The organism is Culturomica massiliensis (assembly GCF_900091655.1).
GTDB lineage: Bacteria > Bacteroidota > Bacteroidia > Bacteroidales > Marinifilaceae > Culturomica > Culturomica massiliensis.
This window is the reverse complement of sequence record NZ_LT594621.1, coordinates 1384115-1441785: the sequence shown is the minus strand read 5'-3', so window position 1 is coordinate 1441785 and position 57671 is coordinate 1384115. Positions and strand designations below refer to the sequence as shown.

Genomic DNA, 57671 nt, shown 5'->3' with positions numbered 1-57671 from the left:
GGAGAATCCGGACGACCCGTTGTCGCCGCCCCTGTTCAAAACCGTCGCTATCGACAACGGCCAGTTCGCCCGCATTGTTCGTGACGATAACACGGAGTATGAGACTGTGTTCCCTGCCGTGTTCATCCACTTTATCAACGTGAGGTACCTGGTACAGCAACAGCGTATCGGTGAGGGACGCGCCACCATGCGCGTGCGGTTTATCCTGAATACGCTCAACAATGCGGACGAAGACAAGGAATGCGAGGCGTTTCTGGTCTTCCAGCGGCTCAATGTAGCCATACAGGATGCCAAGAACCATGAGCCGGCGCTGAGCGAGCGGTGCAACCTGACCTATTTCGACATGCCGCTTTCAACCAATATGTTGCAGGCGTACTGGATAGACTACGAGGTATGGTTCAGGGAATCTTCCGCGTGGAAATACAGGGACTGGGTAAAAAGGTATGTGGTCATGCCCCCGTTCACCCAACACAGCGATGCGCCGCAACATGACAGCGGCGGACACGGCTTCCATCCGCGTCCGGAACATGACGAAGTATCTGGTTTTTCGGATACCGGATCGAAAAATTGAAATCCATGCAGGAGATTTATCCGCACTGCGTATAAACAGACATGAATCAGCAGATAATACAAGACTCATGATACATTTTCTGTACTTGCTGAATTTAGAATGTTCAGCATGCCGGTCTTGATACAAATAGTTGCAACCGGTCTGTAATTTGAACAATCTATTATACTGTAAAGATAATCGCATTTCCATAAATGGATGGATTCTCATATTTCCACTTCCATAAATAGCAGTGCAAAACCTTTTCTTTTCCCACCGCCTACTCTTGTTCAAATAACCCTTGCATATGGATATGAACACACTTCAATATGTCGTCGGAGAGGCGAAGGCAGGCCAGCCGGCTGTTATCCGTTTCTTCGGTCGCGTGACGGAAGAGACGACCTCACGTTTCAATGACGAGTTCGACTTTTTGGAAAATATCATCCGTCCCTCCTGTATCCGTGTGTTGATCAACTCGGAGGGCGGCAGTGTCCTTTACGGCATGTCCACCTATTCCACCATCGCCAATGCCACGGTGGATACGGAATGTATCATCGAAGGGGTCGCGGCATCGATGGCCTCCATCATCTGGGCGGCGGGCAAGCGTTCTCTCATGCGTGATTATGCCATACTGATGATTCATAACCCGATGTTGCCGGACGATGACGGAGGGGAACCGTCGGACATGGTAACGGCTTTTACCAAACAGATCGAGACGATTTACCGGAAACGGTTCGGCCTGAAAGCGGAGCATGTGCGGGCCATCATGGACGGACAGGCAGGAAAGGACGGGACCTATTTCGACGCACAGGCTGCCGTCAAGGCCGGCATCATACCTGCGGAGCATGTCATCCATACCTCGAAGCAGCTTTGCCGTAAAGTGCATGACGAGATAGAAGGATTGACCGATACGGCCGCCATCCAGGAACTGATGAGCCGTGTCAGCGCGGGAAATAAACCTTTCAAAGGCATTGAACCTACTCTTACAGAAACGGAAAACGATATGGCAAACGAAAACAAGACACAAGGCTTTGAGTACGGGGCGATTGCAGCCTCGCTGGGCATGAAGGACGGTGAGGTCAAGGACGTGATGGCACGTATCTCTGAACTGGCCGCGATGGAACCCAAATACAGAGAAATACAGAAATCACTGAGCGACGCGCAGACCGTCATCGCCGGAAAAGACGCCTCCATCCGGAACTTGCAGACAGACCTGGCCGCAGCGACGGCACGCCTTTCCGCCTACGAGCAGAAAGAGAAGGACGAGCAGGCTTCCCGTATCGAGACATTGGTGGAGAATGCCATTGCAGAAGGCAAGATTGACCGTGAGGCGAAAACGCAGTGGGTGGAGATGGCCGGTTCCAACTTCGAGTTGGCGGAAAGCACGCTGGCTTCCATTCCCGCGCGGGAGAAAATCTCGAAGGAAATCGCCGATGACCCTGCCAACATCCAGGCCACGGCGGAAGCGACAAAGACCGCCGAACAGCTGATGGCCGAGAAGGTGGCGGAAGTGGTCGGTGCGGATTTCAAGTTCCGAAAGCTCTGACAGACTATCCGCGGGCGTCCGCCCGATTTTAACTGACATGCCGGAGACCGCAGTGTCTCGCGCGGAAACAGCAGGTATCCGCCAGTCGGCCGAGTTTCATTCTTCAACGGAAAACTTAAAACGACAATGGCTGATACAGTAAACTTTCTTCAAAACGGGTATAGCGGCGAAGTACTTGAGGACTTGCTGACCTATACCGTGCAGGGCAATGATACAGTCCGCGAGGGACTGATTCATATCAAGACGGGCATCCAGCACCGCTATACGCTTCCTGCCATCAAGCTGGGCAACATTATCCAGGACAACGTGCCGACCCCACAACCCATCCACGGAGCCAAGGGCGATGACGGCACGAACGAGTACCAGTTCACCGAACGCCATCTTGAGCCGTCCGATTTTATGGTCTATCTCGAGTTTAACCCGAGGGACTACGAGAAGTACTGGCGTTTCGCGCAGCCGGAAGGCAATCTCGTGTTCCGCGAGCTCGACCCGAAAATCCAGGCGACGATGCTCCGTCTCCTTATGGACAAGAAAAACGAGTATATCGGAAACGCCATCTGGACTTCCGCCCGCGGAGGAGAGACGGTGGCCAAGATTACCGCACCGGAAGGCTGCACGAAAATCGGAGCCAACAAGGAGAAATATTTTGACGGGGTCATCAAACGGATCCTCGACAATGTGAACTCCTCCGATGCCGAGGTGGTTGCCGGAGGGCAGTGCATCATTTCGGGAACGACCGAGCTGACGGACGGGGCCGCGGTGGAGGCGGCGCTCTATGCGATGTGGAGGAAATGTCCGAAGCAGATCCGAAAGAAGACATCTCTGACCTTTGTGGTCGGATGGGACGCCTGGGACGCGTATGACCAATATATCTCGGACAAGCAGGTCAAGTATTCCGAGAATACCGAGGTCAACCGCTATCGCTTCAAGGGCAAGCGCATCGTCCCGGTCGTGGGAATCCCCGAACACACGATGGTGCTCGGCGAGTTCTCCACCGGCATGGACTCCAACCTGTGGATGGGGGTGGATTACGCGAACGACACGGACATCCTGAAAATCGACCGTCTGCAGGCCAACTCCGAGCTGTTCTTTTTCCAGATGCGCATGAAAATGGACGTGAACATCGTCCGCCCGGCGGAGATCGTGGTCCATACCGCCTACAAGAAGAGCGAATAACACACCTTTCTTCATTCTCAATATCCACCCGGGGAGCGGAGGCAAGGCCCCGTTCCCCATTTTCATTCTACTGTTATGGCAAAGAAAATCAACACGGAGGAAACTCCGCAGACAGACAACAATAATATTCCTGCACCGGAGGCTCAGGCGGTGCCCGTTCCGGAAACGGCATCGGAAAACCTCGGGACAGGCGGCGAGACTGAAGACAGGCTGCCGGCCAAGACCGCGGGGAAAGGGAATGCAGGGTCGGAGGAGACGACAGAGCCTCACATCCTGTCCCTGTTGAAAAAGTTCCCGGCATATCCGTCGCTGTACATCGACACGCACGGAGGAACCTATGCGCCGGACACGGCGGCCGCCATCAGGGGCAAGGCCGTACTCTACAGGAATCCTTTCTACAACGAACTTAAAAAGAAATCATAATGGCACTCGGTAATGTATTTATCAAGGATGTGGACGGCAATATTCCTTACGATACCGGCTCGTCGGGCGAGAAGGTGACGGGACTGCTGTTCGACGTGTCCCTCCAGCCGACGCTTTTCACGGAGGGGTATGGTAAAACCAATGAGACCAGGCTCAAGCCTGGCGATGTCTGCTACATCACCTCGTTCAAGTCCGCCGTGAACGACTTCGGTATCATCGAACGTGTGGAGGCAACCGACGAGGAGGAGATGAATGTCAATTTCCTGCACGGCATCCCGGCATACCATATCCGTGAATTTTTCCGCATGTCCGGCAATCCGGGCGGTTCAGGAAAACTCTACGTGATGTTCGCGGACTGTTCGGCGAACTGGGATGCGCTGGAAATCATGCAGCGTGCTGCCGGGGGTATGATCAACCAGATAGGCATATGGACGGAACAGCCGCTGTGGAAAGCGAACGGCGCATCGGAACAATACAACCTCAATCTGGTAAAGGGGCTCAACGACGTGGCCGTGGGGCTTGCGGAGCAGAACCAGCCGCTCTCGCTCATCCTTTCCGCCAATCCTTCCAATACGGGGGCGGATACGACTGAGGGGCGTCAGATTGACCTGAATAAAATACCTTCATGCATCTGTGAATCAAGCCGTATCAGCTGTATATTCGGCCAGGCGCATCACGAAAAGATCTCCACGATGCAGATGTGCAACAGGAACCATACGCCCGTGGGATTTTTGGGAGCGGTTATGGGAGCCATAGCAAAGGCCAACGTGCACGAATCCATCGCATGGGTCAAGCAGTTCAATCTCTTCGCGGACGATTTCCAGGAAATAGAGTTGGGGTTCGGGGACATCAACCTCGACGAGGCAGAGGAGAACTTCCTCAGCCTGAACCGGTACGAGTCACTCTCCCCGTCACTGCTGGACGAACTCGACGATAAGGGGTATATTTTTCCCATCAAGTATGCCGGCCGCGAGAACGGGATCTACATCTCGAAAGACCAGACATGCTCACATGGGGATTTCCGTACCATTGCCCGGAACCGCACCATCAACAAGAGCCGCCGTGCCGTGCGTGCAGCCCTGCTGCCGTATGTGAACTCACCGCTGATGGTCAATCCTTCAACCGGGTTCCTCGCCCCGTCGAAGATTACAGCTTTCAAGACACTCATCGGGGATATACTGGCCAAGATGCAGGCGGCGCAGGAAATTTCAGGATACGCCGTCACTATCGACCCGAACCAGAACGTGTTGGTGGACGACACGCTGCGCATCTCCTATGTCCTTGTCCCGGTGGGCGTGGCCGTGAAGATTTATGTAGAGGAAGGACTGTCATTAACCGCAAATAAGACATAGCATATGGCAATAATCAACAATGTAGCATACTCGTGGTCGATGATAACCCTGTCATCGACCGCCCTGGGAATCGATGAAGGTTCCACGACCCTTGAAGGCGTGTCGGCCATCAAATGGTCGAAGAAGCGCAAGGTCGAAAGTAACTACGGCATGGGAGGACGGCCGGTGTCGAGGGGGTTCGGGAACATTACCTATACGGCGAGCATCACGATGGACTATGCCACGCAACAGCTGTTGCGTTCGGTGTACGGCTCGCTGCTCGAAATCGGCGAGTTCGACCTGATTATCAGCTTTGCCAACCCGATGGCCGGCGAGGACTGGACAACGACGACCGTAACGCTCAAAGGTTGCATCTTCACGGAGGATTGTCTCGAGTCACAGCAGGATGATACCAATATCACCCATGAATTCGATCTCAACCCGTTCGATATCCAAATCGGCTCGGGTGATACAATCTAAGCTGTCATGGATGTAACTTTCGAGGGGAAATCTTCTACCGGAAAGAACGAATGGCTCACGCCTCCCTGCCTGCTTCGGAGGCTGGGGCCGTTCGATTTGGATCCGTGTTCGCCCGTAAACCGCCCATGGGATACGGCGCGACATCACTATACCATTGAGGATGACGGCCTGCAACAACCCTGGTTCGGACGTGTGTTCTGCAATCCTCCCTATGACACTGCACTGATTGTCCGGTTTATCCGCAGGTGTGTCGAACACAGGAATGCCGTCGCGCTCACTTTTGCCCGCACGGACACGCGCCTGTTCCACGAACTGATATTCCCAAACGCCGATTCAATACTCTTTATCAAGGGACGGCTCAGTTTTTACCATGTTACGGGGGAACAGGGTGGTACGGCCGGAGCGCCGTCATGCCTGATCGCCTTCAACAAAGAAAATACCGCGGTTCTGGAAACATGCGGTATCGACGGGAAGTTGGTGAAGCCACGACTTCAATAGTCAACCATAAATTTGTTACATAATAACCCGTCTGTTTGCCGGATATTGACCTTGGCTGACAGACGGGATTTATGTATGGCAGACTTAAATCGAAATATGCGCTTCCTTATCGAATGACGTATGCTCGTTACTGAACACATAGCCCAACTGGTTGCATATGCACCGGGTGTTTCCGATGACCTTATTGATATTGCGGTGCGAGTGGCCATATATCCAGTATTCAATCGGGCTGTCTGCAATGAAACCGCCAAGCTCCACGGTAAATGCCCCATTGAGCGGACTGCCCTTGAACTCCGGCGCCATCAGTTCGAATGACGGTACATGATGAGTGGCGACAATGAGATGTCTGGCAGTACTTTGTTTTACGCTCTGTTCCAGAAAACGGAAACAGCGCGAATGTTCGTCATTGAACCTTGTCCAGTCCAGCGGTTCGCTGCCGTAACGCATCCTGCGGAAATCTGTGATGGCTGCCTCAGTTTCATAGGCATCCTGCAACAGGATATGTGACCACAGTGTGGTAGCGATCAATTCTATATCGTTACCCAATGGGATAACGGCATTATAGTGGCAGGTGATGTTTTCCCTGATTTTGAGCGACCAGCCGTTATACAGCTTGTCTATGTCGAACATCTTGTAAAACTCGTGGTTTCCGGGAACCACGATGACCCGGCTGTAATTTCCGGAAGCCCAGTCCCAGAACGGATGTCTGGAGTAGTTCTCATCTCCGATATATCCTATATCTCCGGCAAGGACAAGCACTTCTCCGGCAACAGCCAGCGGGTTGTGCTTCAAAAAACTGCTGTTCTCCCGAAACTCGAGATGCAGGTCGGATGCGTATTGGATTCTCATTGTTGTGTTATGAAATTGGCTTCAAGTTGTTCCAATAACTGTTCTCCGGAAATGCTTTTAAGTCCTGCCGATTTGAAAAAATCAGAGTTTGGCACTTCTTCTTTGACAGCCAGGCAAAACCTGTCAACATCTTGTTTAAGCGAATCAGGAACTTCGTAGGTGTCGGCAGGAGCAAGCATGGCAACCAGCCGGAATACATCTTTCTTGTGCTTGACGATATGTTTGCTGTCCACTTGTTCTCCATTGTTTTTCCGCTCGGTCATTTCTAAATAGGCCCTGCATTTCAGACAGATAAGACTTTCAATGTTCGCAATATGTACGCCCTCCTCCAACGTGCTGTGTTCAATGGTATAATTATAATAGTCATCATCCATCAAAATGGCTGACAGACTTGACAGGTCATCATCAACCGGAATGGGGGTAATGTGGGCATCGTCCGGGAATTTGACAACCCCGATATTTCGTGAAAAGAGTTCTATCTGATACGGGAAATCCGGATTTCCCGGTTCCTTGAACCTGTAATATTCATGCCTGCATTCCCCGTTCCCGGTTCCCTTATTCCTTTGTCTGTACCCTGCGGTTTTTACAAACTCCCAGAATTTTGCAGCAAAATCCGAAGACAGCGCCTCCACAATCAGTATAATGTCTATGTCCTTGGTCGCCCTTGGAGTTTGTGCATATATTTCTTCATGCATTTCACAGGCAGTACCACCTATGATGACATAGTTTCCTTCATATCCGGTGAAAAACTCCCTGAATTTATCAATTCCTCTTACCATATCATATTATTTATCATAGTTTCCAATTCTATTTGAATGCGTTCATCATCCATATCCTTCATGGCCAGAAATAAAGACAATTTGTCTACAATGCCGTTTTTTGAGAAAAAACATGGATTGTAACGCCATATCTCTATGCGGGTCTCGCCATATTCCTTGTCTGTCCGGATTTGCAACCGTCGAGCTTCTTCTTTTGCAATGGCATAAGTGTCATTTTTTTCCTTGTTCAGCATTGAATATTCCGACAAGGCATTTACTCCACTAATACAAAATACTTCATCAGGCAGACTATCGGTATATACAATCCGCTCGATGGGGTTCGCCAGGAACGGCAACATCCTGTCCCATAATTCACGCTTTTTGAACTGAAATATCATACTCTTTGTCTTGCCGCCGGATAAAGCGATAACTTCTTTATCTTTCAGCCATCTGACCGCCCGGTTTACATTGGCATACGACACGTTGAAAAGATCTGCAATATCATAAGTTCCTTTCCCTTCGAGAGACTTTACTTCAAGATGATAAAGGATTATGCATTGGGCAATTGCAGGAATCTGCGTTTCTTCACCGCCCCCGATATTATTTTTATGCGGTTTCAAATCTATCAACAAATCCGGTATGAACATTTGCTTTTGCGGTATGATGAAATTTACACGATGTCTGACAAGACGCCGTACATTATAGGCCGCCACTGTACGCAATACAAATATTACCGGGCATTGGGCTTTTCGCTCAACCAGTTCTTTTTGTTTCCGCATCTGCCCCGGAGTATATGCAGAACTGTCTGCACTATACAGAAGAACTACGTCATGCCCCAACAAGTTAGCCGTACAAAATGTATAACCGGCAGTAATATTGGCTGGGAATGTATGCAAGACATCCTTTTCGACCGGCCTGATGTCCGCCCTCAAATCAAGCAATTCAGCGATGTACCGGCTTGTCACATCTATAAAATCATCTATTTTGCACATAATCATTTATGTTTGAGAATATGCAAAATTAACGATTATATACTATATATCAAAGAAATATATGAAATATATTCAGCGAAATTTCCTTTAAAGACTGATCTGGGAATATCAGGAGCAAAGAAGTTTTTTGTATAACATATGGATTACAAGTGAATAAGAACCGTGTCTTCAACCTTTCCACGATTCTTTGTCCTACTCTTTCGGTGAATCAAAACAAATTCGATATGGACGAAAAAATGCTTTCATTGGAACAGGAGATCAAGATCAAGGAAAAAGCCCTCAAACTGAAAGAGGAGAAGAAACTCCGCAAGATTTGTCCGATGGTCGTTTTCGGAGACACCGCAAACGGCGAGAAAGAGATTTATGTGGCCTACATGTCCGAACCGAGCTTTCCGCAGTTCAGCAAATTCATGGCCGCTTCCAAAAAGGACGAGGTAATCGCCATGCGCACGTTGGCCCGCGACTGCTTCGTGGACGGAGATAAGGAACTCGTGGACGACGAGTCGCTCTTCCTGTTCGGTCTGATGGGACAGCTTTCCGAGCTGATCACCACCCGCCAGAGTGTCCTGGTAAACTTATAAGCCGGTGGGTAGTGACCGACGAGCAGCGCATCCGCCAGCGGATGATCTATGTCCGCCACTACTTTCCCGGCGTCAACCTCGACACGATTTCCGACGAGGAGTTCGCGATGCTTTCCGAAGAGGCGTTGTGGCTGCACGAGCAGATGCTCATCAGCCGTATGCCCGTTCCGATGTCATTGCCGGAGAGGACTCCTTGACCTGCCGCCGTAAGCTTCCGGTTTGCGGCGGCCTTCGTTTCATAATCTCCGCCCTTGCGGAAAGACTATTCTTTTAACGCAGTACCCATTACCATGGCTCAGGAACAGAACTATCAGGTCAACTACTCCATCAACGTGGATGCCTCTCAGGGCACCAAGCAGGTTATCGCCTTCGGTGAGGCGGTAGGCAAGTTGGTACAGGCGAAAGCGTCCCTGACTCCGGCCGTCACGAACATCAAGAATATGATGGACGAGATAGACCGCGTGTTCCGCACCAAGAACGGCAAGAAACGTAATTTCGATTACCGCCTGACCATCGATACGAAAAAAAGCGAAGAGAAGCTGGAACGTATCAAGGGGTTACTCACGGATATTTCCACGCTTTCCAAAGGCATCAGCCTGACCATCAATGCCGGTCAGGCTTTGGACAGCAAGAAAATCAAGGCCAACGCCAAAAGCCTTTACGAGAAAAAGGCTGCCGAGATGCGCAAAGCGGAGATCGAAAAGAATGCCGCCTCGTCCGTTGGCACGATGGCAGACGCGCAGAAACGCATTACCAAAGCCATCGGGAAAATCAACTCCGCCCTGGTTTCCATGGAACGTGACCGGGAACTGCAAATCAAGACCGGGACGGCGGAAAACAGGTTGCAGCAGATACTTTCCCTATTGGGTCGTATCAAAAGTGCTTCTGTCATTTCTTTCAACATGCAGGGAGGCATACCATCCGAAGGACTCACACCTTCCGTTCCGGTGCCATATGCTCCGCAGGCCTTCGTAATGCCCGAAAAGGCCCGGCAAAAACTGATGGAACGGCTTTATGCAGGACAGCAGCTGCATCGCCAGAAACTGGTCCACGCGGAGGAGCTCTTTACCGCAGACCAGCGCCGTAAGGCGGCTCTGGCAGAAACCGCCGCGGCGGAAAAGCGGCGTGCCGATGAAGCGCGGGCTAAAGAACGGGAGTGCAAGAATGCCGCCCGTGCTGCGGAGAAAATACGCCGGCAGGCAGAACAGGCACGCCGTAAGGCAGAAACGGAACGTATAAAGGCCGAGCAGGCTGCAAGACGGCAGGAACAGCGCAATGCGATGCAGTCCGTCAGGCTCATGCAGCGGGAACATACTGCAGCCGGTACGCTCTACCGCAGTAAACGCCGTGCCGCCATCAACCGTATCCAGTATTCGAAAGCGCCGTCACTCAGGAACCTCCCGTTCGCTTCGATGCTCAATGCCTATATGGGTTACAGCCTGATCCGTTCGGAACTGACGAAGGCCATCGACTATTCCAACATCATGGAATCGGCACATTCCATCCTCCGTGTGGCGGACAGCGACCTCAAGACATTCGAGACCCGTTTTGACAGTATGGCCCGTCATGTCCGTAAAATCGGCATCGACACGAAATACACAGCCGTGGAGATTGCCGGTGCCGTCAAATACCTGTCGATGGCGGGCATGAATATCGAGACAATCAACAAGTCCATCCGCCCGATCACGAACCTGGCACTTATCGGTGACAACGACGTGTCGTATATCGCCGACCTGGCCACGAACATCATGGCCGGTTATGATATCCATAACGACAGCATGGACAGCGTGGCGGACATTATCTCCTCCACCATTTCCCGCTCGAATGTGAATATCGTGGAGATGGCGGAGTCATACAAGATGGCTGCCGGTTACCTGCGTATGGCGGGCGTGGACTTCACGGAAAGCAGTGCCGCCATCGGTCTTTTGGGCAATATGGGTCTGAAGGGAACGCTGGCGGGAACCTCGTTGCGTGCTCTTTCCACACGTTTTGCCAAACCTACCAAGGAGGCACAGGAAGTTCTGGACCGCCTGGGCATCCGGTTCACGGAAATGCGCGACATCGAGGGGGTGCAGGTCGAGAAACTCCGTCCTATAGCGGACATTTTCGAGGAATTGAACAAGAAGGGCGCGTCGATGGCGGATGTCCAGGCAATCTTCGGGAAAATTGGCGGTAACGCGGCGATGATGTTCCTGAAGAACTACGACAAACTACGAGAACTGACTTCATATAACCGGGGGTCCCAGGGCGTTTCCTCAGAACTGGCATTGGTAAAGCAGAATACGACCAAGGGATTGTGGGCGCAGGTGACCTCCCAGCTGACCGAAGGGTTCATGCAGGCATACGAGGTGTTGGAACCCTCTATCCGCACTGTGCTCCGCACTTTTCTGGCAAAGTTCAAGGCTCCGGAATTTACCCGTGGCCTGGTGTCCATCGGGAATGCCTTGTTGGACATCTTCACCGTGATCGGCAATATCGGCGCATGGGTGACCCGCAATTTCCATTGGATAGAACCGCTTGTCTTTACAGGCGTTGTCGCGACCCGGCTGTTCAAGGTGGCGGGAGCCCTGACGAATATCGGCATCGCCATGGGGTTTATCGGCAAACAGTCTGCGGCCACGACATCAATCAGTGCCGTGCAGGGGCTGCTGGGGGCGGGTGGTATCGGTAAGGTTTCGTTTGCCCAGAAGCGGGCCATCGTGTCGGCCATGCAGTCCGCAGGCGTGGCGGGACGGGGAGCGATGAACCGCGCCTTGATGGCCGGGGGCGGTGTCATCGGAGCCAAAGGAGTCCTGCAGTCGCTGTTTGCCACACAGGTGGCTACCGGCAGCGGACTGACCGGTGCTGCCGCCTCGTTGAGTGCCATCAGTACAGGCGCGGTTGCCGCCACGGCAGGTATAGCCGCATTGGTCGGGACTTTGGGATGGGTGGCTTACAAGACCTGGAAGATAAAGGAGGCGAAGGATGCCGTACTGGAAGAGATCGAATCGAACCGCAAGTACCGTTATCCGTCCATAGAGGCACTTTACTCCTCCCTGAGCGAGACCTATAACATGGCTGTCAAGACAAAGCGTGCCGTGGACGAGGTCGTTGCCGGCAAAAGTATCGAAGAGGCTTCGGGACATAAAATCGGAGCCTTCACATCCAACTGGTGGGCCGGGTTCTTGGGGGAATTTGCCATCGCTTCATCTGAGGGGATGGTATCGCGAGACCATGTGTATAACATGGACAAAGCCCGTCAGGATGACATAAGGGATGCGCTTGTCACCCTTGCCAAACGCGACAGCCAGACACGTATCGATGCCGCGTACGCCGAGTTCGGGAAGATGGGTACGGTATTGGAAGTGGACGCTTTCCTCAAGACGGTAAAGGAGCGTTTCGGGCAACAGGAGAAGGATCTCGACAAGTCTTTGTGGCGTATGCAGGATGGCAAGGCCGTCTATGTGAATGATATCGGGGACAGGTCGGAAGCGGTTGCCGCCCGCACATACGACTATGCCCGGTACATGAACACGCAGACCGTTCCGGAGATTGTGCGTGCCGCCACCGCTTATCGGAATGCCATATCGAGTGCCGCCAATGCGCATGAGCTGATGCGTAAGGGAGGGTTCGACTTTGACCAGTTCAGGGCCTGGGGATTCGAGCAGGACGAAAACGGGCTATGGAAACAGCGGGCACTGGGGCAGAACGCCACCGATGCGCAGCGTATAGACAACATCGCGCATCGCAAGCTGGCACATACGACACTCGTGAAGTTCTTTTCATCGCTCCGGCAGACTTTCGGAGGTTCGGCGGAGGCAGCCGAGAACATCCTCCGCGTGGCGGGCTTCACTCCCGACCAGTACGGCAACGAACCGGATTCCAACGATACACGTCCGTTTGCTGCCAACCCGATTACCAACACGCATCTGGATGACGGAGGGGCCGGCGGCAACTATTCCGGCACGGGGCGGTTGTCCTCGGCGGCACCTAAACAGGTCATCGTGAACATAGAGAGCCTGCTCAGTGTCAGGACCATCGACCTGATGAAGTCGAAGGAGGGGCAGACGGAAGAGATACAGAACCTGAAAGAACAACTGGCACAGGCGCTCATCGATGTCGTGCATGACTTCGATGCCTCCTGGAACGCATAAAATGAAAGGATTATGGGAAGACTGATACAAATCGCGGCCTCGACTTTGTTGAGCGGAGGCATACTCAACCACGGTTCGCTTGGCGGATACATCAGCAACGCCACGCGTCTGGCGTTGGGCATGGGGCTTGCCGAATTGCAGGACGGGCAGGTACATTACTTCTCCAGGCACCATGACCTGCTCAAACGGGCAGCCATACAGGTTGCCTCGCAGACGGCTTACGGGTTGCTACGTTCCTATCCCCGATACCTCAAATACTGGGAACAGCAGGTGCGGGACAAATATCTTCAGACACAGTCGCAGTCCAGCCTTGCGAACAAGACCGGACAGTACTACCAGCTCATCAGGGAACAGCAGGCGGTGGCGCAGAAGAAAAACCATATCGATTCCATCGTCGGCCGGACAGTGGCGGATTTTCTGGAACTGTCCATATCAGAGGAGGGGAAGTATTATGACAACAGCGAGTGCAAGGTTTTGCCGAACAGCCGGTATGGACTGGTGACATTCGTGGACCTGGGACCGCAGGTACAGGTCAGCAGCCGGAACAATATCCTGCTGACCCGGGTACAGGGGCGGGACTATACCCGCAAGGAATATATATCCGGGGGTGACCTCGAGATTACCATCAACGGCAAGATCACCTCCAAATACCCGGACGTGTATCCCGAGGCGGAAGTGTCCAAGTTTATCAGGCTGGTACAATACAAGGGTGTCATCGATTGCGACAACACGGTATTGCGCCAGTTCAACATTTCACGGTTGATTATACAGGGCTATACCTTACAGCCTACGGATTGCCGGAACGTGCAGCCGTATTCGCTGAACTGTGTCGCCGTGGAGCCATCGGAAGCCGTGGAACTGAAACTGGCGGAACAGGAAAAGGTGGACACGGCCATCAAGCACACGAACAAGTGGATCAAGTATGTTAAATTCGGTACGGAGGTCATCGACCCCGCCTCGTTGCTTAAACTGACACGTTTATGGGTATAGCTGCAATGGATATCCTCTGCTGTCGCATCACCATCGGGGATGCCGACCCATCCAATCCGATGAGGATACAGAACGGCGTGGAGATTACGGAAGTCCAGTCGCTCGAAATCAACGAGAGTTACAAGAAGCTGATCGGAACGGCCAAAGTGATATTCCCGAAAGGGTCGGTATGCCGCTCCACGATTATCGGGAACGTGACATTGGAGGGCAAGGACGTGTCGAGGATAACGACGGAGGTGATGCAGGACGGTGTCATCATCGAGAAACGCAGCGCGCAGCGTCTGGTTGACGAGACGACATTCAAGGTCGGACAGCGCATCAATATCAAGCTGGGCTACAACGGCGTGCTGAAAAATATGTTCGACGGATACATTACCGGATACAATTCGGACAGCACGCTGGAAATCCAGTGTGAGAATATGGCCTACAAACTCAAACTGAAACAGGCACCTCATTTCGAGACCCCGGCGAAAGGGACGACGGTGAACGAGGTGCTGGAAGGCAAGTATAATATCCTGAAAGATACCGGCTTCAGGATACACTCGGATACGAAGCGGTTTGAGATACATATCGGCAAGGTAAAGGTCACGGACAACTTCACGGTAGCGGATATCCTTTCCGAATGGTCGAAGTACAAGGTCTACTGTTTTTTAAAATACGATGCCGATGATGACGGGGCCATACCGTCCATTGCCGTCGGGCGTCCTTATTCGTCCAGCAAGGCTCAGCCGGTATTCCCGGAGGATGAATCGACAGGACCGTACAGGATATACTTCAACGAGCATGTGGCGCAGAGCAACCTGAAAGTGGTCAAGACCGATCCGAAGTTTTTGGCGGTGACGGGCAAGGCACTCGGGACGGATGAAAAATTCTTTGAGGTGACAGTACGCATGAATCCTGAATACGACCCGGCGACGCCGGGCAGCAAGGAGTTTCAGACGGTCAATGCCACGCAGATTTCAAAAAAGACGCACAAAGTAACGGGCAACACGACGGCATCAGGAGCGAAGACCAGGACCAAGGTGGATTTATCCACATATACCATCGTACCATATATGTCACCTCATGTCGGAATCAATTCCGACCGGCTTGTAGAAGAGACGACGGAATACTTTCGGAATTACAATCTGAACGGAATCACCGGCAATGTGACAGTATTCGGGGATTTCGGACTGTCTCCTGCCGTACAGGTGGAACTGATCGACTACCGTAATCCTTCCAAGAACGGCGTATACCTCGTGGAAGAGGTAACGACTACTTTCGGGGTGGGTGGATACAGGCAACAACTGAGTATTCCGTATAAAATTAGGAAATAAGATTTACCGTTATTCAACAGGAGGAATTTCTATCAATGGTTCTTCGTTTATTACCTTGATAATATTCGGAAGTTCGCTATTGTATTTATCGTCAGTAGAGCAATCAAAACCTTTTCTTCCACTAATGAAATCCGGTGTCGAAGTTTCAAAAGACCCTTTGCGTACAACCGGTATAAATTTAGTGGTTCCCTGATTGTTATATATTTCATGTGATATTATACCCCCTTCATAAGCGGCACCTCCTTTACCGGATTCAGCTTTCTCTTTATACTTTGGAGTCAGAATGCACAGAACTTTAGTTGCCTTACGGATGCTTTCAAGCATAAATTTAGGCAAGTCAGTTCCATGAGGTTGATACTGGTCTATTTGAGCATCAATCCCTCGTCTTCGCAAATCTTTGGCGAAAGTTTGAATCCAATTCATAAAGACATTGTCTTCTACCTCCCACGCATACGAAATCAACACAAACGGCTTGTTTTTATTCACAATTGGTTCTTCCGCCACTTTATTGAGAATTTCAGGCAGAGGCGTATTATCGATTGTAGGAATGTCTACATCTGCCCAAGGATTCAAAGCTTCTTGTATCGCATCTTTTGGAGTATTCATTAGCAGCAGCCTGTTTATTTTGATAGACAAATCTTTGAGGAATTTTTGTACATCATTCTCATCAAGAGCTAAAAATAAAGTCCTATACCATTTAATTCTTGATGTAAATTCTTCCTTTTCCCGCAATTCTGCCATATATTCCCCATATGTATGAGGTAACGACAATGTTGTTAAATATGGCCTGATTGTATTATAAAACAATGGTCCATCTACATACAGCGGCGCATAATCATTTTCTTTGTTCGATCCGATAATATTCCAAAGCTGTTCATATATATCTGATCTACTGGTCTCTTTTTCATAAATTGTCCGCTCAAGGGAAATTTTAGGAATAACACACTCTCCCCCATTTATAACATCGGCACCATTCTCCGTAAGAGCTATAAAATCTCTATCTTTTAAGTAGAGATAGCCATTATCAATGAGGGTATTTACCAGGAAATACAATATACCCAATTGATTACGAGTAAATTGCTTTTCAGCTGCAAATCTAAAATTTCTGAGCATGTTACCTTGCCCGGCTTTAAAGCATCTTGATTTTTGAAAGAAATCAAATATATATGTAATATAGGATTCTAAAATTTCTTGTTTCATAAGTAATATCATTGTCTTTGCAAAAGTACAAAATAATTGGCAACCAATAAACTATGCTCCTCCTATTCTTTCAAAAAACTCATGTCTTCAGACAAATCCAACCAGTTGCTTATCCGTGAGGCTATCCGCAAGATAGCCTTGGGACGGAGTATGGAGCGTATCAATCTGGCTCCCGGAGGCATGTCCGGTATCGGTACGGCCCGCATGATACACGGCTATGTCGCCAAGATACACGACAACCCCTCGGACGAGGAGTTTTCCGACTACGGCGGTACCATTGATGTCGGCGAGTACCCGGACGAGACGGCCTCCGCCGAACCTGTTATCCATAAAGGCGTGTTGCTCTCGGCCGCCACCAACAGCGAAGGCGGCTTCCTGATCGTCCCCGCACTTTTTTCCGACGTGACCATCTTCATGGATGCCGCCACCCGTTATGCCTATGTGGTTAACTTCTCCCATGTGGATATCCTGCGGCTCAATGCCCGCACGGAAACCGTCATCGGCGTGACCGAAATGGAGGAACTGGATCCGGAAAACGACTCTTCCCCGGACTACGACGAACTGGAAACCACCGGTAACGAGACCTCCACCCACTATACGCCGACGGCCGTCACAACAACCGTTAGGAATGACAAGGACAAGGAAGCGACAACCGTTATCGATGCGGAAAGCATCACGCATACGGTGGACAAGTCTGAAGTCAGACAGACAGCAGATAAAGTGGTACAAAAGGTCAATTCCACGACCGTTGCCGTTGCCGACAACAAGGTGACGCTCGGTGACGAGAATGCCACCGAGCCGCTGGTTCTGGGTAATGAGCTTGCCCGGCTGATGCTCGACTTCCTGACGGAATGTTCGAAAATCATGACTCCCACACTGATGGGCACGATGTCGCCGATCAATATGCCGAACTTCATCTCGCTGACATCACGTATCCAGAAATTTCTTTCCAAGACCAGCTATACCAAATGAGCGTACAACTGCATCCCGATATAGAAACCCTCGACAAGGAGAGCCTGTGCTATTCCATCTATGCACAGCTGTACCATAACTTTTTCAATGCCCAGCAGAAAAAGGACGACGAGCATCCTTACGGCATCGAGGAAGGCGACGAGACCAGCCTGAGACTGAAGAATACCGCTTACGGTTTTGCATCCGCCATTGCCGGAGCCGTTACGGGAGAAGGCGGTTCCGGAAGCGGTGGCTTGCTGTTGGATTACCTGAAGAAATCGGGCGGTGACATGACCGGCAAGCTCAGTGCCAATTACGGTTTCGAAGCCGGCATTGGAAACACCCGTATCCTGGAAACCTATTCGCAGGACATTACCGATCCGGAAGGTGTGGTAACTGCCATCGAGTACGGTATCAGGATTACCGGCAACCTGAAAGTCGGGGGCGACAGCCTGCATATCGGCGGCAGGCAGTTGCTCCGTTACGACGCGGACAAGGCCACCGCTACAATCAACGCTTCCCATATAGACTTTCTGGATGCGACGGTACATTCCAAAGGGGCATGGATTATCGGGGACGAGGATACAGGAATATCCATCTCCCCGACACGGCTGGCCGTGGGCGGGCAGGATGTCTATCATCGTGGCAACGCCAATACGGACACGGTGGATTGGACGATGCGGGACGGCATGGTGAGACGGAATCTGACGGTGCGAGGGAGTACGGTCATGGATGGCGGACTGAAAGCCTTGCAAGGCGTGGAACTGGGCGACAAAGGGAAATGTCTGCTTTCGTTTTCGGAAGAGGATGTCGCGCTCGGCGGGTTCCTCTCGTTCCTGGACGGATTCGGCATCCGGATCGGAGATGTTCCCGTACTGCTCTGTACCGACAAGGACAAGATACAGTTCGGGAGTATCGGCGGTGACCTTCTTTTAGGCGGCGACCATACCCCGAAGATACGCCTGTTCTCCGGCATATCGGACGTGGACGGCGAGTGTCTGATGCTTTCCCCTTACGGAAAGGCTTGTTTTCCGGGCTCGCTGACTGTCCGCCACAACTACGGCGCCGACCTGCTCTCCTCATACCGGGTAGACACTTCCGATGAAGGTATCGTTATCCACAAGCGCTTGCGGATGGGCACAGCAGAGGGATTTATGTTCACAGGCGACAGGGAGCGCGTATCGCTTTCTTCCGAGGTAATCTACGAGGAAGAGGACGTAAGGACGGCTATCCCTCACAGCACGGATTTTTCACACCGTCCGTCCGTGAGCTGTTATGCCCCGCAGAACCGTCACAGCGAATCGTTCCATATCCGCACCGATGCCGATTTCGTTACGGTCGCTGTTCCGTTGGAAGCAGCCGGGCATATCGGAATCCATGCGTCGCCCACCCGGATTACTGACAGAATCCTATACTTGACAGAGGCGTTACGCCTGCAAGCGGTGGAGGACGGTATCCGGCATTACGGAAACAGCGTCTTTACCGGGTCGCTCTCTTCGGAGTTCTTTTCCCCGGGCCTTTCCGGAAGCGGATGGGCTGTCCGCCGGAACCGGACGACAGGAGGCGTCTCCGCCACATTCGACGAGGTGGTGGCCCGCCGTAAGTTCCGCGCCTATGAGTTCGAGGTCGAAAAGACTTCGGTAACCAACGGTTCCTTCTGGATCAGCGACAGCTGTTCGGGAGACACCGTGGAAAAACTGTCATAATCCATGTCCGTATTCCGTTATCCGACATACAAGATCCGTATTGCCCCCGACTCGCAGAAGACACAGGGACTGCAAGCCGGGGATATCATCCGCAGGCAATATGCCGAACGGGAGCGTACCGTCTATTCGCTGATGTGCGTGACAGAAACCGGAACGGAGCTTGTCGGAGACAAGGACGCCCCTTATTTCATCGGGGCATTGCTGGACGGGGACGAACCGCAGGGCGGTGAACTGCTGGACTTCGTGCGGATTACCAACCTGTTCGATACGGCACGTAGCGGCGCCTTGTACCTGACGGCTTCTGACAGCGATTCACCCTATATGGATGTCATCGACGGCATGGCGACCGAACGCTCCCTGTGCTATCCCGTCATGGACGGAGGCATGGCGGGAGTGCCGGACAAGTCCAGGTACGCCGTTTATGGCAGCATGCTGCAAACGGAATATCTGGATGCCGATTCGGAAGCGACACGCATTGTCCGCATTATCCGCAACGCGGAACCGGCAGGAAACGCTTCCTTCGGGCTGATGCTGACATTGGAAGAACCGGTCGGATACCCGGAGCGCCTGCTGGTATCGTTCAAGGTCAGGTCTTCCAAAACATCAGGTTCCGTACCGATCCGATTCGGCTATACGAACCGTGAAAAGACGGATGCGGAAGATGAAATCTCCATCGGCCGGGAATGGAAGTACAAGTTATGGGTCATCACCGTGGATTACCCGGCACAGTACAGCCGGAGCCTGTTTCTTGACCTGACATCAAGCCTGGCCTCCGAGGGGGACTGGTGCGAGGTCGCCGACCTGAACATTGTTCGTCTTGCCTCCGTATCCGCTTTCAGCGAGGCGAGCAAGGCCCGTGTGGGAAAGGTCAGCGGCATCATCGATCCGGTCTTCGGCATGTTGGATGGTTACGGGGCCTATTTCCAGAATCTCTATGCCACACGCAATGTCAATATAGCCGGCACGCTTACCGCGGGAGACGAGAACGGTTTTTCAAGCACGTTTTATGTGGGCAAAATCCACAAGAATGTCATACCCGACAGCCTGTCCTGCCGGTTCAGCCATTCGGAAGAGCTGGATGAAACATCTCCCGCCGGACTCGGGCGGTGTGTACGGATAGCCGGAGACAGTCTTCTTGGTGCGCAAAGTGCCGCCTGGCGGGAGGCTCATACAGGAGTCTGTTATTGTTTCTCAGTCTGGATAAAAGCGGAAGATACGGCAGCCATCCGGTTCTATCAGGATGAACATCTTGTCGGTGATCGGACGGTGGCTGCCGGTAAAGGATGGGTCCGTTATAATGTCCCGTTCCTCATACGCGGGTCAGATTCCCCCGTCATGTGTCTCGGCATTGCCGCTTCCGTCCCCCTGTCGTTGTCCGCCCCTCAATTGGAGGCCGGAAGGAACGTGACCCCCTATCAGGCGACCGATGAAGCCTTGTCCTACACGGACGATTACGGTGCCTGGTTCAATAAGGGAGGTATCGGGGGTACCATACAGAATCCCCTGTTGCGGCTGAACGAAGACGGCTCGATCGTTTCACGGGACGGTTCTTTCGTCATCCATCCGGACGGGACGGGCCATTTCGCCTCGGGACGGTTCAAGTGGGGCAAGGATACCATCGAACTGCGCGATGTGACCATCCGCTGGGAAGACCTCGATGAGGAGGCGCAGGAACTGCTCAAGCCCCGTTCCGTCTCCCTGACAGGCGGCACGGCGTTCCATTTCAAGGACGAGCTTTCAGGCGCATGCGAGCCGGAGAATATCCCGCTTGTGGCGACCGAATACAATTTCGAGCCGGAAAGTCGGCAGTGGGAATACCTTGCCGTTGACGGCATATGGAAAGATGCCGGATGCAATGCCGCCGTATTTGAAATGACACCCCCGTTTCATGGCTGGGAAGGGCGCGACGTGCTGACCCTCCGCTACACGGCAACATACCGTAATGAAAAAATCAGTGCGACCCATACCTTTTTCAAACTTTACGACGGATCTCCCTCCTATACTGTTTATGTGGAGTCTGAAAACGGCACGACATTCCGCAACGGAATCGTCTCGACGGTACTCCGTGCCAGGGTGTACAGGGGCGGTGAAGAGATTACATCGCTCATTCCCGACGGCAATTTCCGCTGGATACGGACGAGCCGCGATACGGAGAGTGACAGGATATGGAACGCCGCACCGCGTTACGGCAGGGAGATAGAGATAACCGGCGGGGACGTGTGGCGCAAGGCCGTTTTCGATTGCGAAGTGGAAATAACAAATAACCGATAATCTATTATGGCAGTAAAAGTAGCCCGCGGGCAGGTCACCATCATCGACCAGAACGACGCGGTATCGTTGCAGGCATTCATCGGCTCCTCGCAGCCCCTGACACAGGTGTACAACAGAGACAACAATGCCTATGCCCCTTCGTGGGCGGCTTCTCCCTATCTGGTACTTACCCCTTCGCTCTTCGTCAGCGGTCAGGCGGCGACCGACCAGATCACCTCGGTAGGCAATGCCGCGACGCTTACGGCAGGCGTGAAGAGCGGCTCGGCCAAGTGGTACAAGAACGGTACGGCGATCGTCTCCGGACAGGACAGCTGCACCATCGGCGCGGCATCGGCCAAGTATGCCCTTACCGTCAAAGCCAACCACATGACCGTTTCCGCTCCGCAAGTGCGTTATACTTTCGAGGCGGTTTACATCGACGCCAACGGGCTGGAGATTCCGTTCCGGGCGGAGATTCAGTTCACGCAGCACCTGAACGCCGGAGCGATGATCGCCGCCGTGGCGTATGCACCCGACGGCATCGTATTCAAGAACGACGAGGTGGCGACGCTCAGGGCGCATTGCGACCTGTGGCGCGGAGCCTCTATCGACACGACGAACGTCACCTACGCGTGGGGCATCAAGGATTCGGCGGTATTCGCGGGCACGACACTGACAGCTGCCGCGGCAGCCGGAGCCACGACCATAACGGTCGCTTCGGTAATGAACATGGAGGCGGGAGGCAGGATAACCATAGGATCGGCACAGTACACCATTTCGGCAGTCAACGCCTCCACGAAGGTCGTGACGCTGACCTCCGCACTGAGTGCCGCAGCCGCATCGGGAGCCGCCGTTTCGTGTCCCTACTACAACTCCATGCTGGGTGCCGGCTGGGCATGCCTTACCTCGACCAATCCTCGGGGCGTGACGGCAGGCTGGACGACAAACGAAATCACGATTACGGCAGATGCCGTTCTCAACTTCGAGACCTTCAAGTGCGCCATCAAGGATACGGACACCTCGGCGGGCAACGCCTCGGCGAACAAGGTCGTCTGCGACATCATCTCCTTCACGGATATGTCCGACCCCATCACGGTTGATCTGGTCAGCCAGAAGGGGTTCACCATCAAGAACAACGGCAATGACGTGGATGCCAAAGCCGTGTTATACAGGGGCGGTGAGGAAATCGACACGGGCGGGACAGCTTATACCTATACATGGAAACTGTGGAACTCTGCCGGGACTTCCGTCGTGAAGACCTACACGGGAAAATCCATCACGGTCTCGAAAGCCGATGTGACGGGGAAAGGCGTGCTGATGTGCGAGGTATCGAAATAAACGACATGTCTTACAACGAATACGAGGGTGCCAAATACTTTTTGGGACACCCTCATTGCGTCTGACGTGTTTCCCGACAGGAAAGTCAGTCTCTTGGCATGGATTTCACGATCCCGCTCACGGGGTCGAATTGTACGGCGGCATTGTTGAACAGCCGCTCGATATGCCCGCTGCGGATCATTTCGGAGGTCGGCAGACAGTGAAGGACGGGCGTATCGATAAGGGCTATTCTGTCACTCAGCGAGAGGGCTATATCCAGTTCGTGAGTGGAGAACAGAATGCATTTGCCCTCAGCATGCGCTAACCGTGCGAGCAGGGAACACAATTCGTAACGGTTGGGCATGTCAAGAAACGAGGTCGGCTCGTCCAACAGGATGACGGGCGTTTCCTGAGCCAGAGCACGGGCTATCATAATGCGCTGGCATTCACCGTCCGACATCTTATCCATCGTGCGGCCGGCATACGCCTCCATTCCGACCGAAGAGAGCGACCGCATGACGATTTCCCTATCTTGAGGCTGCATGCGGCCGATCCAGTTGGTGTAAGGGGCGCGGCCGATAGCCACGACATCCTCGCACCGCAGGTTGGCGATGCGTGTGCGCTCGGTCGTGACAAATGCCAGTTGCCTTGCCTTCTCCGGAGTTCTCATGTTTGCGATACAATGTCCGTCGAGCAGGATTTTACCGCAATAATTATGATTCAGTCCGGCTATGGCACGGAGAAGTGTAGATTTCCCCGTGCCGTTCCTGCCAATAAGGGCAGTCAGCTGTCCTCTTTTGAAAGAGGCATCGACCTTATCGAGAAGCCTCTTCTCTGCGTAGCCTATGGAAAAATCGCACAGTTCTATCATACCGTCATCGATTTATTGCGTAAAACCACCCATACGACTATCGGGATTCCCAGCAGTGCGGTAATGGCATTTACGGGCAAAGTGAACATTTTGGAAACGATATCGCAAAGAAGCAATACCGCCGCCCCCGAGAGAAGGGTTCCCGGCAGGAGCACGCGGTGGTCGGCCTCGCGGAAGAGCATCCGCGCGACGTGAGGCATGGCAAGACCGATGAAGCCGATCGGGCCGCAGAAAGCCGTTACCGTGCCGGCCAGCAGCGTCGTCGAGAGAAACAGCAGACCGCGCGAACGGCGGATATTCAGTCCCATCGTTACGGCATATTCCTCGCCGAAGAGCAGGAGGTTGAGCGGTTTGATCGTCCATACGGCCAGCAGCAACCCGACGATGACCGACGGAAGGAGGATGGCGAGCTGCGGCACCGTCACGTCGCCGAGCGACCCCATCGTCCAGATGACGAACGCCTTTAACGCCTCCTCTTTGCTCAGATATTGCAATATCTGCACGACAGCGCTCACGCCTGACGAGAACATCATACCCAAAATCAATATCACCATAATGTCCTTTATGCGGTGTCCGACGGCAGCGATTACGAGCAGCACGACGGCCGCACCCAGCCAAGCCGCTCCGGCGATGCCTATCGACGAGCCGACGCCTGCCAGCACCACGAGCGCCACGCCGAGGCTTGCACCCGAGCTGATGCCCAGCACGTAGGGGCCGGCCAGCGGATTGCGGAACAATGTCTGCATCTGCAAGCCGCTGACCGATAGCGCCGCCCCGGCCAGCAGAGCCACAACCGCCTTTATCAGCCGTATGTTCAGTACGATTTTCGCCGTAGTCCGCGGGCAGTCGCCGCCCGTCAGGGCCGCCCATACGTCGCCGACGGGAATGCGAACCGCGCCCACAGCCAAATCCAACAGGAAGAGGCCGACCGTAAGCACGGACAACGCGGTGAACAGGATGACGGGGCGTGAACGCATCTATTTCAGTTGTTTGTAGTATACGAAATCTTCTTCGACCAACTCGGGGTGGAATATCTTCACGAGGTCGCGCAGAAGAAGGTCGGGATTCACGACGGCCGATTCGTAGTAGTCGTTGCCTCCGGCGGCATTGGTGCGGGCGTTGTTGTTATAGACATAGCCGTTTCGGACGCAGCGGGTATCGGCGAACTTCGGGCAGGCGGCTTTCAGTTCGTCGAGTGTGTTCGCCATGCCGACGTTCAGCCACATATCGGCCTCCGAAGCGAGCAGGTATGCCTCCTCCAAGTCGATAGGCGTCGAAGAGTTGCCCGTGTTCTTCTTGTAGATGTAGTCGCCTCCGGCGTCGGTAATCAGCCGCACGGCATAGTTTTCCGTCGAGGGCATGAACCACGAATCGCCGTAGGGCGTATTGAGCATGACCGACGGGGCATCGAGAACGGCACCGGACACTTTCTGTTTCAGCGCATTGTATCGGATCGGAATATCCGCGAATACCTTTTCGCCCTTCGCGCGTTTCCCGACGACCTCCGAAAGCGCCACCAGCCATTCGGCTTTGCCCAGCGGAGATTCTTCGAGATAATCGCCGACATACATGAACGGGATGCCGAGCTCCTTGAGTTTGCTCTCCATCGCACTGGCCCCGTTCACGCCGAAAAGCAGCACAAGGTCAGGGTCGAGCGACAACAGAAGTTCATAATTGATATTTCCCTCGTAACCCACGTCGCCGATGCTGTCGCGGCGTGCCTGAATGTCGGGATTGGAGATATAGTCGAGTCCCGAAACGCCGACCACACGTGCCGTCTCGCCGATGGCGTCGAGCATGGCGATATGGGTCGAGGACATCGCCACGATGCGCTGCGCATCCCCTTCGAGGACCTGCCCGTCGAAACCCTCGGGAACGGGTTCCCCGTTACGGGAGATGAACAACCGGGTGGTGACGCTATCCGCGCCCTGCCACGGATTCATGACGGAAACCAGCACGCTCTGTCTGCCGTCTGCTCTTTCAATCTTGAATCCCGAGGCATATTCGGGAGCGTAAAGCTGTTTGTTGAAATCGGCAAGTTGGGAACTCTTGCCACGACAGCCTGCAAATGCCAGCGCAAGCAGCACCATCAGGCTCAAATTCTTTAATACTTTCATATCATTACCTTATTTACGTTTACATTATTTTCTGCTTTTCCCGAATTTCGGGGTGATGCCGATGAAGAACTCGAAGTTGATGCCGGGCATAGGACGCGACAGCACCGAGAGATAGTCCTCGTTGAACAGGTTATTGACGGCAAGTTTCAACTGTACATCCAGCGGTTTGAACGACAGCATTTTCTCCAGTGAGATATTGCTCATGAAATACCGGGGCAGGTGGCCTGTCAGCGTGTAATCGTTGCTCGACATGGTGAAACGTTCCGAGTAGTAAGCCCACTTGTAGAGGAACGCCCACGTCCGCCATGACAGCCGTCCTGTCAGCGAGGCGGAGTGCTCCGGCACGTAAGGCAGTTGTTTTCCCACCGACTGGTCGGCGGGCGACATCTTTTCGCCCTCGTTGATGGAGGGGGTCCACGAATAGGAACCGTTCAGGTCTATCAGCCAGTCCTTTGCCGGCTGCACGGCAAGGTTGGCCTTCACTTCGACACCGTAGGCATGGACTTTCTTCACGTTGCGCGGCGAGAAGAACCCCTTGGTCGTCGGCAGCCAGATGATCCAGTCGTCGATGTAGGAGTCGAACCAGCTTGCGCTGCCGCCCAGTTTATATACCCCCTTTTTGCCGACATCGAAACTCACTCCGGCGTCATAGCTGAAGCCGTGTTCGTTTTTAAGGTCGGGGTTGCCGCCCGGCAGAAAGTAGAGGTCGTTCAAAGTCGGAAAACGATAGTTGCGCGATACGGAGGCTTTCACCATCACGTTCCCTTTGCGCGAAATCAGTCCGTCGATGAAGAATGCCGGGATGAGCGGAGCCCATTTGTCGCCCGACATCTCCTCGCGCAAGACCAGCGACAAGCCCAACGGCTCGACAGGCTGCCATTTGGCCGATACAGAACCGGAGAGCTCGACACGCCCCTTGTCATATCCGACGACGGCTTTGTTGCCATCCTGAAGGATGATGTTCTTGTCTTCGCTGCGCACGAGATGCTGGTACACGGATACGTTCGAGGTGAAGAACCATTTCCTGCCGGGCGAGTATTCCGCTTCCGCCTGTCCGTAGAACGTGTTTATCTTGCTCCGCGAACGGGTCATGGAGGCCCAGTTGTCCGGCGCCACCTCACGACGGTAGTCGTAGGCCATCCACGTATGGATATAACCGCCTTTCACGCCGACTTTCCATTTCTCTTTGATATGGTCCCATGACAGGACACCACGAAACGTCTGCTCCCGCTGGCGGTTCTCGAAGGCGGTCTCATCGCCGTAATCGGTCGTGAGCATCGGCAGTTCCCGGTTGGAGTTGATATACCATGCGTTCAACCCGAAACGGTCGCCTTTCAGGGTGTTGTAATATACCTCCTGCAACAGGTGCAGGTCCTTGAACGAACCCGATCGGTTGCGTTCCTTGGGATGATACTGTCCGATGATGTTCTTCTCCTCGTCGTAGATATTTATCTTCTTGTCGTGGTTGGTGTACTTGTAATCGTTGGGCGACGACGAATAGACCGCGCGGGTCGAGACCTGCCATCGGTCGCTGCCGTAGGTGAAGCGGGCGAACTCGTCGAACGTGCGGAACGACCCGATGCCCTGCACGTATTGGGCATGGAAGCCCTCGCCGACCTGCGGCGTAGTACCGAGTTTGACAAGTCCGCCGAGTCCGCCGCCCGTTTCATTCACCGACGACGTGCCATGAAGCAGCGAGGCCTGATCTATGAAGTAGGACGGTATGGTGGAAAAGTCGGTCATACCCAGCATGGGATTGTTGATGCGCATGCCGTTCCACGTCACCTGCGTGTGGCTGGGCGACGTGCCGCGGAAAGCAACGGTGGAGAGCGTGGCGCGTCCGTAACTCTTGACGAACACGGACGAATTGAACGTCAGAATGTCGGCCATCGATAAGGCAATGTTCTCTTTCAGTGCGAGCGAGTCGAACTTCGTCTTCTGCACGCCGATTTCTTTCATCGGGCGTTTGCCCCACACCGTGACCTCGTCTATCTGGTGGATGCGTCGTGTGATTCCCTGCGCGGACAATACGGACGGACAGACGAGCAGTAGCGAGAAAAGTATGTATTTCGTATAAATCATTTGATTCCGTTTTTAGGGTGGGTATTCGCGGAAAAATGTACCGTGGAGGATGCCGGCACGGACGTTTGATGCGGGTCGAACCCATTCTCTTCAAGCAGTTGTCCGTATTCTTCCTCGAACGAGATCTCCTGATGGATTGTATGCTGCTCCTCGATGTGCCGTCTGAGCCGGTGAAGGTCGCTGAACGACACGCTGAACGAGTCGAATCCGGCAGCCCAACCGGAGAAGTCGGCATATTCCGGGGTTTTCTGGTATACCGTTCCCGTGGCGCCTTTCACCTTGTTCACGATCTTGCTGAAATCCCCGGAATTCGGAATCTCGACAAGTACATGCACGTGGTTGAGAAAGGCATTGGCGGCATGTACGCGGCAACCTTTCCCTGTAAAAATCCGTGTCATCCGCTCGAGCATCAATCCTTTTCCCGTTGTCGGAATCGTCATCTTGCGTCCTTTGGTAACGAAGATGAGATGGTATAGGTGTCGTATCCTGCCCATCACTTCCAACAAAATGCGCCGGGGATTATCCCGACATAGAATTCATCGATCAGTTCACCTTCGGACGAGTAGCGGTAGACAATGCCCTGCTGCTGGTAGTCGATGGCATCGGCCACGTAGACATCGCCACGCACGGGGTCGACGGTCAGGCCGTAATAAATCGTACCGCTGTATTCGAGGAACGGGCGCACGGGAACACGTTCCGCATCCACGTCCATCGACCATATGTCCTTGTTGATCCAGTAGAGCTTGTCGCCCGTACCGTTGAGCTGCACCTCCGAAGGCCAGTCGCCCATCTTGAACTTGAACTGCTTCTCTACGGTGAACGTCTCGGCATCGATGCGGTAGAGAGACGGGGCTTCGTAGCCGTAGGGCGAACCCTCGTACCCACCGTCGGTGATCGTCCACATCTTGTGGTTCTTGTCCATTACCAGCGAGGTGGGCTGGATGCCGACTTTCAGTTCTTCTACCACCTGATCCGTTTCGGTATCGATCTTGATGATGCGGTTTTGGTACGACCAGCAGTTGCAATAGACATATTTGCCATACTGCACCATCTGCTCCGTGGAGCCGCTTTCCATCGTCATGTCCGGCACCTGGATGTAACCGGTGATTTCATATTTCTTGGGGTTGATGATGAAGATGCGGTTGTCCCACAATTGGGTGACATAGGCTTTCTCGTCGCTGAGGAAATGGATATAGCGCGGCGAAGTCAGGTTCGTGATACGGCCCACCTCTTTGAACGTATTGAGGTCGATGGCGAAAATCACGTGGGAATTGTTCACCACGACCCAGCCCTTATTGTCGTGGATGCACATCGATTGCGCCACGTCGCCCAGCTTCATGCCGTTGGCACGGAAGAACACTTCATTCTGCACCTGTTGGGTTTCGGGGTCGTAGTACGACAACGTGGCATTGCCGTACTGGAAGTTGCCCTCGTTGGTGATGAACAACCCGGCTCCGGTAGCGTTGAAATCTTCCACCGCATCTCCGTAGTCCCACTCCATGCAGCCCGCCAGCAACAGCGGCAACCCGCATAGAAGAATGATATGTCGTATCAGATGTTTCATTGGCTTGTTATAAACGGGAAAGAGTACCGGTCTTTCGGCCAGTACCCTGTTCCCTTGTAAAATAATGGGTGTTACTGCTGGGTATAGCGACCGGCTTGCATATCCTCGTAGGTGGGGTTATAACCGCAATTGGTTACAAGCCAGTCTTCTTTCTTGATTTGCTCTTCTTCTACAAAAGATTTGAAGAACGTATAATCAACAAACCGTGTCAACCGGATAAATCGAACTCCTGAGAGTTTTGTTAAAGTTGGCATATTGAAAGTCGTAAGCGATGCTGCATTTGCAGCACAAAGTGTTCCATCAATGGCCTGCAATTTGGGGCATGAAATAGTTTTTACGGCACGAACAGTCATACCAACACCCCCGACATGTTCCAATGACGGAAATGTAAAATCTTTATTTGATGCCATAAAATCTAAAGAACCATATAAAATATTATTAATCACCCCTTCTTTGATATATTGAGGATTGCTTGAACAACCGACTGACTTTAAATTCGTAAAATCATAATCATAGTTAGAAACAGCGTTCAGATTACCGATAATACATAACTGACCTCCGACAATTTCCAATTTCGGGAACGAGATATTGTTTGCCATTGTAGTTTCGATGCTTAAATATCCATCTACACTTACCAAGTTAGGGGCTGAAACGCCTTTTTTTGAACCTCTTATAATTTCCATATTCCCGTAAACTCGTTCAAATTGGAATACAGGATCTGTTGTCATATTGCTAGAATACTTAAAATTCTTAATACTCTTAAAATTCAATTCTGGATCTATTCCAACACTTGAACCGGTAATACCGCTCGGAGCTAGAAACATGCTAACTTGCGACATATCCTCTTTTGTGATAATTTTTGAGAATATAGTCCCGTCTGTAATAGAAATTAAAGGTTCGTTATCCTCAAAAGGTACAAAATTTACTTTGCTCAAATCTAAAATTCGATCAGAACACTCCAATAAACGCAGCAAGGTCAGTCCTCCGAGTTGTTCTAATTTACTCCAATCCGGTAATTTTTTCAAGACTTGGAATTTAGATATTGTCAATGTGCCTTTAACAATCGACAAGTTAGACAGTCCATCTATTTCTTGTAATTTATTATTTCCCGTAGATGTAAAAGCATCGGACGCAATATAACTGGAAACGAGATTAAGGTCGCCGTTTACTACCGATAATTCCGGCAATGAAAGGGTCTCCAACGGAATCGGTATAGAAGCAAAATCCACACTTCCAACTTCTTGTAATTTCGGAAATTCCAAAGAAATCATTTTGCCTAAATTATTAACCCCTAAGCGACCGTTTACTTTTGTCAATTCAGGAATTCTCAAAGATGTGATTTCTCCTCCTGGTTCTCCGTCACTTGTCAGACACTGGAGATCAAAATCCTTTACGACAGTGGTTAATTTAGGGAATTCAAAACTTTGTAGAGATGAAGTCCTGAATATTATATTTCCATCAATCGTTTCAAGGTTGTCGAATTGCACATATGCTACTTGATTGTTGCAGACAACGATGTCGCCAGTAATATGCTGCAAAGATCTCATACTGACCATCTGCAATTTACTGTTGGTCGCAAAGGCAGTTTCAGTTCCTATTTGCAAACCTCCAATTGAAGTGATATTATCAAGTCCCGTAAGATCTTGTCCAACATAACTTTTCCGAATGATGATGTTTCCTTCGACTTCCTTCAATATTTTTAATGCGGCGATATCCGACAATTCTTCTGCATCCTCAGCATCCGACCCGATAATCAAATCACCTTTGATAACCGTTACGTCCGTATCAATGAAAGCCGTAACATCCGCTGTTGTCTTCAATTCCACATCCCCTTCATAGCGAATCTCGTCTTTAATGACTTTATATGTATAATCATTCGCTTCTCCATTGTAAGAGGTTACACGAAACGTTCGTTCCGTATCCCAGTCAGTAATGCTTGCCGGATCGGGAATAATTGTTGCCGAGGATGTGTATTTGAATTCGACTTGAGCATTATTTAACGAAACAGTATATGGAACTGTTATGGTAATTATATTGTCAATTATTTCCGCTGTATAGGATTGACTTGCCACAGTCATCACGACTGATGTGATAAAATTGTCATCGGCATCAGCAGGACTTTCTGGAGTCTGATTATCTTCTGAACATGATAAAAAAAGAAATGGGGCAATGAATAGTAAAAGCCAAAACTGTCTCATATTATTGATTATTAGTTATTGATAAGTCTTCAAATGAAAATACTTCTGTGGATATCTCTCCAAGCCAACCACTTTTCGATAATACTCCACACTGAACTTTGATAAAGTCTATATATTGCAATTTTACTGGAGTCCCGTCATGATATATTGCATTGGCTATTTTGAATCCGTTGCGCTGACCGCTACCATCAATGACATTTCCTCCTACCAGATTATCTGAACCCATATTATCCACATACCCCCACTCATAAGCGTTATTCGCCCAATATCCTGTAACGGGATCTTGATTGTTGCGAGGAGTCAGACGCGTCCCATATAATGTATAGCTATCTTCTTTAATCCAATTGGGATAATAATATTCTTGGCCATGGTATGCATTCATATCGACAGAACCTGAATTACCTTCACTATCTACCCACGGAGTATGTGCTCTGGGTGCAGGTCTATAGTAAGTTACTTCGTAGTCTTGTATTGTACCATCGATGCCGGTTTCAGATCCTTTTAATTCATACCATTCATCGTCTGGCTGGCCATTGCCATTTATATCTTGCATTACCCAAACAATGCCCGGCTCATTTGAGCCACCGCTCGAACTGTTAAAAGCATTTCCTTGTATTGCAAAATCGTATTCTCGGCCACTCGGAGCAATACTATGGTCAAAACCGATGATGATATAACCACCGAAAGATCCCAGTGAAACATGCGCTTTTTTGTTCAATCGTTTCGTTGCATACTCTATGGCTTGTTGGGGCGTCGTTTCATTTCCTATAAATCCGGTATTTTGGGATAACTCATTAATAAACTGTCCGGGAGCAGGAATGAATTCATAAACCTTATCCCAAATACCTGAACTTGTCGCTGTCGCTTGCCGATAGCGTTCTTGTTCCGTTTTTTCTTCACAAATAACCTTAACTGTCGTTGTAATTGAAGTATTACTACGTGTTATGTTACGTGAAAGTGGCTGTGTGTTGGGCATTTTTTCTGTAACAGTAACAGCAACGAAATATTCTCCAGGAGTCGTCGGCGTGAATTTAAAAACCCTGTCGGTAGCGGCTTCCATAATTTTTCCATTGACCTGCCATTGATACTGTGGATAATCGAAATATTCCAGCAAAGGCCGCAAATATACAGGACGCCCTGCAAAAGTATAACGATCCGTAGAAGTTTGTGTATAGGATGGTGTCGGAAACCGTACGGAATAAGGCATTGTTTCCACAACTTCTACGTCGAAATCACGGATTGTTTCTCCGTCTATATTGGATGCCCGGATTGTTATCGAATATGTACCGAGTTCTTTTTCGTGAAACGTATATGCTTTTTCTGTTCCGACGATTTCTCCATCGCGTACCCATTCAATTCTAAAATTTTCAAGATCGTCATGTTGAATATCTGGAGATAAAATATAATCCGTGTTTTGAGGCACTTTTAATCCTTTAGAGGGGATTATGATTGAAATTGTAGGTGGAGTTAACTCCAATACTTCTACTTTTAACTCTTCTTCCGCATAACCCTCTGGTGTATCAACTCGCAATTTGATATATAGATGTTGTTCCTGATTCCATGTATACTTCAATATTGATTCAGATGAAAGAAGTTTTCCATCTACTGTCCATGCATAAAGTGCATTATTCGCATATTTATATGTCGGGGCAATTGTCAGTTCACGCCCAACTTTGATAGTGTAAATGCCAGTCTCACTATCGAGTTCAATTATAGGAGCTTGTTTTATTTCTTCAGTAATTACATCGTTCTTATTACAGCTTGTAATAAAAAACAAAAGTACAAGAATACTAAATATGAAAGCCTTCATAATAAAAAAGGCATAGAACTGAAATCAGTTCTATGCCAAACTATATTAAATTGTTATTCTATTGTAACGTCGTCTATACAAAGATACGCCGGAGTATTGAGTCCATATATAGGATCGACATCAGATCCTTCAAAATTGAATTTTACACTTTGCACATCCGCTACATTAATATCCCAATATGTCCATGTAGTTACGGGGGACACTGTTGGTTTATCATATCGGTAGTCGGCCAACAATTTCGATACAGTGGTGATCAAATTTCCATCTACGTCATAACATTCGATGTTGACTTGGAAATATCCTATATTGTTGCCGTCAGAATCTTTCAGATTACTCAACGGTGTTGCAACACCCGATGTTCCGAACTGATTACCATTTATAATCACACCATAGGTATATGCTGTGTTACAATACCATAAACCCTTGAATTTGCGAGGGGAGTCAAAATAGAATTCAGGTTTGGCCATCCACTCCGTATTTCCGAAATCAGAGTAGCCGTATACAACAGCAAAATTGGAACCGCTGTGACCTGCCCCTGTATTGGCCCCATCTGTGGATGCTGTATTATAGACACTACATTGATTCTCCCAAGTATACCACCAATTAGTTCCAGAAGTCTTGCCGGCAGCAGAATCAGAACGATAATTGTATTTCGACAACGCAATGGCACCACTGGAAAATTCAGTATACGCTCCATAAGAATTGGTTACAGTATTCATGTCGGAGACAAACACAAAATCGGGATCGTATATTTCCCTGATTTGGTTCTCTGCAGTATATCCATAAAGCGTGTAGTAGTTCTCTGCTTTAGGCGAAACCGCCATGAATGTTTCATCGAAGTCATCGAATGTAATGGTTGTAGTGCCATCATCATTAAAGTTGGCTCGGGTTTCGGGAGTTACTGAATCAGTTTGAGGATTCATCAAAAAGTCATCGTCTGAATTACAGCCGGTGAACAGGGCGGTTGCCGTCAACAGGAAAGCTCCCGCCAGAAAGCGTAAATTTCTTTTCATAGCTTACTTGTTTTTTAATAAAACATATTTTTAACAAACACAAAAAATCCCGTTCGCGCAGGTTTACACGAACGGGATTATGTTTGTCTTCAAATATGAGAATGACTCCTACGGCATTCCGTATCTGATCGCAACCCGATTTTCTCCCGCGGGTGTAAATCCTTTTCCGGTCATGGCAGGTCTTCTGACTCGTCCCAGTCGTCGCGCCTTCCCAGCATTACACCAGTGGCAGGTTGCGGCAACCTTGAGGGGACTTACAGCAGCGGGTACTGTCCCGGATTCTCACCGGATTCCCTTTTCATCCGTGGCGGCGAACCGCCCGGAACCATTTCCAATTACAAAAATACAAATATTTTTTATAATAATATCATTTACACGAAAAAAAATCCGCAACCTGCCGGAATCATTCCGCACTATACTTTCAGAAAAAGGTTTCATGGCAAAGATTCTCATCGCCCGGGGACAGGCGACCATCTATGTCCAGAAGGACGGGTATACCATAACCCAGTCTTTGGGTGAATACGTGTTCCCCGCGGATGACACGGGGAAGATTCTCTCGTCCGTCACTCTCACCTCGACCGTACGGGTGATGTGCGGGGACGAGGAACTCACGGCCTTTACCATCGGTGCGGTGGGTAAGCCGGCGGGATTCTCATCCGTTACCGTCAATAACGGCACGAAGACCTTAACCTACGTTATCACCGCCGGTACGACGACCCTCGCCGACCACGGAACAATAGATATTCCCGTGACAATTTCCGGTATTGTCTATCATCTGTCGTTCGTCTGGTCGAAAGCCAAGGCGGGTATCCCGGGCAAGGACGGGGTCGATGCCGACATGCTCGACTGGGTCAAGGAGTGGAATACGGGTAAGACGCTCATCAACGGCAACACGGTCATCACCCCCAAACTCTTTGCGGGCACGAAAAACAGCGACGGCACCGTCTCCGGGATAGCCATAGGCTCGTTTACACTCAATACGAAGACCTCCTCGGGAACGATCGCCGCAGAGGCGGTAAACGGCATCTATGGATTTAGGGATGGCTACAAAACCTTCTATGTAGATAACGGCGGTAACGCCCAGTTGGGTTATGGCGACCAGTATGTCAGGTATAACGCCACGACAGGCAAGGTCGAGTTCGGCAGCGGAGTGAGTCTGAACTGGGTCGGTGCGACCTACATCGACAAGGACGGCGTCTTTACCGGAACACTCTCGGCCGATACGATTAAGACGATTTCCATCAGTGCTTCCCAGATCACATCGGGGATTATCGCTGCGGCACGCATCGACACGGCGGCGTTGAAAGCCTCCTTGATTACCGCCGGAAACATCGAAGCTCTGACCTTGAACGTTACAAAAGGGAAAATCGGCGGCTGGACGGTGGATGCCGACTCCCTTTACCGGGGTACGAAGAACAACACTGTGGGGAGCTGCACCTCTGCCGCAGGTAGCATTACGCTCGGCTCGAACGGTATCCGGGGCTATAAATGGCGGCTGGATGCCTCGGGAGCCGGAGCGGTCGCGGGCGGCAACATCGCGTGGGACGCTTCGGGCAACGTCACGTTCGCCTCGACGGTCAGTGCCTTGTGGACGGCACCTATCGGCTCCCTCACCACGGCTTTGGGCGGCAGCGGCTATCCCAAGCTGACGAAGATCACGGCCGACGGAATCTATACCGGCAGTATCACCGCCTCGCAGATTACCGCAGGAACCATCTCCGCCGACCGCATAGCGGCAGGCAGTATAGCGGCCTCGAAGCTCGATGCCGCCAGCATCAGGTCCTCCATCATCAACACGGACTATATCAACGGCCTGAGCTGTACCTTCACCAAAGGAAAAATCGGCGGCTGGATGATCGGGGCTTCGGCCCTCACTGCCACGCATATCTCGATAGACAGCGGCAACAGACGCATCGCGGTGTACGGGGCCAATTCGGGTGTCGCTAGCGGGCAGCGGGTGCAGCTCTACTACAACAGCGACACGGACTTCGGGCTCTATACCACGGACAGTGCAGGGTACTGCGTGGCACAGCTGGGTTCGAGCAACAGCATAGCCGGCTGGACGATCGACACGACTTCCATTCGCAAGGGCAACGTGTCGCTGGGCAGCGACGGCTCGATCATCAACTCCACGAAATGGAAACTGAACAACGACGGTTCGGGGCAGATCGCCTCGGGCAACATTGCATGGGACACTGCCGGGAACGTTACGTTCGGGGCTTCCGTATCGCTGCAATGGAAGAACGACATCGAAGCGGCCAAGGTTACGAACTTCGGCTATCGATATTACAAGAAACTCATCATCAACGGCGACGAAGCGACCTATTATCCAGTCGTTTTCAAAGGTGGCGACCAGAACATCAAACGTACCATTCTCGTCCGTCGGGGATATGCCGAGCAGGCTCCGGTCTCGTGGAACACATCCACGCACAAAGGAGGTCTGATCGTACTTATCAAAACCAACTTCGGCGGTTGGGGTGGCATTGCCTATTCATGGGATATCTATGACCTTTCCGAGACCTACTGCCGGATGTTCGCCGGGGCGCAGCTGTGCGGCAACTACTGCATGTTCGCCGTCTTCCTGCGTGGCGGCGGCGATACGGGTGCCGTGTACCACCTCTACTCCGACCAGCCGATAGAGAGCAGCAGTTATAGTCCTTCGCCGATTCCGGCAGCTCCGCAAATCGCTTACGGCAACGACCTTATCTTCCAGAGCGGTTCCACACAAGCCTATGCCCCCGCGCCGCGCACCCTCACGGCTGCCGTCGAGGAGGAGATCCGCCGCCATCGGTTCATTGCTCTGGCGCAAAGCACGGACAGCACGCTTGCGGCGCACCCGCTGACCTATATCGGCTCGACAGGGATTTACACGGGCACCCTTACCGCGGCGCAGGTCAACGCCGTGGCGATCGATGCCGGCAGTATCAAGACGGGAACACTTTCGGCAGACCGTATCGCCGCGGGCAGCATCAGCGCCTCGAAACTCGATGCCGTGGGTATCAAGTCGTCCATTATCAATACCGATTACATCAACGGTCTCAGCTGCACGTTCACGAAGGGCAAGATCGGCGGTTTCTCCATCGGCAGTGACAACATGACCATAGGGAACGTCGGAGCTGTGGGTGCCATCCCGTTGCAAATCCGTTCCGCCTCCACGGGCAGCGGTTACTGGTACACGGGAGCCTACAAGCCGCTGGGTATATGCCTTACGTGGTATCAGAGCAGCAATGCAGGGCATATCGTCCTCGGGCAGGTGGCGGCATCCGGCAACAGTGTCAAGACCGGATTCATAGGTCTTCAGATGATGTCATGGGACAATCTGGAATACTTCTGCCTCTCGGTGAACTATACCAAAAGCGGCAGCAAGGAGGTATACAACCGTATCGCGGGGTGGGCCTTCGACCACAACCATATCTGGAAAAACAACATCTCGCTGGGCAGCGACGGATCTATCGCCAACTCCACGAAATGGAGTCTGAACAACGACGGGTCTGGGCACATAGCCTCGGGTAATATCTCATGGAATGCCGCCGGCACGGTTACCTTTGCCGCATCCGTATCCGCCCAGTGGACTACGGGCATCACGACGGCGCAGGAACTCGCTTCGGCCATGGCGTTCGGGAAGATGCTCTACCGCGACCCGACTTTCTGGAACGGAAACAACGGTGTCGTGGTTTACAACAACTCCCAGAACGGTATGGTGACCGTTACCCGGCAGCAGGATGCCACGGCACCCAATGACAGCAAGTATGTCCTGAAAATCCAGACCAGCGGCAGTGCCAGCCCTCGCAACGGAGGCTTCTATTTCGGGGCGAAATGCGGTTACCGCAAGGTGCTCGTCGCCCGCATTATCGCCAAGATCCCCGCCGGCAGAAATCTCTGTTGGGCGACGAACAGCGTCGGCACGGGAGGTTCGCACCGGTGGCTTACGTCGAACGCCGGCACGGGCGACTGGAAAGAATACGTCTACAAGGTCGTGTGCGGCACCGCCGATTTTTCCAGCACCCATTTCTTCTACGTGGACGGCACGCAGGGGACTTCCGATACGCCTGTCATCTGGTATGTGGCCTATGCCACGGTCTTCGACCTTACCTCCACGGAGAAATACACGACCACCATCGATGCCAACGGCATTTACACGGGAACCGTACGCGCCAACCAGATTATCGTGGATTCCGCCCTGACTGTCGGAGGGAGCAGCTATAACGGCAGCATCTCCGTCAAGGATGCGAACAATAGCGTAAAGGTCACGCTGGACAGGAACGGTATCACGGCCGTGAGCGGCAAGATCGGCGGCTGGATTCTCGGAACAAGCGCCCTGACCGCTTCGGCTCCGGCCTCGGGGCACCGCATCGTTATGGGGGCTTCAGGATATATTTACCACGACAACCCTTCCACCGGAGTAAACTATTGGGCGCTGAACACGGACGGTTCCGCCACGTTCGGGTGCGGGAAAATCTCCTTTGCCAATGACGGATCGGGTTATCTGGCCAACCAGAATATCAAATGGGACGCCTCGGGAAATGTCACGATGACGGGCACCATCAACGCCAATGCCGGCACCATCGGGGGATTCGTCATCGGTCAGGGGCGCATCGGCTCGACGGCGACAGGAACCGGCTCAGGCGGCGGCCTTGCCATCTACGACGACCTGTTCCGCGTGGGGGACACCATTTCGTATGTCCTGTTCGGCAGCAACACCATACCGGCATCCGCCGGCGGATCATGTGCCACCGGACGTATTGTGAACAACAAGGTGAACAGCATCTTTAATAACAACTACGGGCTTTATATCGATGTCAAAAACGGTAACCGTAACTACGGAATATGGTCCAATGCCTCTGTTATAGCCCCTGCCTGCATCGGCAACAAGATCAAGAATGTCTATTTCACAGGCAGCGGTTACACGATCGATTTCTCGCAGTTCAACATCTTTTTCGTTTATGCCAACCAGAAGTACAGCGTGACCCTGCCGTCGGCATCGTCCGTGGCCACCATGTTCGGTTACTCGACTCTGCCGTCGGACTTCGCCTGCATATTTACCCTAATTTACAACTACAACTGGGGGAATAGCCTTGTATTCACCAATATCCGTAACCACAACGGGGATCTTGCCAGTTACACGTTAGCCAAGGGAGACTCCATTACGGTATTGTGCGCCAATTACCCCTCGTTCCATTACCAGATATTAAATCACTCTTATTAAAAACTTTTCTGCTGGGAATATCCCTACACTTAATAAAAACAGAAGCGAATTATGAACATCACCAACGTAACGGTAACCAAGGTTGCCGAAGAGAGCACGGAGAATGCCGACTACCAGTTGGAATATTCCATCGTCAATGACGCGCTGACCCGCGTCCACGCCTCCATCCGCAAGAAGGATACGGATGGCTCGGGGAACGCTCCGCAGATAGGTATCATCTACATGGAACAAGGCGTTATTTCATGCAACATTCCTATGGGAGAGCCGCTTGCACCCCTGTTTCATGATTTCGATACCATGATCGACGAAATAAAAAAGAGTAACGTACAAAATGCATAAATAATATGGAACTGTCAGTCAAAGACCGCCTTTACCTGCCGTCCTTTTTGCCGGCACGGGGCAACTTCAAGGACTTCAACCTCAAAAAAGAGATTCTGCGCAAGATCGCCATTCCGGACGAGGAGCGCAAAGCCATCGGTCTTCACGAGAATGCCGAGGACAAGCGCATCGAATGGGATGTGGAGAAGGAGAAACCGCTTGCCGTGGAGTTCTCGGGGGACGAGATGGAGTATCTCCGGAAAGCCTGCGAACGCATCTCGGACGAGGAGCTTCCGGACGATATGTGGGCTACCGTGTCGCGCATCTACGATTTCATTCAGGAGAAGTAAACCATCCTTTCTTTCTGCCGCTACTCTTTTGAAAAGAGTGCCCGGTCGTACTCTGATGTATGGTCGGGCTTTTTGTTGAAGTATCGTTCATGGCAAGACAGGACATAACAATGGACGCCGAATACGGTGAGGTGGAGACTTCCGGCAATATCGCCGGCAAGAGTTTCTACGACTTCCGCCTGCTCGATGCCGTCGCGGGTGCGGACAACGACACCTTCCGCTACGGAGAGATTACCGTCCCCGTCGGCTTCGTGTACACGTATAACGACGGCAAAGGGTTCCATGTCAGGATTCCCTATACGCCCGACATGCGCCGCCTGACGGTCCGTCTGGTTATGGAAAGCGGTTCGGGCGGCACGGAGTACCTGAGAAATCCTGCGACGGGCAAACATTGGTTTCCCGTCGTGGCGGAGACGGAAGCCGGCACGGCCGATATCGCCCTGGCCGCATTTTTCTCCCTCAATGAGAAGGGAGTCTACAACCTGCTGTCACGGGACGGTTACCTTGCCGTGTACAGCGGCTCAGAGACCGACTTCGAAATAGGAGCCGCCAAAGCCCAGAACGAGACGTTTCTGCTGAAAGCTTCAGCCGGAAATCTCTACCAACATTCTACGACAGGTGTCGGCCTCGTCGACTACCTGCATTCGAGTCTGGAAAACAACGGTCTTGCCGCCAAACTGCAGTCGGAATTCCTGTCGGACAAGGTCGTCATCAAGAATGCCTATATGGATTCTGCCACGGGAGAGCTGCTTTTAGAAACCGAGGAAAAGGAGGAGAACGATGGGTAAGTACAGGGTCGTAGCCGGACAGAATATCTACGATGTGGCCCTGTACCTGTACGGCAGCATCGAGGGAGTCGTGGATTTGCTCATCAACAACCCCGATCTCTCCTTCGCCACGACATTGACTGCCGGCCGGGAACTTGTCTACACGGACGATTTCGTTATCCGCGCCGATGTAGTCGCCTATAACGGGTTGCACGGCATCGTCCCCGCTAACGGTGAACGGCATGTCTATCCCAAAACGTTCACCTTGCCGCTTGCTGTCGTCCTCACGCTCGCTGCCGGGATCATCACCGTGCAGTGTGCCGTTTCCGGTGCGGGACAGCTGGAAATCGACTGGGGCGACAACAGCGACACCGAGACCGTCCTCCTCGCGGACACGCCGCAGCTGCTCACCCATACCTTCGACAACAAAGTCAGGGACAGGCGTCGTATCCGTTGGTTTACCGATGCCTGCTTCCGGAGTATCGACTGGAGCGGGCTCAAACCGCGGTCGTTGGTACTGGTGCAGACACTGCCGGTGGAGGAGCTGACGCTCACGCACGCCACACTCTCCTTGGAGAGCCTGCGGCTGCTTTCCGGAACCTACAGCCTGAACCTGTCGAATTGCGCGTTGGCCGATCTTGCACCGCTTGCCGAATGCCGGGAACTGATGACACTCGACCTCTCCGCCGCCCGACTGAAACCGACAGTCATAGATCATTACCTGACAACCCTTGTGGAACATTACGGCGACCGACGGAATTGCACGGTCATTTTACCTACAGCCCCGACGGGAACCTATCGGGAGCCGGACCGGGATACCGAAACGGGGCGCTACCGTATCGCCTCGGGCATGGAAGCCGTATGGGTCATCCTGCACGAGGAGGCCTGGAATGAGGGTGGCGCGTGGAAATTCATTATCGACGATATAACCTATACAGTGGAATGAGCCGGACGATTAAGGAGATATACAATGAAGCCGTGCAGGAACGCAACCGGCGGCTGGAACTGACGGAGTTCGCCAGCGACTCGAAGCTGTCTGTCATGAACGGTATCCTATGGACCGTAGCCGCTGTCATCTACAGTTTCGAGACGCTGCTTGATGTCTTCGCGGTGGATATCTCGGAAGCCATCAACAACCGGATCAACGGCACGCCGGACTACTACGCCAATGCGCTGCTGCAATACCAGCAGGGCGACGAGCTGACCGTCCGCGAGGACGGACTGGCTTTCGGGTATGCCCAGGTCGATGAGACCAAACGCATCATTACGCAGGTCTCCTATGTGGAGAGCACGGACGACAGCAACCTCGACAGCAAGCTGGTACTGAAAATCGCTACCGGCACGAAAGGACATCTGGAAGCTATTCCCGCCGAGGAGCTGGTGCCCATCAATGCCTATATCGGCAAGCTGAAATTCGCCGGCACACGCATCGAGGTCATCTCGACCAAAGGCGACGTGCTGGTGCCGCGTCTTACGGTCTTCTACGATGGTGCCGTTCCCGAGGCGGAGATGTACGACAGCATCGAGACCCGTATCCGGGACTACATTATGGGCATCGACTTCGACGCTGCGGTCTATGTCTCCCGCCTGACGGATGCCATACGCCGTGCCGAACACGTTACAGACGTCTATATCGACGAGACGGCAATCCCCGAGCAGGGCGTGTTTATTGCTTGCCACGATACGGACGGGCAAATCCAGCCCCTGCAACGTGTCGGCCGCATGACATACACCGCCTCGGGCTACCTGAAAGAGTCCTCGCGCAAGGACGAGGAGTCGGAACTGCCGACCTTCCGGGAAGCCATCACGCTCAAAGTCGAAAACCATGAGATATAAGCTGCCCATAGACCGTTCGGTGAACCGGCTCGTGCCGCACTACCTGTCGGGACGGCGGTTCATCCTCTTCGTGCAGAGCTGCCTCTATCCCTTGCAAAGCCTGAACGAACGGTTCCGTACGTTTGCACGGGAACGGCATATCGAGGCGCGCATGACCTCACAGGTCATCTATTTCGAGTGGTTCCTGAACTACCGGTTCGGTAAATACATCAAGGACGGCAAGGACCGCATCTTCATCAAGGACAGCACGAGTGTCGGTGTGGACCTGTACCACGAAGGGGCGGAATACCAGCGTCCTTTCACCGTATGGTACAACGGGGAACAGGTTACAACGGACAATGAGGCGGAACGCCCCCGTCCGTTCTACCTGCTGGCGGAAGAGAAGCTGATCAACAAGGTCAGCTTCATGGTCTGCGTCCCGCCCGTCACCATACCTCCGCGGGAACTGGTCTATATGCTTTCCTATGTGGTGAACACCTATAAGACAGCAGGCAAGACCTACCTGATCAAGATCGACGAAGACGAATACACCCCCAATAAGAATACAGGACAATGAAAGAATATATTGCGGAAACCGGCGGACGGTATACCTACTCGGACGATATCCTGAACTTGCAGGAACTGGCTCTCAGCATGAGTGCCGTTTTTGACGGCTGCTCGGACTTCATCATCTCCGGATGCGAGATCGAGGGTCCCCGCGTCTCCCCGGGTTATGTCTGGCTCGGCGGAAAGGTACGCCGTTTCGACGGCTGCGCCGATGCTGTCTATCCCTATTATATATACGAAATCAACCGGCATGAATCGGTGGTCTACGCCAATGAGGTCAACAAGCGCGGGCGTACCTGTTATCTCTGTGCCGGAGCCAAGGCTGTCCCGGATACGGTCGATCCGGTTACTGACAAACTGCCGGCGGCCATCGAGGTGACGGAGAGCTATGCACCCCGGTTCATCGACAAGTTCTTCGGCCGCTATGCTGTCCTGCTCGATACACCTTTTGCCCGGCAGACCGTCAAGAAGGATCTGGTGCTGGCCGGAACGTTCACCGGGCAGAAAGAAATCAGCTCCAAGACCGCCGTCTCCGTCAGCGGCGGGAACGGCTACATGCTCAAAGGCATCGTCAAGGCGGACGGCCATGCCGCCATCGGTGCCTACCTGCACGGTCTGCTTGTCAACGAGATTGTCATCCGGACGGACGGCACGTTCAGTTTCATGAAACAAGGCAAGGAACTGGCCAGGGTTACGGAAGACGGCATATCCTGCGGTACTTCGCTGAATGAAAACGCCCGGATCGGGGCTGTCCGCATCAAGGGATACGACATCTATAACACCTCGGATGTGACGGATGAGGGTTGTATCCGTATCAATTACCACGGCACGGAGGGCGGCGGAACAAAATACCGTGACTTTGCCGTGCATGACGGAAAAGCCTGCACCACACCTGTTTTGAAAGTCATCGGGCGTACCGCCACCCTGCAGGTCGGCGGACTGCTCTCCCTGCAAAGCACCGGACGGGGTATCGATATTCAGAATACCGCCTATACGAAAGACAATGCCAGGCTGACAAACCTGATTACCTGGCGCGACAGTGCCGCCGCGCTGCTCGCCACCGTCGGCTTCGACACCGCTGACAGTTTCCGTTTTGCGCTGAGGAACGCTCTGGGCGACATCGTGCTTGCCCCTTTGGGAGCGGTGGATGTGCTCGGTACGCTTAAAATCAACGGAAAATCCGTGTCCGACACCTATGTGACCGTCAGGGCCTTTACGGAGGCGATGGGAAAGAAAGTGGATGTGGTAGAAGGCAAACAGCTCTCTACCGAAGACTTCACGACCGAATACAGGAAGAAACTGGCGGCTATCACTACCGGAGAACTGACGGAGGGCGGCGAAGGTTATGTCACATCGGGAACCGTCGCGGCGGCTTTGAAAATGAAACTCTCCGCCGACGGGAACCTTTCCGATGTCATGGACAAGGCTGCCGCCCGGAAGAATATCGATGTCTATTCCAAAGCGGAAGCCGGGGAGGTATTTCTGGAAATCTCCGAAGGATTGAAGGAGCTGGTGCGCCTGACGGCGGACGAGATCAGCGGGCTGACGGCAGAGGAAGCCGCCGAACTGAAAGCAAAGCGGCAGGCGGCCGTCAGGGATACCCTCGATGCCGAAAAGAAAGGTACCGGGGAGCTGAAACTGGCCAAGACCTCGAACCTGTCCGACCTTCCGGACAAGGGCAAGGCACGCAAGAACCTCGAAGTCTATTCCACGGCCGAGATAGACCGGATGATGGACGGCAAGCTCGGGACTGACTCCGCTTACGAGGGCATTGTCTTCACACCCGAACTCAGGGACAAACTGCTGGAAATCAAGACCGGTTCGTTCGCCTACATAGATGAAGGCGGCATTTCGCACGCGCAGGTCGAGGGATACGTGATGACCTCGCAGGTTGTCAGGGAACTCAAGAAAAAGGCGGAGCGGCTGATGGGCGGCTACAACGCTTCCGAAAAGGATACCATCGCCACCAACCTGAACCTGTATACCAAGGCCGGGGCGGACGCCCGCTTCGCCGCGCTTGAAAACCTGTTCCAGGATTACATCGACTTTTTGACCGGGCAAGGAAAATCCCCCATGGAAGCCCGGCAGCTCCTGCGGAACAAGTTGGACGTGCTGTCCAAAGACGAAATCGTCAAGGACTACCTGCGCAAGGACGGCAAACTTTCCGACCTGTCCTTGCCGACAGCGGAGGCGAAACGGCAGGCCTGCCGCGCTATCGGAGCCGCCTATGCGGAAGAATACCAGCCCCTGCTGGCGGATACGGGATGGATGCACATGGAGAACAGCGGCTCGGGAACAGATACCCAGGGGCTGTTTATCCGCCAGATCGGGAATATCGTGTCCATACAGGGGTATATCAATACCGCACGCAGGGACGGCAGCAACTGGGGCGGCATCGTTGCCGTCATCCCGAACAAGATACAGCCCCCGAGATACAGCGTGCGCTGCAGCGCCGCTGACTGGAACGATGACCACAAGTACAACCGGGGCTCCTCGTTCACCATCTACGGCGGTTCGCGCAGGATACAGCTTTACGAGCGCGGTATGTACAATGTCAATGTAGAACTCAACTTCACCTATTTTGTATAGTCATGAAACATAAACTCAATGTAAACGGCGATATTGAAAGCCGCCGGAGGATTGCGGAGCGCAGGAACGTTCCCGTCCGTGAAACCGTACAGCAAACCATTCAACCGCAACATCATGAAACAGAAGAAAATCAGGCGGCAGCCGCAGAAGAAACCGTCTCCCCGGCAGCAGAAGCCCCGAAAGCGAGAAGACGGAAGACCGCAGGGGACGCTTAAGCGCTTTCCTTTCGACGAGACACGGATAGGCTTCATGCTCCGGTATGAGATGCCGGTAGTCTATCATCTGCTCCGCAGGTTATGCGCCACGCAGCAGCCCTTCGAGCCGGACTGGCAGGTCATACGGTCGGTGGCGGAGGCATCGAAAGACCCTTCCTGCGGCAAGGCGAAGTTCCGCCGCTACCTGGACGAGTACCGCCGGGACGGGGTCTATTGCCGGCGCGGGAAACGGCTCACGCCGGAGCGCAAAGCCTACTATGAAGGCATATGCCGCCGCAAGAGAGAAGAGTATATCCGCCGGAACCGCAGGAGGCTGCTTGCCGAAGCGCGGAACGCGCCGGGCGGCGACAGACTGCTCGGAGAGATTAAAAGCATTCTTAAAATGAAACGGTAATGCGCTGAAGGACAATGCCGGTGAGAAACATTCATGTACATGTATGGCTGTTCCGGGTAATTTGCCTAATTTTGTATTCCACGGTCGCTGCAAGACCTTTCCATATTGTCAAATGAGTATCCTCTTTCGGGATACGGTCAGCGAGACATCCTCTCCCAATTTTATCAGTTGAACGCGGACGGTGCAACCGAACCCGTCCGTCCTGTTACCAGTTTCTTTGCGATGCGGGTATACCGTGTCGCATTCTTCGGGCATTTTTAAATCCATAAAACAAAGCGTTTATGCAAGAAGAAGAAAAGAACAACGGCATGGAAGGCATGTCTGTCGAGGAAATGTTCCTCGGCGTTCAGGAATCTTATCAGGAGGCACAGTTGCGTGCCCAGGAGGAGAACAGGGCGTTCGCCCGTACGGAGTTCTTCCGCATGGACAAGTTCGGGACTTACCGTCTCCGTATCCTGCCCATCGCTCCCAATCCGGACGGCTCGCCGACACGTCCGGGCTATGAGTATCCCGTCCACCAGCTGCTTCTGGAGCTGGAGAAACCCGCTACGGGGAACAAGCCCCAAAAGATGTATGTCACTGTCACCCGCGCTACCGATGCCGGATATAGCGTTGATCCCATCGAGACTTACCGCCGCATGGCCGTCGAAGCCGCAAAAGAGGACGGGGACGACAAACTGGCGGAAAAGATTGCCGGGGGCTCGTTCGGAGGCGGTCTGAAATACAGTTACGGCCACTGTCTCTATGTATTCGACCTGGGTGAACGAGCCAAAGGCGTGCAGATGATGACCCTTTCCCATGCCCAGTTCAAGGATCTGGATGAGAGGAAGTTCAAGCTGTGGAGCAAGAAACTGGCCAAGAATCCGTCTTACCCGTGCCCGATTTCCTCGGTGTATGACGCCTATCCGGTGGAGATTGAAAAGCGCAAGAACGGAGCCAAGACCGAGTATGTCATTTCCATTGACAACGAATCGGAACCGGTACCGTTGACCAAGGAGGAGCTGACCGCCCTGATGGGTGCGCCGCGTATCCCGGAAATCATCTACCGCTACACCCGTTATCATCTGGGAGCCACCGTCGAGTTCCTCAAACAGTGCGACGGTATCTACGGCATGTCGCTCATGGAGACGGATGAAATGAAGACGGTCATCGACACGCTGGACGGTGAACTGCCCAAGGAGGATATATCCGCGTTCTCGTTCGACCGCCGTACGAAAGATAACAGAGAAAACGGGCGTGAAGGCGGAGGCATCTCGCTGGACGACCTTTTCGAACGTTATGACGAGCTTCAGCGGCAGGAACTCGGTGAGAAGACCGAGGAAGGCCAGGAGCTGCGTGCGATGATCCGCGGCTACATCGAGCAGGAAGGGCTCTCCGTGCGTGTCACACGCTCCACGAGCAACCGGGAACTACTCGACCTGATCGAAAGCGAGATGGAGGGTCCGAAGCCCAGTGACGAACCGGAGGATGTCCCCGGGGAGGAAGAAGAGCAGCCGGAGGAAACGGAAGAGCGTGCCGGGCGTCCCCGCCACCGCAGATAAGCCTTTCACAAGTTCTTGAATTCTAATCCGACGGGAGGCATCCGGGCCTCCCGTCCTAATCACAATCACTTAGTATGAAAGAGAACAAACCCTGCCTTTTGTTATTGAATGACATCCACATCTCGAAAGACAACATCCCTGCATTCCAGGCCAACTGGCAGGAGGCCATGGGAATTTGCAGGGAACGGGATATCCGGGAAGTGGTTGTCGGAGGAGACCTGTTCTTTTCCCGTGCCGCCCAGACACTCGATGTCCTGCTGGCCGTCAGGGATATGCTTGTATCCGCCGCGGACCATGACATTCATGTCACGCTGGCGGAAGGGAACCACGACAAGGTGAACCAGGAATCCCTGCGCGGATATTGTCATGTCTTCGACCGGCATCCGAATGTGACTGTCGTGGATGAGTACCTGACCCTGTGCCGCCCGGAATGGAAGTTCGCGCTCCATGTAATGAGCTATTTTCCGGAAGACGGCTCTTTTGCCGAAAGGCTCGGACGATTGGCTGCGGAAGCGCTTTCCGGAGAACCGGAGCACTTCCTCTACATCCATGAGGGTATCAACGGGGCATTGGCACAGCCTTCGGAAAAGGAACTGCCTGCCAGGATATTCTCTCCTTTCGACAAGGTCTTTGTCGGCCATTACCACAACCGTACCGTCATTCCGGGGACGGGAATCGAATATATCGGTTCCTCGCGCCAGCATAACTTCGGGGAGGACGAGGAGAAAGGATACACGGTGCTGTATACGGACGGCACGTACGAGTTTGTCAAGAACCGCGTGAACATGCGGTACCGTGTCATGGATATGCCGGCGGAACGTGCCGGGTTGCACCTGATGGACGAGCTGCGTGAAATGGAGGCCGATGGTCGCTACAAGGTCAAGGTGCGTGTCCATGCACCTGCCGCCGCGATGAAATCGGTGGACAAAGCCGCCTTGCTGGAAGCCGGAGCGGCGAAGGTAGAACTGGTTGCCGATGACGAGCAGCTGCCGGAGGCGGTATCCTCTTCGCTCTTCGAGAAATTCGACAGCCGCCGCATCCGGGAAACCTACGAGGACTTCTGCCGGGAGAAACAGATCGAGGATGTGTCGATGGGATTGGAGTATTTATCTAGAATAGAAAACAGATCATGTGGAAATTAAAGACGATAGAAGCCGAAAATCTCTGCGCCTTCCGTTCGCTGTCCTACATGCTGCGGCAAGGCGTGACGACATTGATTTTCGGCGATAACCGGGACAATGAGTCCCAGCAGTCGAACGGGGCCGGCAAGTCTGCCCTGTTGGAATGCATTGCCGTGGGTATCACGGGCAGCCCGCTTAGAAAGATACGCTCGGAGGAGATTATCAACGATGCAGCGGAAGAATGCCGTATCGCTTTGCGTTTCATCAACGATTCCGCCGCCGAGGAACTGCTCGTCAACCGCCGTATCCCGCGCAAGGGGGCTTCCTCTGTCAGCTGTACGCTTTACCGTGGCGGCAAGCAGGTGGTAACCGATGAAGCGGTACAGCCTTCGGTGGATGCCTATAACCGGTATATTCTTGACAAACTGGGTATCACACGCGACGAGCTGCTCAACAATTTCATCCTTTCCAAATACCGGTATGAGGATTTCCTCTCGTCATCGGACAAGGAGAAGAAAGAGGTCATCAACCGCTTTTCCAACGGTATCCTGGTGGATGAAGCCATCGCCAAAGTGGAGGAAGACATCGTGCCGCTCTCTGAAAAGAAACGGCAGGTGGAACTGGAACTGGCCGGGTTGGACGGGCGTATCGGGATGTTACAGGAGCAGATACGCAAGGAGGAGGAAGCCGGAGCCGAGCGGGGGCGTACCCGTGTGGAACGTATCATGGGACTGGAAACGGCCATAGCGGCCAAGAGGGAGCAGATCCGTACCGGGCACGAGAACGTGGACAGGCTTGAGGAACAGCTTGCCGGAGTGCAGCGGGCGGACGAGGCTTTGCAGGAACTGGAAGCCGGAGATACCGCATTGGAAGCATGTCTGGAAAAGATAGCGGAAATGATGTCCCTCTTTCCCGATGCCCGGCAGACGGACTGGGACAAGGTCATTGCCGAAAAGAAAGGACGGTTACAGACCGCCACAGAGCGGCTGAAGGATTGCGATGCCGTCTTGAAGCAGGCGGAACAGGAACTGAAAAACAGGACTGACGGCTGGGAACAGTTCAAGAAGGAGTATGCCGCATTCTGTGAGGCATACAGGGATCAGTCCGATACGACTGCGGAGAGACTGCGGGAAATCGACATCCGTCTGCGCGACCTGTCCGGCAGCATCGAGGAACTGCGTCATAAACGGCGTATCGTTTCTGCCGGTATTGACGGCCTCTCGAACAAACTGGCCGGCTCCATCACCTGTCCTTTCTGCGGGCATGAGTTTCTGGTGGCAGAACCACAGTTCGACATCGAGGCCGGCATGAAGGAACTGAAGCTCCGTCAACGGCAGCTCACGGAAATCAACGGCCGTATCGATGAGAAGCAGGAGGAGACGGATGCCGTGGAGTTGCAGCAGAACCGGCTGAACCATGAGCGCCGGATATTGGAAGGCAGACGCACCGGATGGGAGGAGCAGCTGGCCGGGCACGAACGGGCCATCAGGAATGCCACCCGCCACGTGGAAGAGGTGGAAAGCGGGCATAAACGCATCGCTTCCGAAATTACCGCCCTGCAAAGTGAAATCGAAGGTGTCCGCCGCAAGGTATTCGACGAGGTGTTCGGATTCATAGACGAGCGCAATGCCGCACTGAACCGCGGCATACGGGTAGGCAAGGAAGATATACAGGCTGCGGCCTGCGCCATCGACACTTTGCAGGCCACGATCCGGGAGCTGGATGAGGCGGCTTCACCCGACCTCATACAATCGCTCAAGGACACTCTCCGTGAAACGCGCGGGAAGTCCAACGAGGCGGCAGGGCGCAAGACGGCCGTCGATGCCCGGGTCCGTGCCCTGGAGATACAGCGGGAACGGTTCGTGCAGTTCAAGACCTATCTGGCCAACACGAAAATCGAGGCGCTCAGCCGTATCACCAACGAGTTCCTGCAAGACATCGGCAGCGACATCCGTATCCGCTTCGACGGGTATACCGTCCTCAAGAGTGGTAAGGTAAGGGAGAAAATCTCCATCTCACTGCTGCGCGACGGCATGGACTGCGGCTCGTTCGGCAAGTTTTCGGCAGGCGAAGCCGCCCGTGTGAATTTGGCGACCATCCTTGCCATGCAGAAACTCGTGAACAGCAACTGCGACGGGGACAAGGGACTGGATCTGCTCGTGCTGGACGAGATACTCGAGGCGGTCGATGAAGCGGGGCTGGCCTCCATGTTCGAGGCGCTGAACTCGCTCGGCGGTACCGTGCTGGTAGTCTCGCACGGGAATGTGGCTGAAGGCTATCCGCATAAACTGGTAATCGTGAAAGAGAATGGCGAATCGAGACTCGGAGAATAGCGTACTGACCCGGGAGCAGGTACTGGCGCTGGACATCGCCACGCATACCGGATACTTCTCCCTGCATGAGGCCGGGACATGGAACTTCACCGAAAGCAAACGGCGCAACGGCAACAAGATGCACGGCGCTTTCAGGACTACGCTGCTCTCGCTGCTCCGTCGTTACGGCATCCGCCGCGTCGTGGCCGAGGATGTGAGCGTGAACCGCCATTTCTACGACATGCGGCGGCTCTCGGAACTCAGGGGTATCCTGCTCGAAGTGTGCGATGAACTGGATATCCCGGAACCGGAGTTCGTCAACCCGGCTGTCCTCAAGAAATGGGCGACGGGAGACGGACACGCCACCAAGACGCAGATGGTCGCGGCCTGCAAGGACAGATACGGTATTGTCCCGGTGGATGACAATGCGGCGGATGCCTGCCACCTCTTCTACTATTACATCCGCAGGCACAGGCTGTGACAAGCCGACAACGGTTTGGATTTTTTCCGGGCGGCGGTAATGCTGCCGCCCGTTTTTTCAATTGACGCTCACGGTAGCTGACAGATTAGGACATGAGATTCATTATCAACCTTTTCAGTCAGTGGAAACGTGGAAAAGAAAGATGTGTTTATTGCGGTTCTCCAGCCTGAAGACGAATCCGCGAGACAGAGGGCGGAACTTCTCAGAAAATATGTGATGCCGCACAAGAATCTGATATACAGCATTTGTATCAAATATACCTATAACCAGGAGGACATCGAGGACAACTACCTCGAGGCGTTGGCCAACTTCTTCAAGTATATGGACAGTTATGACCCGGCCCGTCCGGTAAAGACCTGGATCTATGCCGTGACCAAACGGCTTGTGGCGGACCTGAACAACCGCAACAGGAACCGCATGCCCCCGGACGACAATATCGACATTTCGGAAATATCCTCTTCGCTGTCGGATGAGGACGAACCGTCGGGAAACAGCATGGGGATGGACAACTACCGCGAGTTCTATAACGATGACATCCTCTGGGCACTGGACCGGCTCAAACCGATTTACCGGGAAGCCCTGCTCTTGCAGCAGGCTGGTTACAAACTCGGGGAAATCATGGAAATCACCTATAACAACGGTACTTTGCAGACCAGGAACGTAGAAACGGTAAAAAGCCGCATCTTCCTAGCCAAGACGCAGCTGCGCAAACTATTGACACGCGATGGAGAGAAAAGAATGGATTGACGGATGCCGGAGGCTCTTTACACGGCTGGTCCGCACCACGGTGTGGGCGGATTTTGTGTTCCCTACCGGCGGCAAGTCGGACAGGCAACTCGGGATGTGTTTCGACGGCTTGTGCCGGGAGGTCGTCTCCGTCAGTGCGGAACGCCTGTCCGACTTCTGTATCTGCCAGACATATGCCATTTCCGGATATGATACCGCGTATCGCAGGAAATGGAACGTCTCCCATTCATTCGGAAAGAAAGCCATCGGCCGCTATCTCCGCTCGGGAAAGGAACGCCGCTACCGGGAGGACCGGTGGCTGAAGAGTTTCGGGCTGTCACGGCATGATTTGGCGCGGGCAGTGGAAGACCGCCGCAGCCATCCGTTCGGGCGTTTTATTTATCCGGAATACGAGGAGACGACCAAGCGGCGACTGCTCTCCACCGAAGCGGGATATCTCGTCTGTGCGCTCTCCACGCTGATGTGGACGCCTTTCTCCCCGTCATGCTCAAAATGTGCGAAAGCGGAGCCATGCCGCAGAAGGACACAGGCGCGCTATCCGGAACTGTACCGTATCCGCTGTGAGGCGTGGCGGAAAAAGGAGGCGAAGCCATGAGTGCCGTCAATCCGCTCAGTGCCGAGTTCCTGTATGAACTCTATGCCACGGCGCTCAGACAGGAACCGTTGTGTGCTGTCCTAGCCCGGCATATGCGTAAGGAATACCTGCCGGACCGTTCGTTCCAGCAGGTACAGGAGGCGATAGCCGTACACTTCAAGACATACAAGACACCGCCGTCGTATGCCGTGCTGGCACAGACCTTCCATGAGGATTACGACGCCATCGAGCTGATAGACACTTTCCGGGAGTATGACGAGGGACAGAGTGCCGAGGTGATGACCGACATGCTGGAGTCCTACATCAAGGGGGTCCGGTTGCAGTCGGTCTATGCGGAGGTCGGAAAACTGTATAACGAGAACAAACAGGACAAGGCGGAGAAGACTCTTCGGGAATATGCCGAGTGGCTGGCAGGGTTCACGCTGAAGAGTTCCTCGTTCGTCGATGTGGCCGCGACTTTCAAGGAGCGTTTCGAGAGGAACCGCCGGCGCGAGGAGGAAGAGGAACGCTCGGCCGCCCCTCGTGTGTCCCGCTTCTACATCCCGTATCTGGATGCGCTCAATGCCGGACGTAACCTGCGAGGTCAGCTGACCTGTTTCCTGGCCAGCACAGGCGTGGGAAAGTCGCACATCGCCAAATGGATCGGTGTCAGGGCGGACATCGATGACGGGCTGCATGTGCTGCATTTCCAGCTGGAAGGTTCGGAAGAAGAGGCGTTGAACGCCTATTCCGGCGGACTGATTTCCAGGAACGCCTACTATTACGAGCGGGGAAAGATTTCGGATACGGAGATGAGACATCTGGAAAAACTGGTCGCCTCGTATGCCGGAAGCATCACGGTGCGCAGTTACCCGCGTTTCAATGCCCAGGTCTCGACACTCGACATCAAGAACGGCATTTCGGAATACAGGAAGCTCAAAGGATATAATCCGGACATCGTGATTGTGGATTCGATGGACTTGCTGACGGATGCCAACCGCCGTTCATGGGGAGCCGACCATGAACGGGCGAAGCGTATCGCGGTGGCTAATGACCTGAAGGACCTGGCGGCGGACGAAAAGGTATGGATGGTGGTGACTTACCAGTCTACCATCGAAGACCGGGAGTGGCTGAATGACGAGCGGAACGTGCTGACCGAGTACAACTGTTCGGAGGCCAAAGGTCTGGCCCGCCCGTGCACGCACCTTGTTTCGCTCAACCAGTCATCGGCTGAAAGAAAGGAGAACGTTATGCGCCTGCACGTGGCCAAAAGCCGGTTCTTCAAGAAAGGAGACACTATCAGGATTGCCACCGACTACGACAATGAGGTGTTCTATGACGGGCAGAGGACACTGAATCTGAACAGGGAATAAAAAGCCATCGATCCGGATGCGGCGTGTCGGTGGCTTTTTGACTTGTAACGACTGGAATGTTGAGAATATATGGCAGCTTACATGCGTAAAACCAATTCCGGACAGATACGATTTTTATTGTATGCCCTTTGTATTCCGCCATATCGTCCGTTCCCCATGTTATCAACAGCAGGTTTTCACATTTCAATTCCTCTGCCGCCTCCAAGGCTTTCAGTTTCCGCTCACGGGTCTTGGCGTTCGAGATATCATACGACCTTTGTTCGAGGAAAGTTCGAATGACCTCGCAAATACAAATCCGTTATTTGTAGTAATTGGAAAACGATACTTTTCATTCAGTATGTTTATTGTACTGCACAAAAAATACGCTTTTTTTATGTAGAGAGTGATCATTTTAGAAAAGTACATCTCTACACCTGATAATCAGCCAATGCTGATTATCAATCTCCTTATTTATATATTGTTTTATCGATTAGACAAAAGCAGTCATTTTTTGTCCAGCCGGGAAGACAATTTCTCTTTTCCTTTGGGTGGAAAGACCTTCCATGATTCTGCCGGTCTATTTTTATTGGGCTAATCCGGATTCTTTTTCCAAACATTTCAAACCAACCTGTAGCGGTCACGACTATACCTTAATATGGAACTGTCGGTACAGGAATATCAATATCTGGTTTCGGAGATAACCCGCGAGACGGGTGCCAAACGGGACGGGAGCGGTAAGAACCTTATCGTTCCGCGCTGCCCGTTCTGCGGAAAGTCGGGCGGTAAGTTCGGTATCTACATCGGCAAGGCGACTGCCCACCGCCGGCCTTTCATGGCCCACTGCTTCTCCTGCGGGGCATCCACCCGTACATTGGAGCAACTTCTGGCGGCTATCGGTCGCATGGACCTGATGGTTTTGCAGACAGCTGACATTGCCGCACCGTTGAACCTGCACCTGCTGGAGAAGGACGAGGCGGAAGAAATAGACGACGAACTGGTGCCGGTCGAATTGCCGGACTTTTACAAGCGCACTTTCCGGCATCCGTATTTGCAGCGGCGCGGCTTCTGTTTCGACGATTACGAGTATTTCCCGGTCGGGATAACCGGCAGGCTCAATCCGCGCTACGCGGACTATGTCGTCTTTCCGGTCATCGATGACTGTACGGTTGTCGGCTATGTCTCCCGCCATACCTGGCCGAAAGAGGATATAGACGCCCACAACCGCAAGACCAGACATAGCGGCGGGTACAAGATCCTGCGTTACCGGAACTCCACGGAAAACGACTTTTCCAGACTCCTTTATAACTACGATGCCGTCCGTATGGATGAAACCGATACGGTCATCCTCGCGGAAGGTATTTTCGATGTCATCGCCCTGACCCGCAGACTCGAACTCTATGACAATTCCCATGTCGCAGCCGTGGCCACTTTCGGAAAGAAAATATCCGATGTACAGATCTACAAGCTGCAATCGAAAGGCGTCAGAACCGTAGTCATCGGTTACGATGGTGATGCCGTCGAGTCGGTAAAGCGGACGGCTGAACGGCTGAAACCCTATTTCGAGGTTTTCATCGCGGACATTGCTGATGCCGCCAAAGACTGGGACGAACTCACGGAAGCGGAAATCTACGGGATTTTCGCCTGCCGCCTGCTGTCCGTCCTTGAATACAAACTCAAAAAAGTACAGGAAAGATGATACAGGAACTTTTCTCATGGCTCGATGCACAACGGATAACCTATATCCCGGTCGATACGGAAGTGGTGGATATTCCCGGCTTCGGGCGGCTTTTCACGGCCGACCTGTCGGGAGTGGAATCCATCTTCCGCGGCGACGGGGACAAGCTCGTGTTCAACCTGATGGAAAGTCCGGATGTGCTGATGGAAGAAGGAATCTTCCATGTGGCCTTCCCGTTCGGCAGGAACTGGTACTACTATGACCTGCGGGAAGAATTCCGTTTCAACCTGCTGAAATATATCGGCCGGCCCAAGCCTCCGGTACATGATGTACCTTTCGTGAACCTCGGCATCCATACCTCCTACGAGCTGCTGAACGCCTGCTGCTCGCCGGAAGATTTGTGCCGCAAGGCGAAATGGCTCGGGCATACGGCTGTCGGCATCTGCGACCGCAATACAATGGCCGCCACGCTGAACCTTCAGAAGGAGTGCGCCAATACCGGGCTGAAACATATATTCGGCTACTCGCTGACAATGATGCACGAAGAAGAACGTGTCGGGCTGAAGATTTATGCCTTGGATAACGAGGGGCTGCATAATCTGCTGCGCATCCAACGGGCCGTCATGGTCGATTCGGAAGACAACACCCTCCGCTATGAACAGCTGCTGATGTATGCCGCAGGTTGTGTGGTGGTTTTCGCCATCCGTTCCGTCTACTGGATGGCCGGACACCCCAAACAGGTGAAGCGTATCCGGAAAGGTGCCGAAGCGGTCTATTACCAGGTCGACGCCAACGAATACAAGGCGGACCGCATCGACAGGGAGCAACTAGAAGCCCTGAAATATTATTTCGGCAACTGTTATGATGCCGACACGGATTCATTTACAGTAGAACCAGTCCTGATTCCGGACTGCTACTACATGGACAAGGACGATGCAGGGTACAGAA

General features: G+C 52.9%; 50 protein-coding genes and 1 riboswitch (2 of these 51 running past the window's edge). Of the genes, 35 read left to right on the top strand and 15 right to left on the bottom strand.

Features of this window, described 5'->3' with window-relative positions:
• The 7 genes from BN8908_RS07280 to BN8908_RS07250 form a co-directional block, all read left to right on the top strand.
• A protein-coding gene (locus BN8908_RS07280) for a hypothetical protein (protein WP_004303972.1) crosses the window boundary here: on the top strand, positions 1-571 show its 3' portion. Its footprint begins 134 nt before the window's first position; 571 of the gene's 705 nt are visible here — the last part of the coding sequence; its start codon lies off the left edge, out of view; it ends in the stop codon at positions 569-571.
• Positions 572-854: 283 nt separating this feature from the next.
• Positions 855-2093, top strand: a complete 1239-nt coding sequence (locus tag BN8908_RS07275; protein WP_004293607.1) for a Clp protease ClpP — start codon at positions 855-857, stop codon at positions 2091-2093.
• Positions 2094-2219: 126 nt separating this feature from the next.
• On the top strand, positions 2220-3269 hold the full coding sequence (locus BN8908_RS07270) for a hypothetical protein (protein ID WP_004293606.1): 1050 nt from the start codon (positions 2220-2222) through the stop codon (positions 3267-3269).
• 75 nt (positions 3270-3344) lie between these two features.
• A complete protein-coding gene (locus tag BN8908_RS07265; protein ID WP_004293605.1) occupies positions 3345-3692 on the top strand; it encodes a hypothetical protein in 348 nt (115 codons plus the stop codon).
• On the top strand, positions 3692-5044 hold the full coding sequence (locus BN8908_RS07260; protein ID WP_004303973.1) for a DUF2586 family protein: 1353 nt from the start codon (positions 3692-3694) through the stop codon (positions 5042-5044). Before BN8908_RS07265 ends, BN8908_RS07260 begins: the two co-directional genes overlap by 1 nt.
• A gap of 3 nt (positions 5045-5047) precedes the next feature.
• Positions 5048-5503: a hypothetical protein gene (locus tag BN8908_RS07255; RefSeq protein WP_004293603.1), complete on the top strand. Its 456-nt coding sequence runs from the start codon at positions 5048-5050 to the stop codon at positions 5501-5503.
• 6 nt (positions 5504-5509) lie between these two features.
• Entirely contained in the window at positions 5510-6001 is a 492-nt protein-coding gene (locus BN8908_RS07250; protein WP_004293602.1) for a DNA N-6-adenine-methyltransferase, read from the top strand.
• Positions 6002-6085: 84 nt separating this feature from the next.
• Here BN8908_RS07250 and BN8908_RS07245 read toward each other — a convergent pair whose 3' ends face one another.
• From BN8908_RS07245 to BN8908_RS07235, 3 genes are read right to left on the bottom strand one after another with little or no spacing between them, the layout of a single operon-like run.
• Positions 6086-6850 carry a metallophosphoesterase gene (locus BN8908_RS07245; protein WP_004293601.1) on the bottom strand — a complete coding sequence of 255 codons (765 nt, stop codon included), beginning with the start codon at positions 6848-6850 and terminating at the stop codon, positions 6086-6088.
• A complete protein-coding gene (locus BN8908_RS07240; protein WP_004303974.1) occupies positions 6847-7629 on the bottom strand; it encodes a hypothetical protein in 783 nt (260 codons plus the stop codon). Before BN8908_RS07240 ends, BN8908_RS07245 begins: the two co-directional genes overlap by 4 nt.
• A complete protein-coding gene (locus BN8908_RS07235) occupies positions 7623-8600 on the bottom strand; it encodes a hypothetical protein (protein ID WP_004303975.1) in 978 nt (325 codons plus the stop codon). Before BN8908_RS07235 ends, BN8908_RS07240 begins: the two co-directional genes overlap by 7 nt.
• A 224-nt stretch (positions 8601-8824) precedes the next feature.
• Between BN8908_RS07235 and BN8908_RS07230 the strand changes: the two genes are divergently transcribed.
• The 5 genes from BN8908_RS07230 to BN8908_RS07210 all read left to right on the top strand — a co-directional run bounded on the left by BN8908_RS07230 (position 8825) and on the right by BN8908_RS07210 (position 15620).
• Positions 8825-9181, top strand: coding sequence for a hypothetical protein (locus tag BN8908_RS07230; RefSeq protein ID WP_008860783.1), 357 nt, complete (start codon positions 8825-8827; stop codon positions 9179-9181).
• A gap of 11 nt (positions 9182-9192) precedes the next feature.
• Positions 9193-9378: a hypothetical protein gene (locus BN8908_RS07225; protein ID WP_004293597.1), complete on the top strand. Its 186-nt coding sequence runs from the start codon at positions 9193-9195 to the stop codon at positions 9376-9378.
• Between the two features lie 93 nt (positions 9379-9471).
• Positions 9472-13314, top strand: a complete 3843-nt coding sequence (locus BN8908_RS07220) for a phage tail tape measure protein (protein ID WP_004293596.1) — start codon at positions 9472-9474, stop codon at positions 13312-13314.
• A 12-nt stretch (positions 13315-13326) separates the two neighbouring features.
• On the top strand, positions 13327-14304 hold the full coding sequence (locus BN8908_RS07215; protein WP_004293595.1) for a DUF6046 domain-containing protein: 978 nt from the start codon (positions 13327-13329) through the stop codon (positions 14302-14304).
• The gene (locus BN8908_RS07210) at positions 14295-15620 is read left to right on the top strand and encodes a hypothetical protein (protein WP_004293594.1); all 1326 of its coding nucleotides are present in this window, start codon (positions 14295-14297) and stop codon (positions 15618-15620) included. Before BN8908_RS07215 ends, BN8908_RS07210 begins: the two co-directional genes overlap by 10 nt.
• Positions 15621-15629: 9 nt before the next feature.
• Here the strand turns inward: BN8908_RS07210 and BN8908_RS07205 are convergent, their stop codons facing one another.
• Positions 15630-16820, bottom strand: a complete 1191-nt coding sequence (locus tag BN8908_RS07205) for a toll/interleukin-1 receptor domain-containing protein (RefSeq protein ID WP_224200102.1) — start codon at positions 16818-16820, stop codon at positions 15630-15632.
• Positions 16821-16901: 81 nt separating this feature from the next.
• Between BN8908_RS07205 and BN8908_RS07200 the strand changes: the two genes are divergently transcribed.
• Positions 16902-17792, top strand: a complete 891-nt coding sequence (locus BN8908_RS07200; protein ID WP_004293592.1) for a hypothetical protein — start codon at positions 16902-16904, stop codon at positions 17790-17792.
• The gene (locus BN8908_RS07195; protein WP_004293591.1) at positions 17789-19477 is read left to right on the top strand and encodes a hypothetical protein; all 1689 of its coding nucleotides are present in this window, start codon (positions 17789-17791) and stop codon (positions 19475-19477) included. Before BN8908_RS07200 ends, BN8908_RS07195 begins: the two co-directional genes overlap by 4 nt.
• 419 nt (positions 19478-19896) lie before the next feature.
• Here BN8908_RS07195 and BN8908_RS18935 read toward each other — a convergent pair whose 3' ends face one another.
• Positions 19897-20076, bottom strand: coding sequence for a hypothetical protein (locus BN8908_RS18935; RefSeq protein ID WP_235837414.1), 180 nt, complete (start codon positions 20074-20076; stop codon positions 19897-19899).
• A 259-nt stretch (positions 20077-20335) separates the two neighbouring features.
• Here BN8908_RS18935 and BN8908_RS18930 point away from each other — a divergent pair, with 259 nt between their 5' ends.
• Both BN8908_RS18930 and BN8908_RS07185 read left to right on the top strand, forming a co-directional pair.
• Positions 20336-21748, top strand: coding sequence for a hypothetical protein (locus BN8908_RS18930; RefSeq protein WP_229119251.1), 1413 nt, complete (start codon positions 20336-20338; stop codon positions 21746-21748).
• Between the two features lie 6 nt (positions 21749-21754).
• On the top strand, positions 21755-23065 hold the full coding sequence (locus BN8908_RS07185; protein ID WP_004293589.1) for a hypothetical protein: 1311 nt from the start codon (positions 21755-21757) through the stop codon (positions 23063-23065).
• Positions 23066-23150: 85 nt separating this feature from the next.
• Here the strand turns inward: BN8908_RS07185 and BN8908_RS07180 are convergent, their stop codons facing one another.
• The 9 genes from BN8908_RS07180 to BN8908_RS07140 all read right to left on the bottom strand — a co-directional run bounded on the left by BN8908_RS07180 (position 23151) and on the right by BN8908_RS07140 (position 34699).
• Positions 23151-23915 (bottom strand): ABC transporter ATP-binding protein, encoded by a 765-nt coding sequence (locus tag BN8908_RS07180; RefSeq protein ID WP_004293588.1) that lies wholly within the window; start codon positions 23913-23915, stop codon positions 23151-23153.
• Complete coding sequence (locus BN8908_RS07175; RefSeq protein WP_004293587.1) at positions 23912-24892, bottom strand: FecCD family ABC transporter permease; 981 nt, start codon at positions 24890-24892, stop codon at positions 23912-23914. The genes BN8908_RS07180 and BN8908_RS07175 overlap by 4 nt, the downstream gene beginning before the upstream one ends.
• The gene (locus tag BN8908_RS07170) at positions 24893-26032 is read right to left on the bottom strand and encodes an ABC transporter substrate-binding protein (RefSeq protein ID WP_004293586.1); all 1140 of its coding nucleotides are present in this window, start codon (positions 26030-26032) and stop codon (positions 24893-24895) included.
• A 24-nt stretch (positions 26033-26056) separates the two neighbouring features.
• The gene (locus BN8908_RS07165; RefSeq protein ID WP_004293585.1) at positions 26057-28114 is read right to left on the bottom strand and encodes a TonB-dependent receptor; all 2058 of its coding nucleotides are present in this window, start codon (positions 28112-28114) and stop codon (positions 26057-26059) included.
• Complete coding sequence (locus tag BN8908_RS07160; protein WP_004303978.1) at positions 28111-28608, bottom strand: transposase; 498 nt, start codon at positions 28606-28608, stop codon at positions 28111-28113. Before BN8908_RS07160 ends, BN8908_RS07165 begins: the two co-directional genes overlap by 4 nt.
• The gene (locus BN8908_RS07155) at positions 28608-29678 is read right to left on the bottom strand and encodes a glutaminyl-peptide cyclotransferase (RefSeq protein ID WP_004293583.1); all 1071 of its coding nucleotides are present in this window, start codon (positions 29676-29678) and stop codon (positions 28608-28610) included. The genes BN8908_RS07160 and BN8908_RS07155 overlap by 1 nt, the downstream gene beginning before the upstream one ends.
• A gap of 71 nt (positions 29679-29749) precedes the next feature.
• The gene (locus tag BN8908_RS07150) at positions 29750-31876 is read right to left on the bottom strand and encodes a receptor L domain-containing protein (RefSeq protein WP_004303979.1); all 2127 of its coding nucleotides are present in this window, start codon (positions 31874-31876) and stop codon (positions 29750-29752) included.
• Between the two features lies 1 nt (position 31877).
• Positions 31878-33686 (bottom strand): PKD-like domain-containing protein, encoded by a 1809-nt coding sequence (locus BN8908_RS07145; protein ID WP_004293581.1) that lies wholly within the window; start codon positions 33684-33686, stop codon positions 31878-31880.
• Positions 33687-33739: 53 nt separating this feature from the next.
• Complete coding sequence (locus BN8908_RS07140; RefSeq protein ID WP_004293580.1) at positions 33740-34699, bottom strand: DUF4465 domain-containing protein; 960 nt, start codon at positions 34697-34699, stop codon at positions 33740-33742.
• 157 nt (positions 34700-34856) lie between these two features.
• Positions 34857-35044: riboswitch (cobalamin riboswitch) on the bottom strand.
• A gap of 91 nt (positions 35045-35135) precedes the next feature.
• On the opposite strand from BN8908_RS07140, the gene BN8908_RS07135 reads away from it, so the two are divergent.
• From BN8908_RS07135 to BN8908_RS18920, 10 genes are all read left to right on the top strand, one after another.
• Positions 35136-39905, top strand: coding sequence for a hypothetical protein (locus BN8908_RS07135; protein ID WP_004293579.1), 4770 nt, complete (start codon positions 35136-35138; stop codon positions 39903-39905).
• Between the two features lie 51 nt (positions 39906-39956).
• The gene (locus tag BN8908_RS07130; protein WP_004293578.1) at positions 39957-40244 is read left to right on the top strand and encodes a hypothetical protein; all 288 of its coding nucleotides are present in this window, start codon (positions 39957-39959) and stop codon (positions 40242-40244) included.
• A 5-nt stretch (positions 40245-40249) separates the two neighbouring features.
• A complete protein-coding gene (locus BN8908_RS07125; protein WP_004293577.1) occupies positions 40250-40573 on the top strand; it encodes a hypothetical protein in 324 nt (107 codons plus the stop codon).
• Positions 40574-40683: 110 nt separating this feature from the next.
• Complete coding sequence (locus tag BN8908_RS07120; protein WP_004293576.1) at positions 40684-41361, top strand: hypothetical protein; 678 nt, start codon at positions 40684-40686, stop codon at positions 41359-41361.
• Positions 41354-42286: a hypothetical protein gene (locus BN8908_RS07115; protein ID WP_004293575.1), complete on the top strand. Its 933-nt coding sequence runs from the start codon at positions 41354-41356 to the stop codon at positions 42284-42286. The genes BN8908_RS07120 and BN8908_RS07115 overlap by 8 nt, the downstream gene beginning before the upstream one ends.
• Positions 42283-43176: a hypothetical protein gene (locus BN8908_RS07110; protein WP_004293574.1), complete on the top strand. Its 894-nt coding sequence runs from the start codon at positions 42283-42285 to the stop codon at positions 43174-43176. The genes BN8908_RS07115 and BN8908_RS07110 overlap by 4 nt, the downstream gene beginning before the upstream one ends.
• A gap of 151 nt (positions 43177-43327) precedes the next feature.
• Positions 43328-43732: a hypothetical protein gene (locus BN8908_RS07105; protein WP_227225037.1), complete on the top strand. Its 405-nt coding sequence runs from the start codon at positions 43328-43330 to the stop codon at positions 43730-43732.
• Positions 43729-46311 (top strand): hypothetical protein, encoded by a 2583-nt coding sequence (locus tag BN8908_RS07100; protein ID WP_004293569.1) that lies wholly within the window; start codon positions 43729-43731, stop codon positions 46309-46311. Before BN8908_RS07105 ends, BN8908_RS07100 begins: the two co-directional genes overlap by 4 nt.
• A 2-nt stretch (positions 46312-46313) precedes the next feature.
• Positions 46314-46526, top strand: coding sequence for a hypothetical protein (locus tag BN8908_RS18925; RefSeq protein ID WP_191835317.1), 213 nt, complete (start codon positions 46314-46316; stop codon positions 46524-46526).
• Positions 46527-46575: 49 nt separating this feature from the next.
• Entirely contained in the window at positions 46576-46920 is a 345-nt protein-coding gene (locus tag BN8908_RS18920; protein WP_229031372.1) for a hypothetical protein, read from the top strand.
• A 108-nt stretch (positions 46921-47028) separates the two neighbouring features.
• On the opposite strand, the gene BN8908_RS18780 is transcribed toward BN8908_RS18920, so the two are convergent.
• Positions 47029-47187, bottom strand: coding sequence for a hypothetical protein (locus BN8908_RS18780; RefSeq protein ID WP_008672739.1), 159 nt, complete (start codon positions 47185-47187; stop codon positions 47029-47031).
• Between the two features lie 14 nt (positions 47188-47201).
• On the opposite strand from BN8908_RS18780, the gene BN8908_RS07090 reads away from it, so the two are divergent.
• The 9 genes from BN8908_RS07090 to BN8908_RS07045 all read left to right on the top strand — a co-directional run.
• Positions 47202-48461: a hypothetical protein gene (locus tag BN8908_RS07090; protein ID WP_004293566.1), complete on the top strand. Its 1260-nt coding sequence runs from the start codon at positions 47202-47204 to the stop codon at positions 48459-48461.
• Positions 48462-48535: 74 nt separating this feature from the next.
• The gene (locus BN8908_RS07085; RefSeq protein ID WP_004293565.1) at positions 48536-49603 is read left to right on the top strand and encodes a metallophosphoesterase family protein; all 1068 of its coding nucleotides are present in this window, start codon (positions 48536-48538) and stop codon (positions 49601-49603) included.
• Positions 49591-51915 (top strand): hypothetical protein, encoded by a 2325-nt coding sequence (locus tag BN8908_RS07080; protein ID WP_004293564.1) that lies wholly within the window; start codon positions 49591-49593, stop codon positions 51913-51915. The genes BN8908_RS07085 and BN8908_RS07080 overlap by 13 nt, the downstream gene beginning before the upstream one ends.
• Positions 51890-52375, top strand: a complete 486-nt coding sequence (locus BN8908_RS07075) for a crossover junction endodeoxyribonuclease RuvC (protein ID WP_004293563.1) — start codon at positions 51890-51892, stop codon at positions 52373-52375. Before BN8908_RS07080 ends, BN8908_RS07075 begins: the two co-directional genes overlap by 26 nt.
• A 144-nt stretch (positions 52376-52519) precedes the next feature.
• Positions 52520-53122, top strand: coding sequence for an RNA polymerase sigma factor (locus BN8908_RS07070; protein WP_004322848.1), 603 nt, complete (start codon positions 52520-52522; stop codon positions 53120-53122).
• Positions 53100-53717: a hypothetical protein gene (locus tag BN8908_RS07065; protein ID WP_008672745.1), complete on the top strand. Its 618-nt coding sequence runs from the start codon at positions 53100-53102 to the stop codon at positions 53715-53717. The genes BN8908_RS07070 and BN8908_RS07065 overlap by 23 nt, the downstream gene beginning before the upstream one ends.
• Positions 53714-55069, top strand: a complete 1356-nt coding sequence (locus BN8908_RS07060) for a DnaB-like helicase C-terminal domain-containing protein (RefSeq protein ID WP_004293560.1) — start codon at positions 53714-53716, stop codon at positions 55067-55069. Before BN8908_RS07065 ends, BN8908_RS07060 begins: the two co-directional genes overlap by 4 nt.
• Positions 55070-55703: 634 nt before the next feature.
• Positions 55704-56744 carry a toprim domain-containing protein gene (locus BN8908_RS07050; protein WP_004293559.1) on the top strand — a complete coding sequence of 347 codons (1041 nt, stop codon included), beginning with the start codon at positions 55704-55706 and terminating at the stop codon, positions 56742-56744.
• Positions 56741-57671: the 5' portion of a PHP domain-containing protein gene (locus BN8908_RS07045; RefSeq protein ID WP_004293558.1), read on the top strand. The gene runs 827 nt beyond the window's last position; the window shows 931 of its 1758 coding nt (coding positions 1-931); it begins with the start codon at positions 56741-56743; its stop codon lies beyond the right edge, outside the window. Before BN8908_RS07050 ends, BN8908_RS07045 begins: the two co-directional genes overlap by 4 nt.

Bases quoted from the DNA above. Each gene is read 5' to 3' on its own strand.
- BN8908_RS07110 (WP_004293574.1), top strand. From the start codon at position 42,283: ATGAGCCGGACGATTAAGGAGATATACAATGAAGCCGTGCAGGAACGC.
- BN8908_RS07215 (WP_004293595.1), top strand. From the start codon at position 13,327: ATGGGAAGACTGATACAAATCGCGGCCTCGACTTTGTTGAGCGGAGGC.
- BN8908_RS07155 (WP_004293583.1), bottom strand. From the start codon at position 29,678: ATGAAACATCTGATACGACATATCATTCTTCTATGCGGGTTGCCGCTG.
- BN8908_RS07275 (WP_004293607.1), top strand. From the start codon at position 855: ATGGATATGAACACACTTCAATATGTCGTCGGAGAGGCGAAGGCAGGC.
- BN8908_RS07075 (WP_004293563.1), top strand. From the start codon at position 51,890: ATGGCGAATCGAGACTCGGAGAATAGCGTACTGACCCGGGAGCAGGTA.
- BN8908_RS07235 (WP_004303975.1), bottom strand. From the start codon at position 8,600: ATGTGCAAAATAGATGATTTTATAGATGTGACAAGCCGGTACATCGCT.
- BN8908_RS07260 (WP_004303973.1), top strand. From the start codon at position 3,692: ATGGCACTCGGTAATGTATTTATCAAGGATGTGGACGGCAATATTCCT.
- BN8908_RS07170 (WP_004293586.1), bottom strand. From the start codon at position 26,032: ATGAAAGTATTAAAGAATTTGAGCCTGATGGTGCTGCTTGCGCTGGCA.
- BN8908_RS07240 (WP_004303974.1), bottom strand. From the start codon at position 7,629: ATGGTAAGAGGAATTGATAAATTCAGGGAGTTTTTCACCGGATATGAA.
- BN8908_RS07270 (WP_004293606.1), top strand. From the start codon at position 2,220: ATGGCTGATACAGTAAACTTTCTTCAAAACGGGTATAGCGGCGAAGTA.
- BN8908_RS07180 (WP_004293588.1), bottom strand. From the start codon at position 23,915: ATGATAGAACTGTGCGATTTTTCCATAGGCTACGCAGAGAAGAGGCTT.
- BN8908_RS07145 (WP_004293581.1), bottom strand. From the start codon at position 33,686: ATGAAGGCTTTCATATTTAGTATTCTTGTACTTTTGTTTTTTATTACA.
- BN8908_RS07080 (WP_004293564.1), top strand. From the start codon at position 49,591: ATGTGGAAATTAAAGACGATAGAAGCCGAAAATCTCTGCGCCTTCCGT.
- BN8908_RS07100 (WP_004293569.1), top strand. From the start codon at position 43,729: ATGAAAGAATATATTGCGGAAACCGGCGGACGGTATACCTACTCGGAC.
- BN8908_RS07255 (WP_004293603.1), top strand. From the start codon at position 5,048: ATGGCAATAATCAACAATGTAGCATACTCGTGGTCGATGATAACCCTG.
- BN8908_RS07195 (WP_004293591.1), top strand. From the start codon at position 17,789: ATGAGCGTACAACTGCATCCCGATATAGAAACCCTCGACAAGGAGAGC.
- BN8908_RS07265 (WP_004293605.1), top strand. From the start codon at position 3,345: ATGGCAAAGAAAATCAACACGGAGGAAACTCCGCAGACAGACAACAAT.
- BN8908_RS07220 (WP_004293596.1), top strand. From the start codon at position 9,472: ATGGCTCAGGAACAGAACTATCAGGTCAACTACTCCATCAACGTGGAT.
- BN8908_RS07160 (WP_004303978.1), bottom strand. From the start codon at position 28,608: ATGGGCAGGATACGACACCTATACCATCTCATCTTCGTTACCAAAGGA.
- BN8908_RS07200 (WP_004293592.1), top strand. From the start codon at position 16,902: ATGTCTTCAGACAAATCCAACCAGTTGCTTATCCGTGAGGCTATCCGC.
- BN8908_RS07125 (WP_004293577.1), top strand. From the start codon at position 40,250: ATGGAACTGTCAGTCAAAGACCGCCTTTACCTGCCGTCCTTTTTGCCG.
- BN8908_RS07210 (WP_004293594.1), top strand. From the start codon at position 14,295: ATGGGTATAGCTGCAATGGATATCCTCTGCTGTCGCATCACCATCGGG.
- BN8908_RS07140 (WP_004293580.1), bottom strand. From the start codon at position 34,699: ATGAAAAGAAATTTACGCTTTCTGGCGGGAGCTTTCCTGTTGACGGCA.
- BN8908_RS18920 (WP_229031372.1), top strand. From the start codon at position 46,576: ATGCCGGTAGTCTATCATCTGCTCCGCAGGTTATGCGCCACGCAGCAG.
- BN8908_RS07105 (WP_227225037.1), top strand. From the start codon at position 43,328: ATGACCTCACAGGTCATCTATTTCGAGTGGTTCCTGAACTACCGGTTC.
- BN8908_RS07150 (WP_004303979.1), bottom strand. From the start codon at position 31,876: ATGAGACAGTTTTGGCTTTTACTATTCATTGCCCCATTTCTTTTTTTA.
- BN8908_RS07060 (WP_004293560.1), top strand. From the start codon at position 53,714: ATGAGTGCCGTCAATCCGCTCAGTGCCGAGTTCCTGTATGAACTCTAT.
- BN8908_RS07185 (WP_004293589.1), top strand. From the start codon at position 21,755: ATGGCAGTAAAAGTAGCCCGCGGGCAGGTCACCATCATCGACCAGAAC.
- BN8908_RS07135 (WP_004293579.1), top strand. From the start codon at position 35,136: ATGGCAAAGATTCTCATCGCCCGGGGACAGGCGACCATCTATGTCCAG.
- BN8908_RS07165 (WP_004293585.1), bottom strand. From the start codon at position 28,114: ATGATTTATACGAAATACATACTTTTCTCGCTACTGCTCGTCTGTCCG.
- BN8908_RS18925 (WP_191835317.1), top strand. From the start codon at position 46,314: ATGAAACATAAACTCAATGTAAACGGCGATATTGAAAGCCGCCGGAGG.
- BN8908_RS18780 (WP_008672739.1), bottom strand. From the start codon at position 47,187: ATGGATTTAAAAATGCCCGAAGAATGCGACACGGTATACCCGCATCGC.
- BN8908_RS07085 (WP_004293565.1), top strand. From the start codon at position 48,536: ATGAAAGAGAACAAACCCTGCCTTTTGTTATTGAATGACATCCACATC.
- BN8908_RS07130 (WP_004293578.1), top strand. From the start codon at position 39,957: ATGAACATCACCAACGTAACGGTAACCAAGGTTGCCGAAGAGAGCACG.
- BN8908_RS07245 (WP_004293601.1), bottom strand. From the start codon at position 6,850: ATGAGAATCCAATACGCATCCGACCTGCATCTCGAGTTTCGGGAGAAC.
- BN8908_RS07175 (WP_004293587.1), bottom strand. From the start codon at position 24,892: ATGCGTTCACGCCCCGTCATCCTGTTCACCGCGTTGTCCGTGCTTACG.
- BN8908_RS07115 (WP_004293575.1), top strand. From the start codon at position 41,354: ATGGGTAAGTACAGGGTCGTAGCCGGACAGAATATCTACGATGTGGCC.
- BN8908_RS07050 (WP_004293559.1), top strand. From the start codon at position 55,704: ATGGAACTGTCGGTACAGGAATATCAATATCTGGTTTCGGAGATAACC.
- BN8908_RS07205 (WP_224200102.1), bottom strand. From the start codon at position 16,820: ATGAAACAAGAAATTTTAGAATCCTATATTACATATATATTTGATTTC.
- BN8908_RS07065 (WP_008672745.1), top strand. From the start codon at position 53,100: ATGGAGAGAAAAGAATGGATTGACGGATGCCGGAGGCTCTTTACACGG.
- BN8908_RS07250 (WP_004293602.1), top strand. From the start codon at position 5,510: ATGGATGTAACTTTCGAGGGGAAATCTTCTACCGGAAAGAACGAATGG.
- BN8908_RS07090 (WP_004293566.1), top strand. From the start codon at position 47,202: ATGCAAGAAGAAGAAAAGAACAACGGCATGGAAGGCATGTCTGTCGAG.
- BN8908_RS07230 (WP_008860783.1), top strand. From the start codon at position 8,825: ATGGACGAAAAAATGCTTTCATTGGAACAGGAGATCAAGATCAAGGAA.
- BN8908_RS07120 (WP_004293576.1), top strand. From the start codon at position 40,684: ATGGACGCCGAATACGGTGAGGTGGAGACTTCCGGCAATATCGCCGGC.